Here is a 40,968-nt window from a genome sequence, read left to right on the forward strand (position 1 = left end):
AAGATAGAGGGCTTCCAAGCCGAGATGCAGGACCGTTTCGGTCTCGCTCCGGCCGAGAGCGAGAAGCTGATCCAGCACTCGCTCTACACCCTGGAGGGCGGCCAGGCCGCCGCGTCCACACTGATCTCGGCCGGCTGCACGGCCGTGGTGTGTGCCAGCGACATGATGGCGCTCGGCGCGATCCGGGCCGCCCGGCAGCTCGGACTCGACGTGCCGCGCGACATCTCGGTGGTCGGTTTCGACGACTCCCCCCTGATAGCGTTCACCGACCCGCCCATGACGACCATCAGGCAGCCGGTCACCGCCATGGGGCAGGCCGCTGTCCGCGCTCTCCTCGAAGAGGTCGGTGGCACGCCCGCGCCGCACAGCGAATTCGTCTTCATGACGGAGCTCGTGGTCCGTGGTTCGACCGCTTCGGGCCCAGGATCCGATTCCGGGGCCGTGTCGCGTACTTCGTAAAGGCAAGTCGCTCATCATGACCCAGGGACCCCGTACGTCCTCCATCCACCGGCTCCGGTCCCCCGGCCGGCCGCGCGTCTGGCTCGAAGTGCTGCTGACCGCAGTGAGCTACTGGACGTACTCGCTGATCCGCAACGCCGTGCCGGAGCAGAAGGCGGCGGCGCTGCGCAACGCGGACTGGGTCTGGCGCACCGAACACACGCTGGGCATCGCGGTCGAGCAGAGCATCAATCACACGATGAACTCGGTGACCTGGCTGATCGTCACCATGAACTACTACTACGCGACGCTCCACTTCATCATGACGATCGGCGTCCTGGTCTGGCTGTTCCGCTCCCACCCCGGCCGCTATGCGGCGGCCCGCCTGGCCCTGTTCGCCACGACGTCGGTGGCCCTGGTCGGCTACTACCTGTTCCCGCTGGCCCCGCCCCGGCTGATGAGCGGCGGTCACTTCGTCGACACGGTCCTGGTGCACCACACCTGGGGCTCCATGGCCTCGGGCGACCTGAAGAGCATGTCCAACCAGTACGCGGCGATGCCCTCGATGCACATCGGCTGGTCACTCTGGTGCGGACTGATCATCTTCGCCCTGGCGGCCACGCCGTGGGTGAAGGTCCTCGGCCTCCTGTACCCGGCGACGACCCTGCTGGTGATCGTGTCCACCGCCAACCACTTCTGGCTGGACGCGGTGGGCGGGGTGCTGTGCCTGTCCTTCGGCGTAGCGCTCTCCTACGGGTGGTACGCGGCGCTGCCGTATCGCTTGCCGCGGCTGCCGGGGCCGCCGGGTCCATGGGCTCCTGCCTCCGGCGACCGGGTCGGCCGGAAGCCGGCATCGGCCCATTCGAGCCCGTCCGGCTGAACGGGGCCGGGGGCAGGGGCGGGGGCTGGGGCGGGGACCGCCGTGGCATTCCGCTCACCCCGCTCCGTAGAACCGTTCCTCCATCACACCCCGGGCCCGGCGCGTCACCCTGCGGTAGTCGTCGAGCATGTCGCCCAGGTGTCCGGCCTCGTACCCCAGATAGCGCCCCACCGCGGCCAGTTCCCGCCCGTCCGGCGGGAACGTGTCGCTGGGCCGTCCCCGCACCAGCATCACCGCGTTCCGCACCCGGGATGCCAGTACCCACGCCTCGTCCAGCGTCTCCGCGTCCTCCGTGCTCAGCAGGTCGGCCGCCCGGGCCGCCGCCAGGGCGGTGCGGGTGCGGGTGGTGCGCAGGCCCGGGATCTCCCAGCCGTGCTGCATCTGCAGCAACTGCACCGTCCACTCGACATCGCTCAGTCCGCCGCGCCCCAGCTTGGCGTGCAGCGTCGGGTCCGCGCCGCGCGGCATCCGTTCGGACTCCATGCGGGCCTTGAGCCGGCGGATCTCCCGTACCGCTTCGTCACCGAGGCCCTCGGCCGGATACCGCAGCGGATCGATGAGTTCGATGAAACTGCGGCTCAGTTCCTCGTCGCCCGCCATCGGCTCGGCCCGCAGCAGCGCCTGGCTCTCCCAGACCTGCGACCAGCGCCGGTAGTAGGCGGCGTAGGAGGAGAGGGTGCGCACCAGCGGCCCGGTCTTGCCTTCGGGGCGCAGGTCCGCGTCGATCAGCAGCGGCGGATCGGCCGTCGGCAGCTGCAGCAGCCTGCGCATCTCCTCGACCACCGCGTTCGCCGCCCGGCCCGCCTCCTGGTCGTCCACGCCCTCCCTCGGTGCGTGGACGAAGAGGACGTCCGCGTCCGAGCCGTAACTCACCTCGTGACCGCCGAAACGGCCCATGCCGATCACCGCGAACCTGGTCGGCAGGCTGTCACCCCACCGGGCGCGTACGGCGGCCCGCAGCGCGCCGGCGATGGTGGCGGCGTTCAGGTCGGTGACGGCGTTGCCGACCCGGTCCACCAGGGTGCCGTGGTCCGCCTCGGCGGGGCTCTCCTCGGTACCGTACGAGCCGATGAGGTCCGCGGCGGCCGTACGGAAGAGTTCCCGGCGGCGCACCCCGCGCGCCGAGGCGACAGCCCCCTCGGGTGTCTCCGCCCGGCCGACGGCCGACATCACCTCCTGCTCGAGATGCTCCCGGCTGCGCGGCACGAGTCCCCCGCTCGCGCCGAGCAGCGCGACCGCCTCCGGAGCGCGCAGCAGCAGGTCGGGGGCGAGCCGGCCACCCGACAGCACCCGGGCGAGGTTCTCCGCGGCGGCGCCCTCGTCCCGCAGCAACCGCAGGTACCAGGGGGTCTTGCCCAGCGCGTCGGACACCTTGCGGAAACCGAGCAGACCGGCGTCCGGGTCGGCGGAGTCGGCGAACCAGCCGAGCAGCACCGGCAGCAGGGTGCGCTGGATCGCGGCCTTCCGGGACACCCCGGACGACAGGGCCTCCAGGTGGCGCAGTGCGGCGACCGGATCGGCGTAACCGAGGGCTTCCAGTCGCTGCCCGGCCGCCTTGGGGCTGAGCCTGATCTCGCCGGGCGCCAGCTGGGCGACGGCGTCGAGCAGCGGCCGGTAGAAGAGCTTCTCGTGCAGCCGCCGCACCACCGTTCCGTGGCGCTTCCACGCCTTGGTGAGCTCGCTGACCGGGTCCGTACGCATCCCCATCGAGCGCCCGAGCCGACGCAGATCCGCCTCGTCGTCCGGCACGAGATGGGTGCGCCGGAGCTTGTACAGCTGGATGCGGTGCTCCATGGCACGCAGGAAGCGGTAAGCCGCGTCCAGCTGAGCGGCATCGGCGCGGCCCACATATCCGCCGGTCGCCAGGGCGTCCAGCGCGTCCAGGGTGTTCCCGCTGCGCAGGGTGGCGTCGCTGCGCCCGTGCACCAACTGCAGCAGCTGGACGGCGAACTCCACATCGCGCAGCCCGCCGGGCCCGAGCTTCAACTCACGCTCGACGAGGGCCGGCGGGATGTTGTCGACGACCCGGCGGCGCATCTTCTGCGCGTCCGCCACGAAGTTCTCCCGCTCGGCCGCCTGCCAGACCAGCGGCCGGACCGCTTCCACGTACTCCTTGCCGAGCGCGATGTCACCGGCCACGGTCCGCGCCTTGAGCAGCGCCTGGAACTCCCAGGTCTTCGCCCACCGCTCGTAGTAGGCGAGGTGGCTCGACAGCGTACGCACCAGCGGTCCGTTGCGTCCCTCGGGGCGGAGGTTGGCGTCCACCGGCCAGATGGTGCCTTCGGCGTTCGTCTCGGAGCAGATTCGCATCAGGTGCGCGGCCAGGCGGGTGGCGGCCTGGATCGCCTTGGTCTCGGCGTCGCCGTCGTTGCCGATGCCGTTTCCGTCGGCCGGTTCGGCAACGAAGATCACGTCCACGTCGGACACGTAGTTCAGTTCGTGTCCCCCGCACTTTCCCATCGCCACCACCGCCAGCCGGCACAGCGCGGCGTCCTCCGGGGCGGCGGCGGACGCGATCGCCAGTGCGGCGCGCAGGGTGGCCGTCGCCAGATCGGCCAGTTCGGCGGCGGTCTGTTTGACGTCGGTGGTGCCGCACACGTCGCGGGCCGCGATGGCCAGCAGGCACCGCCGGTAGGCGATCCGCAGGGTCACCGCGTCGGTGGCGCCCGCGAGCCCGTGCTCGAACTCGGGCAGGCCGGGATGCAGGTCGGTCTGCTCGTAGGTGACGAGCGCGTGCCAGTCGTGCGGATGCCGCGCCAGGTGGTCCCCGAGCGCCTCGGAGGCCCCGAGCACCCCGAGCAGCCGGTCCCGCAGCGGCTTGGCCGCCACCAGCGTGTCAAGCAGGGTGTGCCGTTCCTCCGGCTGCTGTGCCTCGACCATCCGCACCAGCCCGCGCAGCGCCAGATCGGGGTCCGCGGTCGCCCCCAGCGCGTCGAACAGCACCGGATCATTGCGTATGGCCGAAAGCTCCGGCACGTCGAGGAGCCGCTCCGCGCCCGAGGCATCGATGAATCCATGCCGGAGCAACCGCGTGAACGTACTACCCCTGCGCCCCGGTGCCGTCATGCCACCCCTACCTTCTTCGGTCCGGCCTCTTCGGTCCGGCCTTCTTCGGTCCTGATCCAGTCCGCCCTCCGAGCCTATCCGGCGCACGTGAGAGAGGGGCCTGTCACGGCGCCGCCGGACGGGGTGGTGCTGCTGTGATCCAACGGCGGCGGACGCGTGCCGTGACGGGTGGACTCGATGGTGCGGACCGGCCGGTTGCGCACCCCCAAAGGGTGATCGTCGCTCCACTTCGACGCCGGCCGCTCGACCGGTGCCGGTGCTGGTGCTCTTGGCCTTCGCCCGCCCTCCCAGGGTCGCGGCGTAAGGCTTCCGCACGGATCGCGGCTTGTCGTCCTCCGGCGCACCATGGAAGAAAGGGGGGCGGTTGGAGGGAACCATCATGATGGAAGTCAAAACGGTCGACAAGCCGGATGAACGGCGCGACTTTCCCCGGGGTCACCTCGAAGCCCTGCACCTCTCCGGTCTGGACTTCGCTGTGGGTACCTTCGAGCCCGGCTGGCGTTGGTCGGAGTCGATCGCCCCACTTGCCGGGACCGACAGCTGCGAGGTCCACCACGACGGCTACGTGCTTCAGGGGCGCATGCGCATCAGGATGAATGACGGTGCGGAGTCCGAAGTCGGGCCCGGTGACGTCTTCGTCTGCTCTCCCGGGCACGACGCCTGGGTCGTCGGAGACGAACAGGTCATCGTGTTCGACTTCGCCGGCAGCATGGCTACGGACTACGGGAGGGGGGCGAAGAGTTAGCGCTCCGCCCTGCCACCTCAACTCGGCTACGGCTCTGGGCACACTGCACGGCGGCGGCTGCGGGCCTGGCAGGCCGCGGGGGTATGGGTCTGCCAGTTGATCGACTGGTCCCGCGGCTGCATCGACAGCGTCTCGGTGCGCCCGAAAAGGGGGCGAGAGCTGACCGGGCGCAGCCCCACCGATCCAGGCACCCCGCGCCGCTCCCGGAGCTGCTGGACTGGGGGCCGCAGCACGCATCGCCCGGCGCGGCGTGGGGTCCAGCAACCACCTCGGTCGAGCACACACCGGAAAAGCCGGTCGCCGGGCAGCAGCCCCGTACGTTCCCACGTTCTTCACCCCGGCGGGGCTTCCCGCTCCGGCTCCTTATCCCTAATCTCACGGTGGACCGCCCCCGTCACTCCCCTACCGGAGGTACCCCGTGCGCAGCAGGATCCTGCCCCGCCCCGCCATGGGACGCGGACTCCGTACCGTGGTCGCGTCCGCTCTCGGCCTCACCACCGCGTCCTTCGGCCTCTGGGCCGGTCTGGGCAGCGCGTCGACCGCGCACGCCGCAGGCGCCGTACCGACCCCCGACCATGTGATCGTGGTGGTGTTCGAGAACCATGGATACGACCAGGTCATCGGCAGCTCCAACGCCCCCTACATCAACTCGCTGAAGTCCGGCGGCGCCAACCTCACGGACTCCCACGGCGAGACGCACCCGAGCCAGCCGAACTACTTCGCGCTCTTCTCCGGGTCCACCCAGGGCATCACGGACGACTCGTGCTACACGCCCGGCTTCAGCTCGGCGCCCAATCTCGCCTCCGAGCTCACCGCGGCCGGCAAGAGCTGGGCCAGCTACAACGAGTCGCTCCCCAGCCAGGGCTCGACCGTATGCAGCAGCGGCAAGTACGCCCAGAAACACAACCCGTGGTTCGGCTTCAGCAACGTGCCGACCTCGTCGGCACACACCTTCGGCCAGTTCCCCACCGACTACTCGAAACTGCCGCAGGTCTCCTTCGTCACCCCGAACCTCTGCAGCGACATGCACGACTGCTCGGTCCGCACGGGCGACACCTGGCTGAAGAACAACCTCAGCGCCTACGCGACCTGGGCCAAGACCCACCACAGTCTGCTCGTGGTCACCTTCGACGAGGACAACGGGCTGAGCAGCAACAAGATCCCGACCGTTCTGTACGGCCAGCAGGTGGCCCCCGGATCCTCGTCGTCGGCCACGTACCACCACTACGACCTGCTGCGCACCATCGAGGACATGTACGGCACCTCGCACGCCGGTCAGGCCGCGAACGCCACCGGCATCACGGGCGTCTGGGCCTCCTGACCTGCACCGCGGGGCCGTGATCCCGGGGCCGTCATGCCACCCTGCGGTCGCTCCCGCGGGTGAGGGCGCGGAGGGCGTCGACCTGAGCGTGGACGTCGTGTGCGGCCACCTGCGCCCGGGCGTCGGTCTGTGCGGCGGGTGGTGCGGCCGCCGGCACGGTTCGGCACGTGCGGCAGAGACCGTCGGGCAGGGCTTGGGGGCGGCCCGGTGTGCCGCACTTCGTACACTCCACCATCAGGCGAGAGCCCGGAGCGTCGACCGCACCTGTTGTGGTAGCGGTGGGCCGGTAGGGCGGCTTCTTCTCCCGGAGGCGACGGCGGACAAAGCCGAAGGGCGAGACGATGGGCTCGGCGGGCAGTCCGGCAGCGAGGACCTGGACGATGTACGCGGGGGTCACCCCGCGCGCCAGCCACTCTCCCGCGAGGCCCTCCAAGCGCTCGCAGTCGGCTGCGGAAAGCGCCAGGCGGGGCTCCACACAACCGAGTTGGGCCAGGGCGAGGTATCCGGGCGAGGGGTGGTCGGCGTGTGGCTCCGGCTGTTGAGGCACGGAAGACTCGGTCGGCGCGGTAGTCGCCTGCGCGGTGGGCGGTTCCGCAGTGACCGGCGGCACCGGAGCCGTTGCCTCTGCCGGAGCCTCGGCGGCGAGGAACGTCACCCACCACTCGTTGTCGCGGGCAGTCCGTGACCAGAACGTCCGGAACGCCCAGCGGACCTGGTCACCGGTCCCCGTCAGGCAGCGCACGCGGCGCAGGTGACCGGCGACCGACAGCGCGGTGAGCGCGCTGCTGACGGCCTGCTGGCCGTACGAGGGGAGTTGTTTGGCGAGGGCCTTGATCGTCATCGAAGCGCCGTCGGGAAGCCGGTCGACGAAGGCCGCGATGTAGCGCTCCCGCTCAGGCAGTAACAGGAAGTCGTCGGACCGACGAGGGGACGGGCGGTCGGGGGCCGAGCGTTTGCCGTAGCCGGGGGCCGCCATGGGGTGGGCGGGTGCTGCTGCGGGGGCGGGCAGGGCGGCGCTAAAGTTCTGGGTAGCCACTGGATCGTCCTGTTCGATCTTGGGGTGAGACCCCGGCTTGGTGCTGAGAACACCGCGTCGGGGTCGTTTAGTTGATCGAACCGTAAGCAGCCGCGCCCGCGCGCCGCAAGGCAGCCGCGCCCGCGCGCCGCAAGCTGGTCCGGATTAGTCGTACTTCCTCACCGTTACGGCGGTGGGGAGGCGGGGAGGTTCTTCCCCAACCCCCTTACCCACCCACCGGGTAAAGAAGAAGCTCGAATCCCGAAGCCCGCGTCCCGGACCTCGAAGCTCGGCGCTCCCGCCCCGTCGCTCGAAGCTCGGCCCTCGAACCCCGGAGCCCGAGCTTCGGGTTTCGTGCGGCTTGGCGGTGCCCTGCCAAGGTCTCGGCGACGGCGCCGGGTGCACGTGGGCCTGCACCGACTCGGGCCGCTCCAGTAGCCAAGGACCACGCAACTCGACTCCACGGGACCAAGGGCACATCAGCCCTGCCCGATGGGGTCAGAGTTGGCGATGGGGCTCTTGTGGGCGTAGTTGTAGGCGTTCATCTCGGTCGGGTTGGCCGGGTCACCTTCTCCGCCGGCGAGAGGACTCCGACTACCCAAGAATCCACGTCCGGGCTCCGCCTGTAGAAAACGTTCGACTGGACCGGATCGCACAACACAACCAGGATCTCGCTTTCCTTCAGGTCTATGACCTGCAGAAACGAGGTGCTTCTCGTGGTCTGCATGCGTATCACGTTGAACTCGAGTCGGTGAGGACCGGGCAGCAGTTCGACAAATTTGGGCATCTTCGAGTCGCGACTCCGAGCACAGAACTCCACATCGTCCTCCCAGAGAGACACGATGCCTGCTTTGTACGTAAGGCTACGAATTGGCTCCCTGATCTCGGCGAACAATAGAACTCCCGTTCGCTTTCCTCTCCGCTCCCTCCGCAAGCGCCACCGGACTAGGAAAGGCAGCCGCTTCGACTCATCGAGTGCCTTTACGGAGGGGCACCGACCGGATTCCGCCATGGGCTAATCATCCTCCCAACGGCCGGAGGCGAGCAGGTTGCCTCCGGTGGCGGTCGTGATGGTCGCAAAAACGCCGGCGGTCCCCCTCAGGAGCACGGAGGAGGACCGCCATTGCTGGTCTCCGTCAGCCCGCGTCGGGGGCCGGGCCGCTACCTGCCGAACGGCCGGGCCAGCAGCAGTTCCGTGTTGTGGTCCGCCGCCGCGCCCAGCTTCGCGGCCGGTGTCGCGTACGGGTCGTTGAAGGACAGCTCGCGGTAGAGGGCCGCCAGTCCGGCCTCGGAGGTGTCGCCGAAGTCGGTGGTGTACGGGGCGGCGGACTCCACCAGGGTGGTGAACAGCGAGAGGGTCCCGTCGGCGTTGTCGGCGACCTCGATGATGCGTGCGTGCTGCGGGAAGTCCACGTGGGAGGCAGTGTTGATCTCCCAGAAGGCGCGTTCGGGGACGGTGTGGCCATGGGGCGTGATCAGGTTGGCGTGGGTGTGGCCGTTCACCCAGGCGACGACGTTGGGGTAACGCTGCAGCAGGGCCACCAGTTCGGTGCCGGTGTGGCGGCCGTCGAAGATGTTGTTCGGGTCGGGCAGGGTGTTACCCATGGTCGTGCTGGTGTGGTGGCTGAACAGGACCACCAGCTGGTCCTGGGAGCCCCGGCGTACGACGTGGCCGTCGGTGTCGTACCAGTGCGTGCTGTAGGTCTGGAGGACGGACTCCAGCCAGCGCAGTTGGGCCGTGCCGATCGAACCGTCCGCCCAGCCGGCCCGGTTGGTCGTGTCCAGGCTGACGCCCAGCACGCCGTCTGAGATGGGGAAGGTGTAGTACAGCTTGCCGCTGGATGCGGCGGCCGGCGTGAAGCCGTGGCCGACCGGGCCGGGGCCTGTGTGTGCAGGGTCCAGGTGTGCCTTGGCGAACTGCTTGGGTGTGAAGGGCGCGCGGCGGGCATCCGGGGTGACGTGGCGGATCGGGCCGGCGGCCAGCAGCCGGGCGAGCAGCAGAGCCGCCTGCGCCGGGTCGTGCAGGATGGCATCGGCGAGCTTGGCGGCGGTGGCGTCGTCGACGCCTTCGACCTTCCGGTCGCCCGTGTAGAGGGAGTTCAGCAGATCGAGGTCGGGCAGCGTGCCCTCGATGCTGTCGTCGTGGTTGCCGACCGTGGTGTACCAGGGTGTCCGCAGACCGGGCGCGGTGAACGGCCGGCCGGAGGCCGACAGGAGGCCGGGTACCTGCGGGAAGCCGACCTTCTTGTAGTCGTCGAGGAACGCGGACTCCGGATTCCAGTAGTCGGCCGATCCGGAGTTCTGGACGCCCTCGTAGCGGGCCGGGTCACCGGTGTTCGGGGTGATCCTGCCGCCGCTCATCACCGACAGGTACCAGTCCAGCTCGACCAGTTCGTGGTTGTCGGTGTTGTCGCCCGTCGCCATCACCAGCGAGAAGGGGCGGCCGGTGTACGGGCCGCCTGCCAGAGCGTTGACCCGCTCCACCAGCGAAGCCGCGCCGCGTACGGTGAGCGCTTCGTGCGGCCGGTATGCGGAGTCGATGGAGCGGGCCAGATACTCGAAGCGCACCGGGGACTCGGTGTCGGCCAGGTGCAGGTCGGTGAACTGGACAAACGACGCGAGCCCGGTGCGCCGGGTGTCGCGTCCGGAGCTGCCCGCCGCGAGCTCGCGCCGTACCACCAGCGGCCAGCCCGGCCCGGCGGCCAGCCGGCGGTACGTTCCCGCACCGGCCGGCGCGGCGGCCTGCTCCAGCGTGGTGCCCGCGGTCCGGACGGCCCTCGCAGCGGTACCGGCCACCGCACGGTCCCGTTCCGCGGCGGACGCGAACCGGCTGTCGGCCAGGGTCATTGCCGCTGCCGCGGCCACGGCCGACGTACCGGTGACGAACTGGCGTCTGCTGTAAGGGCGCATGCCGGATCTCCTGGGGGTGAGGGCGAGCGTGCGGACAGTGTGCGCGGACGGAACAGCCGTCGGCGCACACAGATGTACTACCAGTCGGTAATACTCAACCGCCAGAATGCGGCGCCCTGTTGGCAATCCCGTGAACACGCTATGACAGCGGGACGGCGGCCGGCGGCCCCTGCGCAGGCCGAGTACGGCTCGCGTCTACAGCTCCTGGTCTCCTTGCCAGGTGACTGATGTCAGGGCGGCCAGGCCACCATTCGCCAAGCCCTTGTAGGTCACCGTCCGGGCAGGGCCGAGTTCGCGTGCGACCTGATGCGCCAGGTCTCGTCCCTCGTAGAACAGCCGCTGCCACTCGTCGTCGTACTTGCCGTCTTCCCGATCCCGAAGGTCCAGGTTCACCGTGGTGTCGATGTCCTTCGCCCACGCGTACAGGCCTGCGACGAGGCCGTCGGACAGGCCCAGCGCGGCGGTGGGATCGTCGGGGGCGAAGTCCCCGAATCCGTCGGAGCGCAGCGGACCGTACTTGAACTCGCCTTCAACCGTGATGTGTACGGCAGGCGGCGGCGGTGTGCCGTGGGCGTCGCGTTCCCAGTGGAGACGGTCGCAGCTGCAGCACACCCACTTGGCCGTCCTGTGGCGCTCGTCCCAGTAGCGCACCGCGCATGACGGCCCGAGATGCCCGGCCAGTCGGCGGGCGACCGCCAGCCCCTGTTTGACGTGCTTGCGCAGATCTGGGCGGGAGGTGAAACCCGCAGGCGGGCGGGAGAGCGACCAAGAGCGCAGCGCGTTTACCAGGTCCACCGGGAGGTCCAGCCGCGAATCCTCCAGCGGGACGTTGTGGGTGAAGGTACCGAGGTCGTCGTAGATCCCGGCGCCCTGCGACTCGTACAGGGAAGACGGTTCCCCTCGGGCCTGCACGAGCAGATCACGGGGTTCATCGAAGGTCATACGGCGTTCGCTCCGATCTGCCACCATCGCCCACGGTAATGGGCAGGCGCGCTGGTCCGCTTTTCAGACCGCCCGCTGGCCGCGCTCTCCTCCCTGAATAGAGGAAAGCGCGGCCAGCAGGTTAAACGTCAGGTCAGTGGATGATTCAACGGCCCCGCGATCATCTCGAACGCTTCGAGGGTGATCTGCGGGACGAAAATGGAATCGTTCTCCACGCCTTCGGGGAGATGAGCTCTCATGTCCTCACGGCACAAGAACGTGCCGTTGGGAATAAGTATAGTTCCGCTGACCCGGTCAGCCAGCTCCACGATGATCTTCCACACGTTGCCGACCTGCGGTCGCTCAATGCCGATGACACGGTCAACGACGTCCACCTCGACCTCGCTGCCGTCAGCAGCACGAATCCAGAACGCCGCGTCATCTCCGGTCGCTTTCTCTGGCGCGGCATAGTAGGGGGAAAGGATCGCCCGAACCACTTCCATGTCCGGCTGGACCGGCTCGCCATGCTCGAACTTGTAGAGACTTAGGCTGTAGCTCACTTCTGCGGCCCCGCCCTGAATGCGAACTCGATCCCCTTGACGTTATTGTCGAGTGCCCATTGTTGCAGGGCGTTCAGGGTCTTCTCGTCGGACATGTACCACACGACGGGTGTACCGTTCGCCGCCTTGACTTGTTTCACCATTGTACTGGTCTCCTTTGTGGGGAACCTCAGCTTTCCATCCGCGCTGATCATCGACGCGGAGTAGTGCAGGTTCTTGGCATCTATGAGGGCTCCATTGTGGTATCCGTCAAACTTGACGAAACCACTCGGTGTGTCGGCCGGAACCTTGTAGGAGATGCCCGAGGGGACCCCATTCGTCACCAATTGCTCATAGGCGTGGTCGGCTGCTGTCATACTCTCCGTCTCAGACATCCACTTACCAGGGCCGCCCAGTTCCAGCCACTTGCAGTAGCTTCCGCCACCACCCGCTGCGCTGACGACGATGGTGAAGGCAGCAGTAGTAACGGCTCCCTTGGCACACGCCGCTTCCAGCTTCGGGATCGCCTTTGTGCCGATTCCAGCGATCACCTCATCGGTCAGACCGAGGGAGCGCAGGCCCTTCCACGCGTCGGCGAAGCCGATACCGGTATTGAGGGAGGCATCGAGAGCACGGACCGCCTCGGCTGCCGCAGCGAACGCCTTGCCGGGGATGAAGTTGCTCAGCGCCCAGGCGCAGCCGCTGGCGCTGCCGTGCCAGCAGTCGACGAAGTCCTGGACCAGGACCGCCTTGATGAGCTGGTAGGTGAGGGTCTGCTGGATGAGTTCCAGCTTGGAGAAGTACCGGGTGACGTCCTTCTTCAGACCTGGGATGCGTTTGCTCTCGATGAGCAGTGTGTCCTGTGACGGGCAGCCGCTGGCGCTGGCCGTGGCGTCGGGGTTGGTGCAGAGGAAGAAGTCAACCGTCGCGCTGAAGGTGACCGTGAAGGTGGTGGTGCAGCCCTCGAAGCCGATCGTGATCTCGCAGGGGTTCTGCTGCTTGGCGTCGGTGATCTCGATGCTGTCCTCGTCGACGACGTACCAGGTGCCGCCGACTCCGGTTCCCGCACCGGTCGAGACCTGCTTGTTCGCGGCGTTGCGTGCCGCTTCCTCGGCTGCCTTCTGTGCGTCCTCGGCGTATTTCTGGGCGTCTTTGGCGGCTTGTTCGGCTTCGGTGGCTGCGGTGTCGGCGCGGTCGGCTGCTGCGCGGGCGTCCTTGGCGGACTGCTCCGCCGCGGCTGCGGCCGCACGTGCCGCTGAGGCGTCGAGGGCGGCTTGGTCGGCGGAGTCGCGGGCTTGTTTGGCGTAGCCGTCGGCGCCGTCTGCTGCCTTGTCGGCGGCTGCGGCGTCGGTGGTGGCCTGGTTGTCGTAGGTGATGGTGCGGGCCAGGGACGCGGTCGCTGCCGATGCGACGGTCGCGGCGTCGGCGGCGTAGCCGAGGGCTTGTGTGGCGTAGGTGCGGGCGTCGGCCGCGTATGAGGCGGCGTTGGCGGCGGATTGGTAGGCGGCCTTGGTGTCGTCCTGTGCCTGGTCGGCGAGGGCTTTGGCGGTGGCTGCTTCTTGCTGTGCGTTGGTGGCGTGGGCGTCGGCGACGGCCTGTTGCTGTTCGGCGATCGTTTTGGATGCCTGCCCGGTCAGGACGACGAGGCTTGCGGCCGTGTCGGTGGTGACGTAGGGGGAGCCGAGCTGGATGGCGTCGTTGGCCGGCTTGGCGACCTGGGCGGCGGCGTTCCCGGCGTCCTCGGCGGCCTGGGCGGTGACGTAGGCGAAGCCCGCGGCCTTCGCGGCAGCCGCCAGCGCGTTGCCGGCTTCCTTACTTGCCGTGTCCGCGTGGGACTTTGCGGTCTTGGCCTGTGCTTCGGCGTCGTCGGCCAGCTTGACTGCTGTGCGGGCCTCGGACGCGGCGTGCTGGGAGGCGGCGATGGCGTCCGCTGCGGCGCTGGTCGCGGTCTTCACCGCGGCATCGGCCTTCAGCTTCGCGGCCTGCGCCCCGTCCGCGTCCGCGCGGGCGCGTTTGGCGGCTGCTTCGGCGCGGGTGGCCGCGGCGTCCGCGTCCGCGGCTGCCTTCGTCGCGGCGTCGGCCTCGGAGCGCGCCTTCGTGGCGGCGGTCTCGGCGTCCGATGCGTGCTGGTCCGCCGTGTTGGCCGCGGTGCGGGCGGCGGTCGCGGCGTCGCCCGCGTCGAGGGAATCGGCGTAGGCGTCCTTCGCGTCGGCCTTGGCGCGTGCCGCGTTCGCCTTCTGTTCGGCGTCCCACGCGTCGTCCCGCTTCGCCTTCGCATCGTCGCGGGACTTGACCGCGTCGTTCCTCTTCGCGACCGCGGTGGCCTCGGAGGATTCGGCCTTGCCCTTGGCGTCCTTCGCCTTTGTCGCCTGGGCCTGCGCGTTCTGTTTGTGCTGCGCGGCCTCGGCCTGCTTGGCGGCGGCGGTCTCCTTCTGCGCCTTGGCCGTCTTCTCCTCGGCCTCGGCCGCGAGCCGCTTCGCATGGGCGTCGGCGGCCGCTGTCTTGGCGTCGCTTTCCGCCGTCAGGGATGCGGCGAGTTTGGCCTGCGCTTCCTCCTTGTCCTTCTTCGCGGTGTCCCGGTGCGCCTTCGCCGCGGCCGCCGCGGCCTTCGCCTGCAATTCGGCGGTGTGCGCGGCTTCCTTGCGGAACTCCGTCTTCACCTGCGCGGCCTGCGCCAGCGCACGCTGCGCGATGGTCTCACTGTCCCCACCCGATGCACGGGTGGCGGCCTCAGCGGTCTCACCCGCCTTCACCATCGCGTCCAAGGCGGCAGACGCCCCCTGGGTGACCTGTGCCTTCTGCTGACCCACCAGCAGCCCACGGCCCCGCGGAGCACCATTCTTGTCCGCGATGGCATAGGCGGCGTTCTCGGCGGTGTCCGAGTCAGCGGCGGCCTTCTTCGCCGCAGCGGCCTGCGCCCTGAGGACAGCGAGCTGCTTCTTCGCCTCCGCCTGGGCGCCCGCGACGCCCCTGGTCGCCTGGTCGAAATCGACCTTCGCAGGGACCTCACCGGTGTGCCCGGACGGCGTGATGTCGAACTGCTGCGCACCGGTGTTGTTGCACGTGTAGAGCTGCGCGTTGAGGCCATTGCCGAAGGTGTGCAGATCCAGGCACTTGCCCGTGCCGACACTCTTCAGACTCGTGGTGGCCCGCAGGTTGTACTCCCACGTCTGCGCGGGAGTCGAGTTGCACGTCCAGATCTGGATCTTCGTGCCGTTGACCGCGTCGTTCCCGGACACGTCCAGGCACTTGTGGGAGTTCACGTTCTGCAGGTGAAGGCCGTGGTCGTCGCCGTAGATCTGCCACTGCTGCGCCGCCGTCTTGTTGCACGTGTACACCTGGACCGGGGCGCCGTTGGTCTTGCCGCTGCTCTGCACGTCCAGGCACTTGCCGTTCGCCGCGTGCACCTCGATCACCGCCGGCGCGTCACCGATCCACCCGGCCCCGCCGGGCGACCAGTAGTCCTGCCAGCGGGCAAGGTGGTCAGCGACCCACGACTGGCCCAGCAGCTCACCCAGCGCCTTCGCCCCCGAGGCAAGAGCCTTCGTCGCGCCCGTATTCGCGTCCAGAACCTGGTTGCGCTGGACCTGCTGGGAGGCGATCTCCTGCTGCCACTCCGCGGCAGCGGTGGCCGTGACACCGCCCAGGACCTCGTCCGGATCGACCGGATCACGCCAGGCGCACCCGGCGAACCGGGACTTCAGATCCTCGACCGCGATCCGGTACTCCGCCGTACCCGGCTTCGCAGCCGTGCGGGGGAAACCCCCGGAGGCAAGAAAGAGGCGGGCGTCGTCCGCGCCCGCCTCGGCCCCCGGCCCACCATGCATCCACTCGAACGCGGCCCGCTCGGCCAGCGCACGATTCCACTCGGCCGGCGACATACCAGCCGGATCAGGATCCTTGCCGTAGAGAGGGGTGCCCACGTCGTCGACGGCCTTCAGCGTCTTCGCATCTGCCTTCGGGGTGGAGTCCTCGTAGAAGTCGCTCTCCTCCTTCCAGAACCGGTCGGCGACCCACTGGCTCAGCCCCGTCTGGGAGTAAAAATCGTCCTTCCCGTCCCCGGGCGACCCCGGAGGCCAGTGGAAGTCGGCGTCGCTGCTGAAACCGGCCGGAGCGGGCAACCCCGCGAGAGGCTTCTGCCACACACCCAGCCGGGAGTTGAGAGCATCCAGCTGCTTACCGGCCGCATCCCGGTCAGCCGTGTACGCGGCGGCCAGCGGAGTCTTCTCCCAGTACTGCCGATCGGCCAGAACATGAAGCTTGTCCGCCGGCTGATTGAGGCCGTCCTGCGCCGTCCGGGCCATCGACGGCCCGCCCAGACGCAGCACATCGGCCACCAGACACTGATCCTGCCGCAACTGCTCGGCAGCCGTGTCCGTGTACCAGCCGTACGAATCACCCGCCGGCACCGCATCCGCTCCGTCAAACCGGTCCAGCACATCCGGTCGAACAGCCAGACCGGACAGCACGGCCAAGCCCAACACGCCCGTCATCACCGACGCGAACCATCTCGATCTTCGCGGTCCGCGTATGAGCAATTCTGATATCGCGCGCAACAGAGCATCCCCTCGGTAGGTGAAGCAAGCACACCGAAGGGAGCCAGGTCGGCCCGCTGCGATCAGTGGGCAGACAGATGTTGCGTGACACTCCCCCGGTGTGCCGGTCCGGACAGCGCCACCGGCGGGAGAGCGGTCAAGATCCCCGCCGGGACGCGGCAGGCACCATAGGCATAGATCAACATGCTGTTACAAGAGGTAACTCCGGCGTCGGCTCGAACACGTCAGCGGGCAGATGGGCACCAGAGATGTGCAACTCCCGTGCGTGCGCTACGGATTCCCTGTGAGGAACCTGTGACCAAAACGTGGAGGCAAGTGCTCGACATCGAACGGAATTGGCCGAAAACCGGTCCTCCATCATCGGGAACGCACCGCCCCGCCCCACCCACGCTGTCGCTCGCGCCAGGCGGACCACAGGTCGAGCGAACGATCAACCGGCTCAAGACTCCCGAGCCATCGGCACCCGCGGCTCAGGGGTGCATGACGATCTTTCCCACATGCCCCCTACGGGAGAGTTCTTCCTGCGCCTGAGCGGCCTGGTCCAGTGAGAAGGTCGCGGCGATGACGGGCTGGACCTCTGCCCGACGAGCCAGGTCCATGAGGAGCTTGAAATGCGTGGGCGTGTGCATCGCGGAACCGATGACCTGGGCGTTGTGCAGGTAGAGACGGCGCACATCAAAGGTCACGCCGTGTCCACCGAGTGCGCCGGCGATGACCCACCGGCCCCCTTCGCGCAGCAGCGGCAGCCCCTCATTCACCAGCTCGCCGGCCACGACGTCGAGTGCGACGTCGATGCCCTCGGGAGCGGCAGCGCGGACCTGCTCGGCGATGTCTCCTGCGCGGTCGATGACTTCGTGCGCGCCTGCTTCGCGCACCGCGTCGATCTTGGGTCCGCTGCTGATGGCGATCACCCTTGCGCCGCGCGCGCGGGCGATCTGCACCAGCGCGAGGCCGACGCCGCCGGACGCTCCCGAGACCAGGGCGGTTTCTCCCTTCTGCAGCCGGCCTCGCTCGATCATGCCCAGCGCCGTGCCGTAGGCAGTCGGCAACGTCGCGAGCTGGTCGTCCGTGAGCGGGGATTCCGCCACGTCATGTACACGCTCTACCGGCGCTGTCACGTACTCGGCGTATCCGCCATCGCGTTCGCTGCCCATCAAGCCCACCGGGTTGGCGTCCGGCCCGTCGGTGTCGTAGATCGCGGGGTCGACGACCACTCGGCGTCCGACGAGGCTCCCCTCGACTCCGCTCCCGACGGCCACGACCTGGCCGGCCACGTCGGCGCCCTGGATGCGCGGGAAGTCGATTGGGCCTCGCCAGCCCGACAGCGCCTGTGGGTCGTCCGGACGGCCGTAGGCGCCCTCCCGGGTCCACAGGTCGGTGTTGTTCAGCGCTACCGCGCCGACCTGGACCAGCACCTCCCCTGCCTGAAGGGCGGGGACGGCGACCTCCGTCAGCTCAAGGACCTCCGGTCCTCCGTGCCTGGAGATACGCACCGCTCGCATGGAATCGGACACGCCCATCGCTTGAACCTCCTCAGGTATACTGATCTGTGAACATCCCCCACCGTACACCTCTCTGCGAAAGGGCCCGTCGTGCAGGAAGCCCGGCCTATGACGCCGGCCGGCCGCCGCATCGTGGCGGCCGCCGAGGAGTTGTTCTACAACCGCGGAATCACGGCGGTCGGTGTGGATCTGATCGCTGAGCACTCAGGCGTGACCAAGCGAACCCTGTACAACCAGTTCGGTTCGAAAGATCACCTCGTGGCGGCCTACCTGACGGAACGCGACCAGCGCTGGCGGTCACTCGTCCAGGCCATCGTTGACGCCGGCGACACTCCGGCCGAGGCCGTTACCGCCCCCTTCGAGGCCCTGCGGACCTGGAGCGAGAACAACACTCGCGGGTGCGCCTTCATCAACGCACTGGCCGAACTCCCGGACCCCTCGCATCCCGCATACCGCATCGCCGCGAACCAGAAGCTCTGGCTGCTGAACTTGTTCAAGGAACTCGCCGCCACGGCGGGCTGCTCGCACCCGGCCACCCTCGCCACCCGACTCCTCGTGCTGCACGAGGGGGCTGTCGCCACGCAGCCCCTCTCGCTCGACACCCTTCCGGAGAGCACTGACCTGGCACGAGCCCTGGTTCGAGCCAGCACATCGCCCCGCCAGTAGGGCGTTTTCGACGAGGTGCTGTCGTTCAGCCGGGCTGGGCATGCCCGGTGCCTGCGATCGCAAGGCGGAGGATCGCCCTGGTACGGGGTGTACGGAGGCAATTCCGACAACACGGCGAGGTACGCGCGCCAGGCATCGCGACCCCGGTCATGATCCGCCGGGCAGGGCCTGGCTAGTCGCGCCAGGTGTCATTCACCGAGACCGTGCCGCCCGAGGAAACCGTGGCTGTGCGGTTGCTGCCGGATTCCCAGGTGACGTTTCCGCTGCTGTCCTTGCGGATGTACTTGTACTCGAAGGAGGTGCCGGCGGCCATCGGTACCGTCAGCTTCCAGACCGGGTAGCTCGCCGATGAGAGCAGCAGGGCCTTGCCGGTGTCCCAGTTGCCGAGGGCCACGTTGCTGCCGGTGACGTAGATGTTCTGGCCCATCACGGTGGTGGCGTTCACCGCGAAGGAGGCGCCGGTCGCCGGATCGGTGGTGCCGCCGCCCGTGCCGGCGCAGGAGCTCGCCGCGTAGAGGGCGATCGCGTCGTTGGAGCCGATGGTGGCGGTGAATGTGCCGTCGGAGCCGACCGTGTACGTCGTGCCGCTGTGCTCGACGTCGCAGTAGGTGCCGCCGGGCAGCGAGGTGCTGAAGGTCCGGTTCAGTGAGCTGCCTTCGTGGTTGATCGCCACGTAGCCCTCGCTGCCGCGGCCGAAGGCGATCGCGTTGTTGCCGTTGGACCACCAGTTGGTGACCCCGGTGCCGGAGACCGCGTTGCGGAAGCCGACCATGTTGGCGATCTGCGGCCAGGCGTGCTGGCACTTCCAGCCGTCGCTGTAACAGGCGTTGACGGTGCCGCCGTTGGGCGGGCCCGCGTCGTTGTTGGAGAACTCGTAGCCGGAGTAGACGTTGGGTGAGCCGTAGGGCCAGGCCAGCATGAAGACGTTGGCCAGGGTGTAGGTGGCGTTGTCCTTGTAGCTGAGCGTGGAGCCGTTACGCTCGGTGTCCCAGTTGTTCACGAAGGTGCGGCTCTTGTCACTGGCCAGGTAGCCGGCGCCCCAGGACTGGCCCCAGTTGCTGAGGGACGAGAGCTTCTCGCTGCCGAAGATCCGCTTGAGGTCGTAGGCGCCCTGGAAGGCGTCCACATCGCCTGTTCCGGTGTACTCGCCCGGCTGAACCGCCTCGCCCGCGCCGTAGATGGCTTCCTGGGCCCAGTAGATGTTCGGGTCGGAGAGCTTCGACTTGATGGCGGAGAGGTCGGAGGCCGCCATGTGCTTGGCGGCGTCGACGCGGAAGCCGTCCACGCCGAGTGAGATCAGGTGGTTCAGGTACGCGGCGATCGTGCCGCGTACGTAGTCGCTGCCGGTGTTCAGGTCGGCCAGGCCGACGAGTTCGCAGTTCTGGACGTTGTTCCGGTCGCCGTAGTTGCTGATGTCGGTGCGGCAGGAGTGGAAGTCCTGGTCCTGGTAGAAACCGGGGTAGTTGTACTTGCTGTAGGTGGTGCCGCCGGTGCCCGTCCCGGAGCCCGACGACATGTGGTTGATGACCGCGTCGGCGACCACCTTCACGCCTGCGCCGTGGCAGGTGTCCACCATGTTCCGGAACGAGCCCTCGTCACCGAGCCGTCCCGCGACCTTGTAGCTGACCGGCTGGTACGAGGTCCACCACTGGTCGCCCTGGATGTGCTCGGAGGCCGGGGACACCTCGACGTAGCCGTAAGCGGCGGGGCCGAGGCTGTCGGTGCAGGCCTTGGCCACCGAGTCGTACTTCCACTCGAACAGGGTGGCCGTGACGTCCTTGCTGCCCGGCGGCGTCGCCTGCGCGGACTGCTGCGCCGTGAAGCTCAGACCGGTCGCGGCAAGCAGCACCGCCAGCCCGCCGCGTACGGCGCTGCTGCGTATGCCTCTGTTTCTCATGATTCCCATGAGCGGCTCCTTCGGGAAGACGAGCACAGCCCACCTGAGGGCCGCGCCCAGGAGCCTCCCGCCGCGGCGATGAGCACGTCAAGGCACTTGCAGCAATTTTCAATTGATTTCTGAAATAAGTTTCATCAAGGCCGCTGAGAAGGCTCGGGAGCCTCCGCCCGCCCCTCGCCCCCCTGCAAGGAGCGGAAGGAGCGGGCCGACGCCACCGATCAGTCGGTGCCGGACTCCATCGCGGCGCGGTCCAGCAGCTCCTCGTCACCGGACACCTCGCCCCGGGAAGCGATGGCCTCGGCGCCGCCTTCCGGCATGGTGCCGATCAGACCGGTTGCCGCCGCCTGCGCGGCGCCGACCAGCACCGGTTGGGTCGTGCCGACGATGCCGAGACCGGCGTACTGCTCGAGCTTGGCACGCGAGTCGGCGATGTCGAGGTTACGCATGGTGAGCTGGCCGATCCGGTCCACCGGGCCGAACGCCGAGTCCTCGGTGCGCTCCATCGACAGCTTGTCCGGGTGGTAACTGAACGCCGGGCCCGTGGTGTTGAGAATCGAGTAGTCCTCACCGCGCCGCAGCCGCAGGGTCACCTCGCCGGTGACCGCCGAGCCCACCCAGCGCTGCAGCGACTCGCGGACCATCAGCGCCTGCGGGTCCAGCCAGCGGCCCTCGTACATCAGCCGCCCGAGGCGCCGGCCCTCGCTGTGATAGTGGGCGAGGGTGTCCTCGTTGTGGATCGCGTTGACGATGCGCTCGTACGCGGCGTGCAGCAGCGCCATGCCGGGCGCCTCGTAGATGCCGCGGCTCTTCGCCTCGATGATCCGGTTCTCGATCTGGTCCGACATGCCCATGCCGTGGCGGCCACCGATCGTGTTCGCCGCCATCACCAGGTCGATCGGGGAGGCGAACCGCTCGCCGTTGATCGTCACCGGGCGGCCCTGGTCGAAGCCGATCGTCACGTCCTCGGCGGCGATCTCGACCGAGGGGTCCCAGAACCGCACGCCCATGATCGGCTCCACGGTCTCCACGCCGGTGTCGAGGTGCTCCAGCGTCTTGGCCTCATGGGTGGCGCCCCAGATGTTGGCATCCGTCGAGTACGCCTTCTCGGTACTGTCGCGGTACGGCAGCCCGTGCGTGAGCAGCCACTCCGACATCTCCTTGCGGCCGCCCAGCTCGGCGACGAAGTCGGCGTCGAGCCACGGCTTGTAGATGCGCAGGTGCGGGTTGGCGAGCAGCCCGTAGCGGTAGAACCGCTCGATGTCGTTGCCCTTGAACGTCGAGCCGTCGCCCCAGATCTGCACGTCGTCCTCGAGCATCGCCCGGACCAGCAGGGTGCCGGTGACGGCACGGCCGAGCGGCGTGGTGTTGAAGTAGGCACGGCCGCCCGAGCGGATGTGGAACGCGCCGCAGGCGAGCGCGGCCAGGCCCTCCTCCACCAGTGCCGCCCGGCAGTCGACCAGGCGCGCGATCTCGGCACCGTAGTTCTTCGCACGACCGGGCACCGAGGCGATGTCGGGTTCGTCGTACTGGCCGATGTCGGCGGTGTAGGTGCACGGGACGGCACCCTTGTCGCGCATCCACGCGACCGCGACGGAGGTGTCGAGGCCGCCCGAGAAAGCGATGCCGACGCGCTTGCCGGCGGGCAGGGAGGTGAGAACCTTAGACATAGGAAGATAATGCACTCAAACGCATGATTATGCAAACCTGGGACCGGTAAACCGCCCACCGCCGCCGGACGGACCTGGGCCGGCGCCGGGACGGCACCGGCCAGGGGGGATCCCTTAGAGCACCGGCAGGCTCTTGCGCAGCTCGTAGGCGGTGACCTCGGAGCGGTACTCCTCCCACTCCTGCTTCTTGTTGCGCAGGAAGAAGTCGAAGACATGCTCGCCCAGCGTCTCGGCGACCAGCTCGCTGCGCTCCATCAGCGAGATCGCCTCGCCCAGGTTCTGCGGCAGCGGCTCGATGCCCATCGCGCGGCGCTCCCCGTCGGACAGGGCCCAGACGTCGTCATCGGCGCCGGCCGGGAGTTCGTAGCCCTCCTCGATGCCCTTGAGACCCGCTGCGAGCAGCAGCGCGTAGGTCAGGTAGGGGTTGGCGCCGGAGTCGATGGAGCGGACCTCGACCCGCGCGGAGCCGGTCTTGCCGGGCTTGTACATCGGGACCCGGATCAGCGCCGAGCGGTTGTTGTGGCCCCAGCAGATGTACGAGGGGGCCTCGCCGCCCGCACCCGCGCTGCGGGTCGAGCCGCCCCAGATGCGTTTGTAGGAGTTGACCCACTGGTTGGTGACCGCGGAGATCTCGGCGGCGTGCTGCAGCAGGCCGGCGATGAAGGAGCGGCCGACCTTGGAGAGCTGGTACTCGGCGCCCGACTCGTAGAAGGCGTTGCGGTCGCCCTCGAAGAGGGAGAGGTGGGTGTGCATGCCGGAGCCGGGGTATTCGCTGAACGGCTTCGGCATGAAGGTGGCCTGGACGCCCTGCTCCAGCGCGACCTGCTTCATGACCAGGCGGAAGGTCATGATGTTGTCGGCGGTCGACAGCGCGTCGGCGTACCTGAGGTCGATCTCCTGCTGGCCGGGGGCGCCCTCGTGGTGGCTGAACTCGACCGAGATGCCCATCGATTCGAGCATGGTGATCGCCTGCCGGCGGAAGTCCATGCCGACGTTCTGCGGGGTGTGGTCGAAGTAGCCGGAGTTGTCCGCGGGGGTGGGGCGGGTCCCGTCGAGAGGCTTGTGCTTCAGCAGGTAGAACTCGATCTCGGGGTGGGTGTAGAAGGTGAATCCGAGATCCGACGTCTTGGCCAGGATCCGCTTGAGTACGTAACGCGGGTCCGCGAAGGACGGGGAGCCGTCCGGCATCAGGATGTCGCAGAACATCCGCGCCGAACCGGGCGCCTCGGCGCGCCAGGGCAGGATCTGAAAAGTGCTGGGGTCCGGCTTGGCGATCATGTCGGACTCGTACACGCGGGCGAAGCCCTCGATGGCGGAGCCGTCGAAGCCGATGCCTTCGTCGAACGCCTGCTCCAGCTCGGCGGGGGCCACGGCGACCGATTTCAGGAACCCGAGGACGTCGGTGAACCACAGCCGTACGAAGCGGATGTCACGCTCCTCCAGCGTCCGGAGTACGAATTCCTGCTGTTTGTCCATGTCTACCGTCCTACCCATCCTTGCCGGTCGGTCACCTGCTCCCACGCCGCCGGAGACACCGGGGCTCATGAGCATCCCACCACACGATTTCAGGCATGTTGCGAACCTGCGTCCGAACGTCTCATCCCACTCGGTACGCAGTCTCCATTGTGCTGTGCGGTCTCTCCATTGTGCTGTGCATCGGGGCGGCCGGGTGCGGGGGGCCGCGCTACCACCACGTGAGGCCGCCGAGCAGCGCCGCACCGGCGACCAGCCACGCGACGTAGTCACCGATGTGACCGGAGTGCAGGCGGCGCAGCGGGGCCGCCCAGTCGTGGCCGGCCACCCGGTCGCTGCCGCGCTTCGGGTCTCGCACGGCGTACCCGGCGAGGGCGGCGGCGAGAGCGGCGGACAGCAGTCCGAGCAGCAGACCGGGCGCCGTCCACGCGGGGTCGTGCGGTGCCTTGCCCGGCAGCGCATCGTCCAGTGCGTGGCCGACGGAACGGGCGAAGCCGGGCACCAGACCGACCGCGAGCGCCGCGGCCAGCAGCAGGGCCGGGACGGCGAGCATGGTGTCCGGGGCCCGGGAGAGCATCCCGCCGGTTTCCGGCTCCTCGGACTCACCGCTGGTCTCGTACTGCTGGCTGTCGGTGGGCCGGGGGCCGAGCCCGCCGAAGACCCGTGCGGCGACGCGCAGCACTGAGGCGCCGGTGACGGCCGAGACCACCACGCAGACCACCGTGAGCGGTCCACCGGCCGATTCCTCGAGCACCGCCTTGCCCAGCGCCGTACCGAACGGCGGCAGCCCGGCCAGCGCGAGCCCGCCGACTGTGAACAGCCCGCCCACGATGGGCAGTTCACGTCCACGCCCGTGCAGTTCGTGCTCGTCGATGGAGCCGTAACGGTCGAGGAGGATGCCGGCGCAGGCGAAGAGCGCCGCCTTCACCCCCGCGTGCCCGATCACGTACAGCGCGACGCCGCCGGCGCCCTCCGGGGTGAGCAGTCCGAGCCCGATGAGGAAGAGGCCGGTGTGCGCGACGGTCGAGAAGGCGAGCAACCGCTTGATGTGGCGCTGTTGCCAGCACATGACCGCGCCGACCAGGGCGGTCAGCACGCCCAGCGCGACCAGGGCCCGTTCGGCGTCGGCTGCGGGGATGCCGCCACTGCCGCCGAAGACGGTCCAGTAGATCCGCCCGGTGCCGTACACGCCGAGCTCCACCATCACGCCGGAGAGCAGCATGCAGACCGGGGTGGGGGCGACGGCGTGGGCGTCGGGGAGCCAGAAATGGAAGGGTACGGCGGCCGCTTTGACCAGCAGGCCGGTGAGGATCAGGACGAAAGCGGCGAGGACGAGTGCGTCCGGACCGCCCTGGGCGTCCAGGCGCCTGCCGATGGCGTGCATGCCGAGTTCGCCGGTGCGGGCGTAGAGCAGCACGATACCGATCAGGGTGGCGTAGGCCCCGAGGGAGTTGACGACACCGAAGGTCAGCCCGCCCTGCACGGCTTTCGCCGTCTCCACCCGGTAGCCGGTGAGCGCATAGGCCACCACGCTCATCAGCTCGAAGAAGACGAACGCGTTGAAGAGGTCCCCGGTGAGGACGAATCCGCACATGCCGGCCTGGAAGACCAGGACCAGGGCGGGGAACGTCCCGGCATGCCTCACCGGCGGCTCGTCGAAATAGCGCCAGGAATAGGCCAGTACCGCCACGACCAGCAGGGAGACGAGCGCGGTGAGTCCGAGTGCGAGCGGGTCCCCGAGCAGGACGATGCCCACGCTCCGCCCGTGGTACGGGGTCCAGCCGCCGACCCATTCGGTGCCGGCTCCGTGCGGGTGCGCGAGGAGGAGGACGGCGAGCGCCGCGGTGCCCGCCGCGAAGGCGACGCCCACCGCCTCGGCGACGAGACGCGGCACCCATCGGCCAGCGGCGACCAGCAGGGCGGCGCCGAGCAGCGGCAGGGCGACGATCAGCGGGAGCAATTCCTGGGGACGGCTCATCCGCGCAGCTCGGAGAGTTCGTCGGGGTCGACCGTGCCATGGCGTTTTTCGACCTGGATGACCAGGGCGAGCAGCAGCGCGGTGACGGTGGCGCCGACCACCACGTCGGTCAGGGTCAGGGCCTGGACGACGGGATCCACCACGGTGCGGGTATGCGGCTCGACGTCGGAGAACACCGGGGCGGTGGAATCGTCGCGGTAGCCGACGGCCAGCAGCAGCACATACGTGGCGGCCTGGCAGACGGCGAGGCAGCCGACCGCGTGGATGAGGTTGCGGCTGGTGGCGAGGCCGTAGACGCCGATGAGGAAGATCCAGGCGGCGACCAGATAGGGCAGCACGGACATCATTTCCCGTCGGCCTCCTCGATCTCCAGGGCCTGGTCCAGGAATCCGGCGAGCAGCACGACGACGGCGCAGGCGACCTCCATGCCCACGGCGGCGTTCAGCAGTGGGACGGTTCCGCCCGAGGCGAGCATGTTGAACGTTCCGCGTGGCAGGAAGTTGGCCAGGAACGACGTCCCCCAGAGCACCCCCGCGATGCCGAGGACCAGATAGGCACCCTCTCCCGCGGCGTCCCCCAGCTTGAACACGTCCGTGGGGCGGATGCGTTCCAGCGCCGGGTAGTCCACCGCGATGTAGAGCAGGTGAAGGGCGGTCGCGGCGACCACGCCGCCCTGGAAGCCACCGCCGGGACTGAGCTGGCCGTGCGCCACGACGTACAGGCCGGTGAGCAGCGTGACGGGCAGGGCGATCAGCGCGTAGCGGCGAACCGGCGGCAGTACCGGGGCGGCTTCCGGTTGGTGCTGCCGTTCGCCGCGGGTCTGCCGCAGCAGTACGACGGTACCCAGGACGGCGACGAAGAGGATGCTCTCCTCCCCCATGGTGTCGAACGCCCGCTGGTCGAAGTTGACGGAGGAGACGACGTTGGCGGTGTGCCGGGCCAGTGCGGCCCGGACGGCGCGTTCGCCGTACGGGTGGTTGGCGCCGCCGAAGTCCGGCAGCCGGAAGCAGGCCAGAGCGAGCAGCACGGTGAGTCCGGCGCCGCCGGTGGCCAGCACCCACATCCGGGTCCGGCGGGTCATCCGGTCCGCCCCTGCCGTCCGGTCCGTCCTGGCGGCCCCGCCTCTCCGGGCCGGCGCTTGCGCCGGATCTTCCGTACCGAGAGAAGCAGCAGCAGCGGGGTCAGCGCGGAGCCCACCGCCAGCTGCGAGAGGGCGACGTCCGGGGCCTGCAACACGGTGAACAGCACGGCGAGCGCGAGACCGAGCACCGACAGGACCAGTGCCTGCCGCGCCGGGTCACGCACCAGTACGGCCCCGGTGGCGGCGGCCGCGACCAGCAGCAGAACGATGACGATCACGGCGTCACTCATCGGGCACATCCTCCGGGATCGGGTCGTCCAGGGCACGGGAGGCGACGACGTTCCCGGCGATCAGCAGCGCGCCGGTCACCAGCAGCTTCACCGTCGCCCTGCCGGGCCCGGTGGCCACGCAGAGCGGCAGCACGACCAGCAGCGTGGCCACCACGGCCGGCCTGGTGGTCCGGCTGCTGCGCGGCGGGTCGTCCGCCAGCTCGTCGGCGAGCAGCCGGGCGTACACGAGGGTGCCCACCGGGCCGAGCAGCGAGAGGACGAGCCCGAGGTCCACATAGGCGGTGCGGTGGTACCCCTGGGCCAGCAACAGCAGCACCAGGCAGGTCAGCAGGGTCGCCAGGTTCTGGGCGACGACCCGGCGGCGCACCGGGCCGGTGGCCACCCCCCACAGGGCGGGGCCGACCCCGCACAGCAGCAGTGCGGCGGCCGCCGCGAGCCAGCCGTTCACCGGTGTCTCACCGCCCGGCGGGCACCGCAGGCGGCGGCCGCCGCGAACAGCGCGGCGGCCGATCCGACCAGCACCTCCAGCGGGTCGACGGTACTGATGAACATCAACCACAGCACCAGCAACGCTGCCCACCAACCCAGCAGTTCGGCTGCGAGCTTGTACCTGTGTGCCACCGTTTCACCTCCGCACGCCAGTACCCGGGGCCACAGTGCCGCACTCCTGGCATACCGCTCCTCTGACATGCCGTGCGCCCGCACTACGATCTGAGCCCCCACTTCGCTGTTACCCAGAAGGACGTAACCGATGGCCTCGCCGAAGAGCGCGAAGAACGATCCCAACCCGCAGCACGATCCGAACGCGCAGCACGATCGCAGGAGCCGCATAGCGGAGTTGCGCCGCTCGGAGAGGTCACGTGAGCGCCGTGTCCGCGTCATCGCGATCACCGTGGGCCTGGTGGCGGTGGCCGGCCTGATCGGGTTCGGCATGTACATCGTCGGCAACCGGTCCGATGGCGCCGCTTCGGACAGCAAGGCCGACGGCGGTACGCCCACGGGCCCGATCAAGGGTGAGAAGGACTGGGACGTCAAGAAGCTGACCCGCAACCATGTCACCACGCCGGTCAGCTACCCGATGAAACCGCCGGTGGGCGGCGACCACAACCCGGTGTGGATGAACTGCGACGGGAACGTCTACAAGAAGGCGATCCCCGACATGAACGCCGTGCACTCACTCGAGCACGGTTCGGTCTGGGTGACCTACACCGGCAAGGCCGCCGCGTCCGATGTGGCGAAGCTCAGCGCGAAGGTGGCGAAGACGCCCTACTCACTGATGAGTCCGTATCCGGACCAGGCCGGGGTGATCATGCTGAGCGCCTGGGGCAAGCAGCTGACGGTGGACGGTGCCGACGACCCGCGGGTGAACCAGTTCTTCACCAAGTACGTGCAGGGCCCGCAGACCCCCGAGCCCGGTGCGGCGTGCACCGGCGGGCAGGACGGCTCGTGACACGCGGCACCCGGCTGACCGCCGTCGCCGCCGCCGTTCTGGTGCTGCTGTGTGCGGCGGCCGCGACGATGGCCTTCACGCTGGGCGACCGAAGCAGGCCGGCGGCGCGCACGCCCACCGCGGACTCCCCGGACGCCGGTTTCGCGCGCGACATGTCGGTCCATCACGAGCAGGCGGTGGAAATGTCGTTCATCGTGCGGGATCGTACGAAGAATGTCGATGTCCGCCGCCTGGCCTACGACATCGCCAATACGCAGGCCAATCAGCGCGGGATGATGATGGGCTGGCTCAATCTCTGGGGACTGCCGGTGAGCGAGGCGGGCACGCCGCCGATGCAGTGGATGGGCATGGGCATGGGCATGGACCCGTCGACCGACGGGGCCCTGATGCCGGGCATGGCGACCCGGGCGCAGCTGGCCGCACTGCGAGAGCTGAGCGGCCGGCAGGCAGAGGTCCGCTACCTCCAGCTGATGACGGCCCATCACAAGGGCGGCATCCATATGGCGGAAGGATGCGTCCACCTGTGCAAGGTCCCCACGGAGCGGAAATTCGCCCAGGGAATGGTGACGTCCCAGCAGTCCGAAGTGCGGCTGATGTCCGACATGTTGAAGGCGCGCGGGGCTTCGCCGACCGCCGCCCCGGGTGCCGGTTCATGACCCTTCCTTGATCTTTTCTTGACGATCGAATACCCCTGGCATGCACAGTTCATGGGGCAAGGTGTGGCGTACACGCGTACCCGCGTCCTCGCGACGAACCGCACCACAGGGGGTTCCATGAGATCCAGCCGCGCCACACTGCGCGCCGGCCTCAGCGTGGCAGCAACACTGCCTCTGCTGGCCGGCGCGCTGGCCCTGTCCACACCCAGCGCCAGCGCCGACAACGGCTCGGGCCGCCACATACTGCAGGGCACCAAGCCGCTGTGGGCGACCGCACAGGCCGACCGCGGCGCCACCGCCGACTCCGGCAAGGTCAGCGCGCGCGTCTACCTGGCCGGGCGTGACGCCCAGGGCCTGACGGCGTACGCCAAGCAGGTGTCGGACCCGCAGTCCGCTTCCTACGGGAAGTACCTGACGGCCCGCCAGGCGCAGGCCCGCTTCGGTGCGACGCCGGAGCAGATCAAGCAGGTCACCAGCTGGCTGAAGGCCTCCGGGCTGGAAGTCACCGGGACGAACCAGCACTACATCGCGGTCAGCGGTGCCGTGTCGGCCGCCGAGAAGGCCTTCTCCACCCAGCTGCACAATTACCGCAAGGGCAGCAGGACCTACCGCGCCCCGACGACGACGGCCTCCGCGCCCGGCTCGCTGCAGGACGCGGTACTGACGGTCGTCGGCCTCGACAACGCCCCGCACAACGTCAAGCACGACGACACGCTGCCGCCGCCGGACGCGGTCTTCCGCAACGCGGGGCCGTTCTCCACGTACTACGGCTCCAACGTCAACCAGAAGCTGCCGAGCGTCGACGGCGTCAAGGCCCCGTACGCGATCAAGGGCTACACCGGCAAGCAGCTGCGCTCGGTCTACGGAGCGGGCAACAAGAGCGGCAAGGGCGTCACCGTCGCCATCACCGACGCCTACGCCTCGCCGACCATCGCCGACGACGCGAGCCGGTACGCCGCCAGGAACGGTGACGGCCCCTACGGCAGCGGCCAGTTCTCGCAGGTCCTGCCCAGCGACTACACCGACACCGAGGCGTGCGGCGCGGCCGGCTGGTACGGCGAGGAGACGCTCGACGTCGAGGCGGTGCACGCCGTGGCACCGAAGGCGGACATCGTCTACGCCGGGGCCGCGTCCTGCAACGACAACGCGCTGCTCGACTCGCTCGGCAAGATCGTCGACAACCGTCTCGCAGACATCGTCTCCAACTCCTGGGGCGACATCGAGGCCAACGAGACCCCGGCCGTCGCCGCCGCGTACGACCAGGTCTTCCAGCTGGGCGCCATCGAGGGCATCGGCTTCTACTTCTCCTCCGGCGACAACGGCGACGAGGTCGCCAACACCGGTACGAAGCAGGTCGATACCCCGGCCAACTCCGCCTGGGTGACAGCGGTCGGCGGCACCTCGCTGGCCGTCGGCAAGCACGACGACTACCAGTGGGAGACCGGCTGGGGCACGCTGAAGGCGAGCCTCGCGGCCGACGGCAAGAGCTGGGCCGGCTACCCCGGCCCGTACACCAGCGGCGCGGGCGGCGGCACCAGCAAGACCGTGGCGCAGCCGTTCTACCAGCGCCATGTCGTCCCGTCGAAGCTCTCGAAGGCCAACGGCGGCAAGGCCATGCGCACCGTGCCGGACATCTCTGCGGTCGCCGACCCGACCACCGGTTTCCTGGTCGGGCAGACCCAGACCTTCCCCGACGGTTCGCAGCAGTACAGCGAGTACCGCATCGGTGGCACGTCGCTGGCGGCTCCGGTCATCGCGGGTGTGCAGGCGCTGGCGCAGCAGGGGCGGTACGGCATCCCGATCGGGTTCGCCAACCCGTCGATCTACGCCCGCTCCGGCAGCCGGCTCTTCCACGACGTCACCGACCACCCGCGGGGCGTCCACCACGACCTCGCGAACGTGCGGGTCGACTACGCGAACGCCTTCGACGCGTCCGACGGGCTGCTGACGTCGCTGCGCAGCATCGGCCACGACTCCTCGCTGGTCGCGACCAAGGGGTACGACGTGGTGACGGGTGTCGGCTCGCCGGCCCCGGGCTACGTGGCGTCGTACGACCTGTTCCGCCGGTAGGCCCCCCGCTTCAACGGGAGCCGATCAGGCCCGCGCCCCGTCCCCGCCGAATCACCCGGTGGGGGCGGGGCGGCACTGTGTCGCAGAAGACAGGCCGAGGGGCCGCCCGCACCGACATCGCGTCAGAGAGACGATTACACTGGGCGGCGTGCCTCAACTACGCCTCGCACTGAATCAGATCGACTCGACCGTCGGTGACCTCGCCGGGAACACCGAGGCGATCGTCCACTGGACCCGGCACTCCATCGAGCAGGGCGCGCATCTGGTGGCGTTCCCCGAGATGGTGCTGACCGGCTACCCCGTCGAGGACCTCGCCCTGCGGTCGTCCTTCGTCGACGCCTCCCGGGCCGCACTGCGCGCACTCGCGGCGCGGCTGGCCGACGAGGGGTTCGGGGAGGTCCCCGTCGTCGTCGGCTACCTGGACCGCACCGAACAGGCGCAGCCCCGCTACGGGCAGCCCGCCGGCGCGCCGCGCAACGCCGGGGCGGTGCTGCACCTCGGGGAGGTCGCGCTGACCTTCTCCAAGCATCACCTGCCGAACTACGGCGTCTTCGACGAGTTCCGCTACTTCGTCGCCGGCGAGACCCTGCCGATGGTCCGGGTGCACGGCGTCGACGTCGCGCTCGCCATCTGCGAGGACCTCTGGCAGGACGGCGGCCGGGTACCGGCCTCCTGCTCCGCCGGGGCCGGGCTGCTGATCTCCATCAACGCCTCGCCGTACGAGCGGAACAAGGACGACCAGCGTCTGGAGCTGGTCCGCAAGCGGGCCCAGGAGGCCGGCTGTACCACCGCCTACGTGGCGATGACCGGCGGCCAGGACGAGCTGGTCTTCGACGGTGACTCGATCGTCGTCGGCAAGGACGGCGAAGTGATCGCCCGCGCTCCCCAGTTCACCGAGGGCTGTGTGGTGCTGGACCTGGAACTGCCCGCGGCGGGTCCGGTGCCGTCCGGGGTGGTCGACGACGGGCTGCGGATCGAGCACGTCATCCTCTCCGGCGAGCCGCTGCCCGCCTACCCCGCCGAGGTGACCGGCGGATACGCCGACCGGCTCGAGGCCGACGAGGAGCTCTACACCGCGCTGGTCGTCGGACTGCGCGCGTATGCCGCCAAGAACGGCTTCGGCTCGGTGCTGATCGGGCTCTCCGGCGGCATCGACTCCGCGCTGGTGGCCGCCATCGCCTGCGACGCGCTGGGCGCGAAGAACGTGTACGGCGTGTCGATGCCCTCCAAGTACTCCTCGGAGCACTCCAAGGACGACGCGGCGGAGCTGGCCAGGCGCACCGGGCTGAACTACCGGACCGTGGCGATCGAGCCGATGTTCGACGCGTACATGGGGGCGCTGGCGCTCAACGGCCTCGCCGAGGAGAACCTCCAGTCGCGGCTGCGCGGCACGACCCTGATGGCCATCTCCAACCAGGAGGGCCAGATCGTGCTCGCGCCGGGCAACAAGTCCGAGCTCGCGGTCGGTTACTCCACGTTGTACGGCGACTCGGTCGGGGCGTACGGGCCGATCAAGGACGTGTACAAGACGGCCATCTTCCGGCTCGCCGAATGGCGCAACCGGGCCGCCCGGGAGCGGGGACAGACCCCGCCCATCCCGGAGAACTCCATCACCAAGCCGCCGAGCGCCGAACTGCGTCCGGGCCAGGTGGACACCGACTCGCTGCCCGACTACGAGGTGCTCGACGCGATCCTGGCGATGTACGTGGACGCGGACCAGGGCCGGGACGCCATCGTCGCGGCCGGGTTCGACGCGGAGCTGGTGACGAAGACGCTGCGGATGGTGGACACCGCCGAGTACAAGCGTCGTCAGTATCCGCCGGGCACCAAGATCTCGGCCAAGGGGTTCGGCAAGGACCGGCGGCTGCCGATCACGAACCGCTGGCGCGAGACGAGCTGAGTTCCCGCTCCGTCCGGGGGCCTTCCGCGACCACGCGGGAGGTCCCCTTCGGCGTACCCCGGTCCAGCAGACCCGCGGTCACCGCGATGGCCAGGCCCACCACCGCGAGCACCGCACCGACCAGCGCGGGGGACATCCATCCCCAGCCCGCGGCGATGGCCACCCCGCCGAGCCAGGCGCCGCCGGCGTTGGCCAGGTTGAAGGCGGAGTGGTTGGAGGCGGAGGCCAGCGTCGGCGCGGACCGCGCCTTCTTCATCACCAGCATCTGCAGCGGCGTGGTGGTCATGAAGCCGACCGCGCCCAGGATCACCACGGTGACCAGGGCGGCCCACTTCACATGGACGGTGAAGTCGAAGGCGACCAGCACCAGGGCCAGCGCCCCGAGCGAGCCGTAGAGGGTGGGCCGCAGCGCGCGGTCGGTCAGCGGTCCGGCGGCCAGTGCGCCCAACGTCATACCGATACCGAAGAGGGCGAGCACCACGGTCACGGAGGACTCGGAGAAGCCCATCACCTCGGTGGTGATCGATGCCAGATAGCTGTAGACGGCGAAGACGCCCGCGAAGCCGAACACGGCGGTGAGCAGCCCGAGCAGTACCTGCCGGTTGCCCAGCGCGCGGATCTCCCGGCCGACGCCCTGCTGCGCGTCGACCGGCAGATCGGGGATGAGCCTGGCCAGCGCGGCCACGGCGAGCACCCCGATGGCTCCGACGACGAGGAAGGTGGCCCGCCAGCCGAGATGCTGGCCGAGCAGCGTCGCGGCCGGCACGCCGACGATGTTGGCGACGGTCAGTCCGAGGAACATGGTGGCGACGGCGCGGGCCCGTCGGCCGTCCTCGACCAACCGGGAGGCGACGACGGCGCCGACCCCGAAGAAGGCACCGTGCGGCAGCCCGGCGAGCAGCCGGCCGGCCAGCAGCCAGCCGAAGCCGGGGGCGAAGGCGGAGGCCAGGTTGCCGACGGTGAAGAGCCCCATCAGCAGCAGGAGCATGCGCTTGCGCGGGATGCGCGAGCCCAGTGCGGTGAGCAGCGGGGCTCCGATGACCACGCCGATCGCATAGGCGGAAACGAGATAGCCGGCCGTGGGCACCGACGTACCCAGATCATCGGCGACGTTGGGCAGCAGGCCCATCATCACGAACTCGGTGGTACCGATGCCGAAGGCGGAGATGGCCAGCGCGAGCAGGGCCAGTGGCATGAAGAGACTTCTCCTACGTGGGTGGTCGGGGCGGGACACCAGCGTATGTTCTCTGGCGGAACAAATTATCCGGCCCTTGTTGTTCCGCGAGGTGAACGCCCTGTTACGTGAGAGAGATCTCAGTGCTTACGGGAGAATCTCAGAGCTTCAGACGCGCCGCGATCGGCAGGTGGTCGCTGGAGGTCCTCGGGAGCGTCCAGGAGGACACCGGCTCGGCGCCCTTGACCATGATCTGGTCGATGCGCGCCATCGGGAAGGCGGCCGGCCAGCTGAAGCCGAAGCCGTCGCCCGCCGCGCCCTGGGTGGAGCGCATCTGGGCGGTCACCGCGTTCAGCGAACGGTCGTTCATCGTGCCGTTGAGGTCCCCGAGCAGCACCACGTCGGGCAGTGGCTCATGGGCGATCGCCTCGCCCAGCGCGTCCGCGCTCTCGTCCCGCTGGGACGCGGTGAACCCGGCGTTGAGCTTGACCCGCACCGACGGCAGATGGGCGACGTAGACGGCGATCTTCCCGTGCGGCGTGGTCACCGTGGAGCGCATCGCACGCACCCAGCCGAGCCGGATGTCGACCGGTTCGGTGCCGCTCAGCGGGTACTTGCTCCAGAGCCCGACGGTGCCCTGCACCGAGTGGTACGGGTAGGTGGACGCCAGCGCCTGGGTGTAGGCGGACACCTGGCTGGGGGCCAGCTCCTCGAGGGCGAGCACGTCGGCGCCCTGTGCGGCGACCTCCTTCGCGGTGCCCACCGGGTCCGGGTTCTGCGCGTTGACATTGTGGGTGGCCACCATGAGATCGGACCCGCCGCCGCTCGCCTTGCCGGTGACCAGCCCGCCGAAGAGATTCAGCCAGACCACCGTCGGCAGCAGCAGGACGATCAGCGCGGTCGCCGAGCGGCGCAGCAGGGCGAGGACCAGCAGCACCGGGATGCCCACGCCCAGCCAGGGAAGGAAGGTCTCGATCAGGCTGCCGAGGTTGCCGATCCGGTTGGGGATCTGCGCGTGGACCACCATCGTCAGAGCGATCAGCGCGGCCAGCGCGGCGAGCACGATGCCGCGCCGCCAGATGCCCCGGTCGCCCCGCCATCGTCCGCCGAACAGGCGCCGCACACCGGACCCGGAATGCTCGGCCCCCGAGCTGCCGCGTTCCGTGTCCGTCATGTGCGCCTGCGCCATACCGCTGCCCTCGCTGCCTTACCGAGCCCCGCCGTTCCGCCCTTGACACTAGGGGATCGCCGGGATCTTTCCTGCCGTGGTGACACGGTCCGTACAGCTACCAGGACGTGAACCGCACGGCTGCGGGTTCCGGTTGTGACAGAACGCGGACGTCAGCCGCGGGACTCCGGCTGCCGGGAGGGCGCGAGCCCCGTCAGTACGGCGTCCACGACATGCTCGGCGAGATCGCCGTCGAGTACGCCGTCCGGGCGCAGCACCGTGCGCAGCAGCACCGGCCCGACGAAGAGGTCATTGATCAGCGCGGTGTCCAGATCGGACCGGATCAGCCCCTCGTCGATGCCCCGGCGCACGATGGCCATACCCGTCCGGCGACGACCCTCGACCACGTTGGCGTGGTAGGCGGCCCAGAGCTTCGGATAGTTCTGCATCTGCGCGAAGACGTTGTGCAGCAGGGCCGATGAGCGCTTGGCCAGACCCCGCTGCCGCAGCGACTCGAGCATGGCGACCAGATCGTCGCGTACCGATGTGCCCGGCAGTTCCGGATCGGTGGGCTCGACGTCCTTGAGTACGTCGAGGAAGAGGTCCTCCTTGCCCTTCCAGCGGCGGTAGATGGTCGCCTTGCCGACGCCCGCCGTCCGGGCAATGCGCTCGATGGACAGATCGGCGAGCGAGGCGCCCTCTTCCAGCAGCTTCACCACGGCTTCGGTGATCGATCGCTCGACCGTCTCGGAGCGCGGCCTGCCGCGCCGGTGCTCCGGTGGTGGGTTCTGCCGTTGCGTCGGGTTCACGCTCGCCCGCCTTTCCTCACGCTGCTGTTCGCGGACCGCCGATCGGCTTTCCGCCCGATCAGTCCGTGCCGACGGTGGCCGATGCGGGTACCGCACCGGTCGGCCCCGCCTCGGATCGCCCGGCGGGCGGTTTGCCCGGCAGGAAGATCACCACGACGATCGCACCGAGCAGCGCGACCCCCGCCGAACCGATGGCCGTCAGGTGCATGGCGTGCAGGAAAGCGTGGTCGGCCTGCCCCGCGAGCGTACGGCCGGCCGGGCCGAGCTTGCCCGCGATGCCCAGGGTTGCCTCGATCGACTCCCCCGCTGCTTTGCGGGCGCCCGGCGGCACCGCGCCGAGGTGGTCCTGGATGCCGGTGCGGTACGCGGCGGAGAGCACCGAACCCAGGACGGCGACGCCCAGCGCTCCGCCCACCTGCCGGAAGGTGTTGTTGATCGCGGAGCCCGAACCGGCCTTCTCCCGGGGCAGCGACTGCATGATCGAGACGGTGACCGGCGGCATGATGTGCGCCATCCCGGCGCCCATCACGAAGAACACCACTTCCATGATCCATACCGGTGTGTCGGCGCCGAAGAAGGCGAAGGCCCCCAGCCCGCCGGCCACCAGGACCATGCCGACGGTGCAGACGGCGCGGGCTCCGAACCGCTCCACGACCAGCCTGGCCCGCGGGGAGAAGATCATCTGTGCCGCGGCCAGCGGCAGCAGCAGCAGACCCGACTGCAGGGCGGTGTAGCCGCGGACGCTCTGCATGTAGAAGGCGGAGAAGAAGGTGACGCCCATCAGCGCGAAGAAGACCAGCGCGATGGCGGCGACGGCCGCCGAGAACGCCGGGTTCTTGAAGTAGCCGACATCGATGGCCGGATGGTCGCTGCGCTTCTCGTAGAGCACGAAGCCGATCAGCACCGCGAGACCGCCGAGCGACGTCAGCAGCACGGACGGCGCGGTGAAGTCGGCCAGCTCGCCGCCGTGGATGATCCCGTAGACCAGCAGGACCAGACCGACCACCGAGAGGCCCACCCCGACCGGGTCGACGTGCCCGGGTGCCGGGTCCTTCGAGTCGGGCACCAGCAGCACCATCGCTATCAGTGCGACGGCGACCACGGGCACGTTGACCAGGAAGACCGAACCCCACCAGAAGTGCTCGAGCAGCAGGCCACCGGTGATCGGGCCGATCGCGATCGCCAGGCCGACCCCGCCCGCCCAGATACCGATGGCCTTGGGCTGCTCCTCGCGCTCGAAGACGTTCATCAGCACGGCGAGGGTGGCGGGCATCACGAAGGCCCCGCCCAGCCCCATCACCGCGCGGAAGGCGATGAGCTCGGCCGGTGAGGACGAGAAGGCTGCGAGCACCGAGCCGACGCCGAAGACGGCGAGGCCGAAGAGCAGCACCTTCTTGCGGCCGACACGGTCCCCGAGCAGGCCCGCGGTGAAGAGCAGGCCGGCGAAGACGAGCGTGTAGGCGTTGATCGCCCATTCGAGCTGGCTCTGCGTGGCGCCCAGCCCTTCGGGCTTGGGACTGGCGATCGTCTTGACCGCGACATTCAGGATGGAGTTGTCCAGCACCACGATCAGCAGGCTGAGCATCAGCGTGGACAGAATCGCCCAGCGGCGGCGGTGCACGGTCTCGGATATGCGGGGCGCTGCGGGGGCCCCCGTGGGATTGGCCATGGGTGCAGCCTAGGCCAATTTCGATACGGCACCGTCTCGTATCGTAAAGATTTTACCCGGGGCGACCGGGTCCGTGGGCCCCCCAACTTCCGTGAACCGGTCTGTGATGCCACCATGGAAGCGATCCGGGGACGCCGTCAGGGCGCCTCGAGATGACGAACAGGAGCGTTGCGATGACGCGCGCGTTGAACCCCCGGGCCCAGAGCCCCTCGGCCGAGAAGCCCGCTGACGGCAGCAAGGCGCTGTACGGCGGCACAAGCACCCGGCGCATCACCGTCCACGACATCGCGGGCGCCAAGGAACGCGGCGAGAAGTGGCCCATGCTCACCGCGTACGACGCGATGACCGCCTCCGTATTCGACGAGGCAGGCATCCCGGTGATGCTGGTCGGCGATTCCATGGGCAACTGTCACCTCGGGTACGACACCACCGTGCCGGTCACCCTCGACGAGATGACCATGCTCTCCGCAGCCGTCGTGCGGGGCACCTCGCGTGCGCTGATCGTCGGCGACCTGCCGTTCGGCACCTACCAGGAAGGGCCGGTGCAGGCGCTGCGCAGCGCCATGCGGCTGGTCAAGGACGCGGGTGTCGGTGCGGTGAAGCTGGAGGGCGGCGAGCGCTCGCACGAGCAGATCGAGCTACTGGTCCAGTCCGGTATCCCCGTCATGGCACACATCGGCCTCACCCCACAGTCCGTGAACTCGATGGGCTACCGCGTCCAGGGCCGTGGCGAGGAGGCCGCGCAGCAGCTGCTGCGTGACGCCAAGGCCGTGCAGGACGCGGGCGCTTTCGCGGTGGTGCTCGAACTCGTACCGGCGGAGCTGGCCGCCGAGGTCACCCGCATCCTGCACATCCCGACGGTGGGCATCGGTGCGGGTCCCGAGTGCGACGCCCAGGTGCTGGTCTACACCGACATGGTCGGTCTGACCGGCGGCAAGGTGCCGCGCTTCACCAAGCAGTACGCGAATCTGCGCCGGACGCTCGGCGATGCGGCGAAGGAGTTCGCCGACGAGGTGGTCGGCGGTACCTTCCCGCAGGAAGCGCACACCTTCCACTAGACCCGGTGAGTCACCCCTGATCCACTGCCGCACGGACCGACAGCCCGCCGACATCCCCCATCGGCGGGCTGTCGGCAGTCTGTCGGCGACTTGTCAGTGGCGCCTGGTGTGCTGTTCCCATGACGCGATACGACAAGGACCCCAGGACCGGCGGAAACGCCGTAGAGGTGCGGGGGCTGGTCAAGCACTACGGGGCGACCAAGGCACTGGACGGCGTGGACCTGGACGTCCGCGAGGGCACCGTGCTCGGTGTGCTCGGGCCCAACGGCGCGGGCAAGACCACCCTCGTACGAGTGCTGTCCACCCTGCTCCAGCCCGACTCCGGCACCGCCTCGGTGGCCGGGTACAACGTGCTCACCCAGCCCCGGCAGCTGCGCCGGGTGATCGGCCTCACCGGGCAGTACGCCTCGGTCGACGAGAAGCTCTCCGGCTGGGAGAACCTCTACATGATCGGACGGCTGCTCGATCTCTCCCGCAAGGACGCCAGGCTCCGCTCGGACGAGCTGCTCGAGCGGTTCTCGCTGACCGACGCGGCCAAGAAACCGGCGATGACCTACTCGGGCGGCATGCGGCGCCGGCTCGACCTGGCCGCATCCATGATCGGCAACCCGTCGGTGCTCTTTCTGGACGAGCCGACGACCGGACTCGACCCCCGTACCCGTAACGAGGTCTGGGACGAGGTGCAGCGGATGGTCGCGGAGGGGGCGACCGTACTCATCACCACCCAGTACATGGAGGAGGCCGAGCAGCTCGCGAACGAGCTGACCGTCTTCGACAAGGGCAAGGTCATCGCCAACGGCAAGGTCAACGAGCTCAAGGCCAAGGTCGGTGGGCGCACGCTGTCGATCCAGCCGAGCGATCCCGCCGAGTTGCCCGCCATGGCACGCGCGCTGAGCGAGGCGGGACTCGACGGCATCGCGGGATCGCAGGCCGTCCCGGACGAGGGCGTCCTCAACGTGCCGATCCTCAGCGACGAGCAACTGACCGCGGTGGTGGGCCTGCTGGCCGCGCGCGGCTTCGGCATCTCGCACATCGGCACCCATCTGCCCAGCCTGGACGAGGTGTTCCTGGCCATCACCGGCCAGAAGCCCACCGACGCCCAGGACGAGACCACCGACCAGGTCCAGGAGGCCGCGGTATGAGTACGGCAACGATCCAGAAGCCGGCGCCCGCGACCGCGGCGCAGTCCGGGTCCGAGGGCCGGATCGGCCTGCGGGCCAATCTCCGGCACATCGGGGCGCTGGCCCGCCGCAACGCCCTGCAGATCAAGCAGGACCCGGAGTCGATGTTCGACGTCCTGCTGATGCCGATCATCTTCACCCTGCTGTTCGTTTTCGTCTTCGGCGGTGCGATCGCGGGCAAGGGCAACCAGACGGAGTACGTCGACTACGTCGTCCCCGGCCTGATGGCGATGATGGGCATGAACATCGCCATGGCGGTCGGCACCGGAGTCAACGACGACTTCAAGAAGGGGGTGATGGACCGCTTCCGTTCCATGCCGATCGCCCGGTCCTCCGTCCTCATCGCGAAGATCGTCGTGGAGATCGGCCGGATGATGGTCGCGACCGCGATCCTGCTGGTCATGGGGTTCATCCTCGGCCTCACCATCCACACCTCGGTGCTCTCGCTCCTCGCGGCGATCGGCCTTTCGCTGGTGTTCGGCGCCTCACTGATGTGGATCTTCATCCTGCTCGGACTCACCATGAAGACGGCCCAGGCCGTCCAGGGGGTCGCCATGCTGGTCCTGATGCCGCTGCAGTTCGGCTCTTCGATCTTCGCACCGCCCACCACGATGCCGGGCTGGCTGCAGTCCTTCACCGACTACAACCCGCTCTCCAACCTCGCGGACGCCGCTCGCAATCTGATGAACGGCGGCCCGGTCGCCCACTCCGTGTGGATGACCCTGGCCTGGTCCGTGGCGATCACCGCGGTCACCGCGCCGCTGGCGATCAGGAAGTTCCGTAAGAAGACCTGAGCTTGGCGTTTAACATCGCAGGTCACTCGACCTGCTGATCTGCGGTTCTTCCCGGGACAGCGGAGACGGCCGTTCTTCACGCTTCGAGATGTTG

At 69.0% G+C, this 40,968-nt stretch carries 32 protein-coding genes and 1 pseudogene (1 of these 33 cut by a window edge); 13 read left to right on the forward strand and 20 right to left on the reverse strand.

Going from position 1 to position 40,968, the window contains the following annotated elements; all coding sequences use genetic code 11:
* Positions 1-459, forward strand: partial view of a LacI family DNA-binding transcriptional regulator gene (locus AB0M87_RS28170; protein WP_365857776.1) — the end only. The gene continues 588 nt to the left of window position 1, outside the view; the window shows 459 of its 1,047 coding nt (coding positions 589-1,047); its start codon lies off the left edge, out of view; its stop codon occupies positions 457-459.
* Positions 460-475: 16 nt separating this feature from the next.
* Complete coding sequence (locus AB0M87_RS28175; RefSeq protein WP_365857777.1) at positions 476-1,318, forward strand: phosphatase PAP2 family protein; 843 nt, start codon at positions 476-478, stop codon at positions 1,316-1,318.
* A 54-nt stretch (positions 1,319-1,372) separates the two neighbouring features.
* Here the strand turns inward: AB0M87_RS28175 and AB0M87_RS28180 are convergent, their stop codons facing one another.
* Positions 1,373-4,384, reverse strand: a complete 3,012-nt coding sequence (locus tag AB0M87_RS28180) for a bifunctional [glutamine synthetase] adenylyltransferase/[glutamine synthetase]-adenylyl-L-tyrosine phosphorylase (protein ID WP_365857779.1) — start codon at positions 4,382-4,384, stop codon at positions 1,373-1,375.
* A 379-nt stretch (positions 4,385-4,763) separates the two neighbouring features.
* On the opposite strand from AB0M87_RS28180, the gene AB0M87_RS28185 reads away from it, so the two are divergent.
* From AB0M87_RS28185 to AB0M87_RS28195, 3 genes and pseudogenes are all read left to right on the forward strand, one after another.
* Positions 4,764-5,129, forward strand: a complete 366-nt coding sequence (locus AB0M87_RS28185) for a cupin domain-containing protein (RefSeq protein WP_365857781.1) — start codon at positions 4,764-4,766, stop codon at positions 5,127-5,129.
* A 9-nt stretch (positions 5,130-5,138) separates the two neighbouring features.
* A pseudogene (locus AB0M87_RS28190) lies at positions 5,139-5,318 on the forward strand (IS5/IS1182 family transposase); the annotation flags it as partial.
* 259 nt (positions 5,319-5,577) lie between these two features.
* Positions 5,578-6,450, forward strand: a complete 873-nt coding sequence (locus tag AB0M87_RS28195) for an alkaline phosphatase family protein (RefSeq protein ID WP_365857851.1) — start codon at positions 5,578-5,580, stop codon at positions 6,448-6,450.
* Positions 6,451-6,481: 31 nt separating this feature from the next.
* On the opposite strand, the gene AB0M87_RS28200 is transcribed toward AB0M87_RS28195, so the two are convergent.
* The 6 genes from AB0M87_RS28200 to AB0M87_RS28225 form a co-directional block, all read right to left on the reverse strand.
* Positions 6,482-7,426, reverse strand: coding sequence for a MarR family transcriptional regulator (locus AB0M87_RS28200; RefSeq protein ID WP_365857783.1), 945 nt, complete (start codon positions 7,424-7,426; stop codon positions 6,482-6,484).
* Positions 7,427-8,626: 1,200 nt separating this feature from the next.
* Positions 8,627-10,375, reverse strand: a complete 1,749-nt coding sequence (locus AB0M87_RS28205; RefSeq protein ID WP_365857785.1) for a TIGR03767 family metallophosphoesterase — start codon at positions 10,373-10,375, stop codon at positions 8,627-8,629.
* A 195-nt stretch (positions 10,376-10,570) separates the two neighbouring features.
* Positions 10,571-11,317, reverse strand: coding sequence for a hypothetical protein (locus tag AB0M87_RS28210; RefSeq protein WP_365857787.1), 747 nt, complete (start codon positions 11,315-11,317; stop codon positions 10,571-10,573).
* Positions 11,318-11,445: 128 nt separating this feature from the next.
* Positions 11,446-11,856, reverse strand: coding sequence for a hypothetical protein (locus AB0M87_RS28215; protein WP_365857788.1), 411 nt, complete (start codon positions 11,854-11,856; stop codon positions 11,446-11,448).
* Positions 11,853-16,328 carry an RICIN domain-containing protein gene (locus AB0M87_RS28220; RefSeq protein ID WP_365857789.1) on the reverse strand — a complete coding sequence of 1,492 codons (4,476 nt, stop codon included), beginning with the start codon at positions 16,326-16,328 and terminating at the stop codon, positions 11,853-11,855. The genes AB0M87_RS28215 and AB0M87_RS28220 overlap by 4 nt, the downstream gene beginning before the upstream one ends.
* Positions 16,329-16,861: 533 nt before the next feature.
* Positions 16,862-17,911 carry a zinc-binding dehydrogenase gene (locus AB0M87_RS28225; protein ID WP_365857790.1) on the reverse strand — a complete coding sequence of 350 codons (1,050 nt, stop codon included), beginning with the start codon at positions 17,909-17,911 and terminating at the stop codon, positions 16,862-16,864.
* Positions 17,912-18,001: 90 nt separating this feature from the next.
* Between AB0M87_RS28225 and AB0M87_RS28230 the strand changes: the two genes are divergently transcribed.
* Entirely contained in the window at positions 18,002-18,559 is a 558-nt protein-coding gene (locus AB0M87_RS28230) for a TetR/AcrR family transcriptional regulator (protein ID WP_365857792.1), read from the forward strand.
* Between the two features lie 172 nt (positions 18,560-18,731).
* Here AB0M87_RS28230 and AB0M87_RS28235 read toward each other — a convergent pair whose 3' ends face one another.
* The 9 genes from AB0M87_RS28235 to AB0M87_RS28275 all read right to left on the reverse strand — a co-directional run bounded on the left by AB0M87_RS28235 (position 18,732) and on the right by AB0M87_RS28275 (position 27,566).
* Positions 18,732-20,456, reverse strand: a complete 1,725-nt coding sequence (locus AB0M87_RS28235) for a carbohydrate-binding module family 20 domain-containing protein (protein ID WP_365857853.1) — start codon at positions 20,454-20,456, stop codon at positions 18,732-18,734.
* Positions 20,457-20,674: 218 nt separating this feature from the next.
* A complete protein-coding gene (gene argG / locus AB0M87_RS28240; RefSeq protein WP_365857794.1) occupies positions 20,675-22,123 on the reverse strand; it encodes an argininosuccinate synthase in 1,449 nt (482 codons plus the stop codon).
* Positions 22,124-22,237: 114 nt separating this feature from the next.
* A complete protein-coding gene (locus AB0M87_RS28245; RefSeq protein ID WP_365857795.1) occupies positions 22,238-23,599 on the reverse strand; it encodes a glutamine synthetase family protein in 1,362 nt (453 codons plus the stop codon).
* 208 nt (positions 23,600-23,807) lie between these two features.
* Positions 23,808-25,574, reverse strand: a complete 1,767-nt coding sequence (locus tag AB0M87_RS28250; RefSeq protein WP_365857797.1) for a complex I subunit 5 family protein — start codon at positions 25,572-25,574, stop codon at positions 23,808-23,810.
* Positions 25,571-25,921 carry a sodium:proton antiporter gene (locus AB0M87_RS28255; RefSeq protein ID WP_365857799.1) on the reverse strand — a complete coding sequence of 117 codons (351 nt, stop codon included), beginning with the start codon at positions 25,919-25,921 and terminating at the stop codon, positions 25,571-25,573. Before AB0M87_RS28255 ends, AB0M87_RS28250 begins: the two co-directional genes overlap by 4 nt.
* Positions 25,918-26,655 (reverse strand): hydrogen gas-evolving membrane-bound hydrogenase subunit E, encoded by a 738-nt coding sequence (mbhE, locus tag AB0M87_RS28260; protein WP_365857801.1) that lies wholly within the window; start codon positions 26,653-26,655, stop codon positions 25,918-25,920. The genes AB0M87_RS28255 and mbhE overlap by 4 nt, the downstream gene beginning before the upstream one ends.
* Positions 26,652-26,945, reverse strand: coding sequence for a DUF4040 domain-containing protein (locus tag AB0M87_RS28265; RefSeq protein ID WP_365857803.1), 294 nt, complete (start codon positions 26,943-26,945; stop codon positions 26,652-26,654). The genes mbhE and AB0M87_RS28265 overlap by 4 nt, the downstream gene beginning before the upstream one ends.
* Positions 26,938-27,393, reverse strand: a complete 456-nt coding sequence (locus AB0M87_RS28270) for an MrpF/PhaF family protein (RefSeq protein ID WP_365857805.1) — start codon at positions 27,391-27,393, stop codon at positions 26,938-26,940. The genes AB0M87_RS28265 and AB0M87_RS28270 overlap by 8 nt, the downstream gene beginning before the upstream one ends.
* On the reverse strand, positions 27,390-27,566 hold the full coding sequence (locus AB0M87_RS28275; RefSeq protein ID WP_365857807.1) for a hypothetical protein: 177 nt from the start codon (positions 27,564-27,566) through the stop codon (positions 27,390-27,392). The genes AB0M87_RS28270 and AB0M87_RS28275 overlap by 4 nt, the downstream gene beginning before the upstream one ends.
* Before the next feature lie 130 nt (positions 27,567-27,696).
* Between AB0M87_RS28275 and AB0M87_RS28280 the strand changes: the two genes are divergently transcribed.
* The 4 genes from AB0M87_RS28280 to AB0M87_RS28295 all read left to right on the forward strand — a co-directional run bounded on the left by AB0M87_RS28280 (position 27,697) and on the right by AB0M87_RS28295 (position 33,021).
* Positions 27,697-28,395 carry a DUF3105 domain-containing protein gene (locus AB0M87_RS28280; protein ID WP_365857809.1) on the forward strand — a complete coding sequence of 233 codons (699 nt, stop codon included), beginning with the start codon at positions 27,697-27,699 and terminating at the stop codon, positions 28,393-28,395.
* A gap of 68 nt (positions 28,396-28,463) precedes the next feature.
* On the forward strand, positions 28,464-29,051 hold the full coding sequence (locus AB0M87_RS28285) for a DUF305 domain-containing protein (protein WP_365857855.1): 588 nt from the start codon (positions 28,464-28,466) through the stop codon (positions 29,049-29,051).
* A 117-nt stretch (positions 29,052-29,168) separates the two neighbouring features.
* Positions 29,169-31,121 (forward strand): S53 family peptidase, encoded by a 1,953-nt coding sequence (locus tag AB0M87_RS28290; RefSeq protein WP_365857811.1) that lies wholly within the window; start codon positions 29,169-29,171, stop codon positions 31,119-31,121.
* A 148-nt stretch (positions 31,122-31,269) separates the two neighbouring features.
* A complete protein-coding gene (locus tag AB0M87_RS28295) occupies positions 31,270-33,021 on the forward strand; it encodes an NAD+ synthase (protein ID WP_365857813.1) in 1,752 nt (583 codons plus the stop codon).
* On the opposite strand, the gene AB0M87_RS28300 is transcribed toward AB0M87_RS28295, so the two are convergent.
* The 4 genes from AB0M87_RS28300 to AB0M87_RS28315 all read right to left on the reverse strand — a co-directional run bounded on the left by AB0M87_RS28300 (position 32,993) and on the right by AB0M87_RS28315 (position 37,841).
* Positions 32,993-34,216: an MFS transporter gene (locus AB0M87_RS28300; RefSeq protein ID WP_365857814.1), complete on the reverse strand. Its 1,224-nt coding sequence runs from the start codon at positions 34,214-34,216 to the stop codon at positions 32,993-32,995. The two genes, AB0M87_RS28295 and AB0M87_RS28300, sit on opposite strands and share 29 nt — an antisense overlap.
* Before the next feature lie 139 nt (positions 34,217-34,355).
* Positions 34,356-35,384: an endonuclease/exonuclease/phosphatase family protein gene (locus AB0M87_RS28305; protein ID WP_365857816.1), complete on the reverse strand. Its 1,029-nt coding sequence runs from the start codon at positions 35,382-35,384 to the stop codon at positions 34,356-34,358.
* 152 nt (positions 35,385-35,536) lie between these two features.
* Complete coding sequence (locus tag AB0M87_RS28310) at positions 35,537-36,172, reverse strand: TetR/AcrR family transcriptional regulator (RefSeq protein WP_365857818.1); 636 nt, start codon at positions 36,170-36,172, stop codon at positions 35,537-35,539.
* A gap of 58 nt (positions 36,173-36,230) precedes the next feature.
* Complete coding sequence (locus AB0M87_RS28315; RefSeq protein ID WP_365857820.1) at positions 36,231-37,841, reverse strand: MFS transporter; 1,611 nt, start codon at positions 37,839-37,841, stop codon at positions 36,231-36,233.
* A gap of 173 nt (positions 37,842-38,014) precedes the next feature.
* Here AB0M87_RS28315 and panB point away from each other — a divergent pair, with 173 nt between their 5' ends.
* The 3 genes from panB to AB0M87_RS28330 all read left to right on the forward strand — a co-directional run bounded on the left by panB (position 38,015) and on the right by AB0M87_RS28330 (position 40,874).
* Entirely contained in the window at positions 38,015-38,899 is an 885-nt protein-coding gene (panB, locus tag AB0M87_RS28320) for a 3-methyl-2-oxobutanoate hydroxymethyltransferase (RefSeq protein WP_365857822.1), read from the forward strand.
* 119 nt (positions 38,900-39,018) lie between these two features.
* Positions 39,019-40,041, forward strand: a complete 1,023-nt coding sequence (locus AB0M87_RS28325) for an ATP-binding cassette domain-containing protein (RefSeq protein WP_365857825.1) — start codon at positions 39,019-39,021, stop codon at positions 40,039-40,041.
* The gene (locus AB0M87_RS28330; protein ID WP_365857827.1) at positions 40,038-40,874 is read left to right on the forward strand and encodes an ABC transporter permease; all 837 of its coding nucleotides are present in this window, start codon (positions 40,038-40,040) and stop codon (positions 40,872-40,874) included. The genes AB0M87_RS28325 and AB0M87_RS28330 overlap by 4 nt, the downstream gene beginning before the upstream one ends.
* Positions 40,875-40,968: the final 94 nt, after the last annotated feature.

Origin of the sequence: Streptomyces sp. NPDC051320 (assembly GCF_040682175.1) — a bacterium.
Lineage (GTDB): Bacteria > Actinomycetota > Actinomycetes > Streptomycetales > Streptomycetaceae > Streptomyces.

Coding starts and splice junctions, on each gene's coding strand:
- AB0M87_RS28245 (WP_365857795.1), bottom strand. CDS start 23,599: ATGGACAAACAGCAGGAATTCGTACTCCGGACGCTGGAGGAGCGTGAC.
- AB0M87_RS28315 (WP_365857820.1), bottom strand. CDS start 37,841: ATGGCCAATCCCACGGGGGCCCCCGCAGCGCCCCGCATATCCGAGACC.
- AB0M87_RS28330 (WP_365857827.1), top strand. CDS start 40,038: ATGAGTACGGCAACGATCCAGAAGCCGGCGCCCGCGACCGCGGCGCAG.
- AB0M87_RS28220 (WP_365857789.1), bottom strand. CDS start 16,328: ATGACGGGCGTGTTGGGCTTGGCCGTGCTGTCCGGTCTGGCTGTTCGA.
- AB0M87_RS28200 (WP_365857783.1), bottom strand. CDS start 7,426: ATGGCGGCCCCCGGCTACGGCAAACGCTCGGCCCCCGACCGCCCGTCC.
- AB0M87_RS28300 (WP_365857814.1), bottom strand. CDS start 34,216: ATGCCACTGGCCCTGCTCGCGCTGGCCATCTCCGCCTTCGGCATCGGT.
- panB (WP_365857822.1), top strand. CDS start 38,015: ATGACGCGCGCGTTGAACCCCCGGGCCCAGAGCCCCTCGGCCGAGAAG.
- AB0M87_RS28290 (WP_365857811.1), top strand. CDS start 29,169: ATGAGATCCAGCCGCGCCACACTGCGCGCCGGCCTCAGCGTGGCAGCA.
- AB0M87_RS28185 (WP_365857781.1), top strand. CDS start 4,764: ATGATGGAAGTCAAAACGGTCGACAAGCCGGATGAACGGCGCGACTTT.
- AB0M87_RS28280 (WP_365857809.1), top strand. CDS start 27,697: ATGGCCTCGCCGAAGAGCGCGAAGAACGATCCCAACCCGCAGCACGAT.
- AB0M87_RS28285 (WP_365857855.1), top strand. CDS start 28,464: ATGGCCTTCACGCTGGGCGACCGAAGCAGGCCGGCGGCGCGCACGCCC.
- argG (WP_365857794.1), bottom strand. CDS start 22,123: ATGTCTAAGGTTCTCACCTCCCTGCCCGCCGGCAAGCGCGTCGGCATC.
- AB0M87_RS28180 (WP_365857779.1), bottom strand. CDS start 4,384: ATGACGGCACCGGGGCGCAGGGGTAGTACGTTCACGCGGTTGCTCCGG.
- mbhE (WP_365857801.1), bottom strand. CDS start 26,655: ATGACCCGCCGGACCCGGATGTGGGTGCTGGCCACCGGCGGCGCCGGA.
- AB0M87_RS28175 (WP_365857777.1), top strand. CDS start 476: ATGACCCAGGGACCCCGTACGTCCTCCATCCACCGGCTCCGGTCCCCC.
- AB0M87_RS28195 (WP_365857851.1), top strand. CDS start 5,578: ATGGGACGCGGACTCCGTACCGTGGTCGCGTCCGCTCTCGGCCTCACC.
- AB0M87_RS28325 (WP_365857825.1), top strand. CDS start 39,019: ATGACGCGATACGACAAGGACCCCAGGACCGGCGGAAACGCCGTAGAG.
- AB0M87_RS28255 (WP_365857799.1), bottom strand. CDS start 25,921: ATGATGTCCGTGCTGCCCTATCTGGTCGCCGCCTGGATCTTCCTCATC.
- AB0M87_RS28235 (WP_365857853.1), bottom strand. CDS start 20,456: ATGAGAAACAGAGGCATACGCAGCAGCGCCGTACGCGGCGGGCTGGCG.
- AB0M87_RS28210 (WP_365857787.1), bottom strand. CDS start 11,317: ATGACCTTCGATGAACCCCGTGATCTGCTCGTGCAGGCCCGAGGGGAA.
- AB0M87_RS28250 (WP_365857797.1), bottom strand. CDS start 25,574: ATGAGCCGTCCCCAGGAATTGCTCCCGCTGATCGTCGCCCTGCCGCTG.
- AB0M87_RS28265 (WP_365857803.1), bottom strand. CDS start 26,945: ATGAGTGACGCCGTGATCGTCATCGTTCTGCTGCTGGTCGCGGCCGCC.
- AB0M87_RS28230 (WP_365857792.1), top strand. CDS start 18,002: ATGACGCCGGCCGGCCGCCGCATCGTGGCGGCCGCCGAGGAGTTGTTC.
- AB0M87_RS28205 (WP_365857785.1), bottom strand. CDS start 10,375: ATGCGCCCTTACAGCAGACGCCAGTTCGTCACCGGTACGTCGGCCGTG.
- AB0M87_RS28305 (WP_365857816.1), bottom strand. CDS start 35,384: ATGGCGCAGGCGCACATGACGGACACGGAACGCGGCAGCTCGGGGGCC.
- AB0M87_RS28225 (WP_365857790.1), bottom strand. CDS start 17,911: ATGGGCGTGTCCGATTCCATGCGAGCGGTGCGTATCTCCAGGCACGGA.